Here is a 57,671-nt window from a genome sequence, read left to right as displayed (position 1 = left end):
ATGGAATAGTTACAGTACGATATGAAGAAGAATACAAATTTAATAAGAGTAGATTAGAAAAACCTGAATATAGGGCCATTATTTCTGAAATACTTGCAGAGATTTTTAGAGAAGACTTAAAGGTAGTATTTGAAGTAGATGAAGGAGTAAAAAGCGAAAAATCTACAGAAGAAATGCTTTTAGAAACTTTAGGAGAAGAGTTTGTAGATGTTCTTGATGAATAAATAGATTCAAATTTTATAATAAAAACATATGTAAATGTAGTCAAGTTTAGTATAATACTATATAATAAAAAATAGATTTTTAATAAAAAGGAGGATTTTTTTATGGCAAAAGGAGGATTCCCTGGTGGATTTGGGGGAGGAAATATAAATAACCTAATGAAACAAGCTCAAAAGCTTCAAAAAGACATGGAACAAATGCAAAAGGATCTTGAAACAAAGGAATTCGAAGCATCTGTTGGAGGCGGAGCAGTAGTAGTTAAAGCTAATGGTAAGAAAGAAGTTATTTCAATTAATATAAAACCAGAAGTTGTAGATGCTGATGACGTAGAAATGTTAGAAGATTTAGTTCTTAGTGCAGTAAATGAAGTATTAAGAAAAGCTGAAGAAGAAACAGCTAATAATATGGGTAAACTTACAGGTGGAATGAACATACCTGGGTTATTTTAATAATCAAAAGATTAGAAATTAGGGAATTGAATGTTTTAAATATTCAATTCCTAAATTTTTTAGAAAGGGTGTATTAAATGGATTTTTATCCAGTTGCTATAGAAAAACTTATAGAAGAGTTTGCAAAGCTTCCAAGTATAGGGCAAAAAACAGCACAAAGGCTAACTTTGCATATTTTAAATTTGCCGGAGGATGAGGTAAAAGAGTTTGCGACAGCTCTTGTTAAAGCAAGAGGAACAATCAAATATTGTACAGTATGTGGTAATTTTACAGATAAAGATCCATGTGCGATATGTGGAAACCCTAATAGAGATAAAAATGTGATATGTGTAGTTGAACAGCCTAAAGATATTATGACAATGGAGAAAGTTAAAGAGTTTAATGGAATATATCATGTGTTGCATGGAAATTTATCTCCAATGCAAGGGCGAGGTCCCCAAGATATTAGAATAAGAGAATTGGTAGCAAGAATGAGTGCAGATGTTAAAGAAGTAATTATAGCTACCAACCCTAACATAGAAGGAGAAGCAACAGCTATGTATATAGCAAGAATTCTTAAACCTTTAGATATAAAGGTTACAAGAATAGCTTCAGGAATACCAGTAGGTGGAGATTTAGAGTATGCTGATGAAGTAACTCTTTCAAAAGCTTTAGAAGGCAGAAAAGAAATTTAAAAGTAAATTATAAGAAGCTCGGACGGAATCTATTTTAATTATATCCATCTGAGCTTTTTTAAAATAAAGTTTTAAAACAAAAGGAGGAATATAAGAGGCTATATGAGAAAAGTACTAAAATTATTATTTAGTAGAATGGTTATTGTTGGATTGCTTATCTTAATTCAATTAGGAATCTTAGCTTTTGCTATATGGAAACTTAGTGAATCTTTTATTTACTTATATACACTATTTATAATACTAAGTCTTATAGTAGTTATTTATATAGTAAGTAGAAAAGATAATCCATCATATAAGCTTGCTTGGACAATACCAGTTCTTTTATTTCCTGTATTTGGGGGATTGTTTTATCTTATATTTGGAGGAAATAAAACAAGTAAAGAATTCAAAGAAAAGATGGCAAAGGTACATAATAAAACAGCCAAATTTTTACCACAAGATGTGGAAATATTAAATGAAATACAAAAGGAAGATAAGTCTATAGTAAATCAAGTAAAATATATAAAGGATTATTCTATGTATCCCATATATAAAAATACAACTACAGAATATTTATCACCTGGAGAAGTATTTTTTGAAAAATTAAAAGAAGAACTTAAAAAAGCTGAACATTATATATTTATGGAATACTTTATAATTCAAGAAGGTTTAATGTGGGATAGTATATTAGAAATACTATCTGAAAAAGCTAGACAAGGCGTAGATGTAAGAGTTATATATGATGATATGGGATGTCTTCAAACATTGCCTTATAAATATAATGAGAAATTAGAAAGTTTAGGGATAAAGTGTTTTGTGTTTAACCCATTTGTTCCGTTTGTTTCTTTAATAATGAATAATAGGGATCATAGAAAAATAACTGTAATAGATGGACATACAGCCTTTACAGGTGGAATAAATCTAGCTGATGAATATATAAACGAGATAGTTAGATTCGGGCACTGGAAAGATGCATCTATTATGATAAAGGGGGAAGCTGTATGGAATTTAACTATGATGTTTCTACAAGTTTGGGATTTCAATACTAACATACAAGAAGACTATGAACTTTTTAAGCCAGATAAACATTTTGAAGGAATATTTGAATCAGATGGATATGTCCAACCTTATGGAGATAGTCCATTAGACTCTGAAACTGTAGGAGAGAATGTTTATTTAAATATTATAAATAAAGCAAAAGATTATGTTTATATAAATACTCCTTATTTAATTGTTGATAATGAATTAGTTACAGCATTAACATTAGCAGCTAAAGGTGGAGTTGATATAAGAATAGTTACTCCTCATATAGAAGATAAATGGTATGCTCATATTGTAACTAGAGCATATTACGCTCAACTTATAGAGGCTGGAGTTAAGGTATATGAGTACACACCTGGGTTTATACATTCTAAAACATTTGTATCTGATGATGAAATAGGTGTTATAGGAACTATAAATATGGATTATAGAAGTTTATATTTACATTTTGAATGTGGAGTTTGGCTATATAAAACTAAATCTGTATTTGAAATAAAGGAGGATTTTTTGAATACCTTAAAAGTATGTCAAAGAATTACTCTAGAAGATTGCAATAAAGTTAAATGGTCAAATAGATTTATTAGATCAATACTTAGAGTTTTTGCACCTCTTATGTAATAAAAGATTGGTATATTAAGAATTTAATTTTTGATATATCAATCTTTTTTTATAAAGTATAAAAATTTTGAAGATATGAAACAAGTAATATCCATAATTTTAGAAATCTTAAATTATAAAATTGATATTACTAAATTAATGTGTAATAGCTATTTTATTCTTAATAAATAGTTTATGTTAAGGAAATATTAAGAAATTTTAATGTTTTATATTAAGAAATAGGGGGTAGACTAAAAAGAGTTGATTATAAGATTATAGGAGGGGACTTTAGTGAAGGTTTTAGAAGTAAATAATTTACGTAAAAAACTTGGGAAGAGAGAAATCATAAAGGGAGTAACATTTTCTGTAGAAGAAGGAGAAATATTTGGATTTTTAGGACCAAATGGAGCAGGAAAGACAACAACAATAAGAATGCTAGTGGGACTTATCAAACCTGATTCAGGAGTAATTTCAATTTGTGGACATGATATACAAAAGGAATCTATTAAGGCATTAGAGCAAGTTGGAGCTGTTGTTGAAAATCCAGAATTATATAAATACCTAAGCGGTAGAGAAAATCTTATGCAAATTGCAAGAATAAGAAAGGTCTCAGTAGAAGAAGTTAATGATACTATTAAGTTAGTTGGATTAGAAAATAGAATAGATGATAAAGTAAAAAGATATTCTTTAGGTATGAAACAAAGATTAGGTTTGGCAGCCTCACTTTTATCAAGTCCTAAATTATTGATATTGGACGAACCAACTAATGGTTTAGATCCATCAGGTATTATAGATTTTAGAGAAATTGTAAAGCAAGCAGCAAGAAAAAGAGGAATGGCTGTTTTTGTATCATCACATATATTAGCTGAAGTACAGAATTTATGTGATAGAGTTGCATTTATAAATGATGGGGTAATAAAAGCGGTAGAAGATATACATGATAATACTATGGCAACAGAAAAAGACATAATATGTTTAGTATCTTCAAGTGATAAAGCTACTTTAATAAAAGAAATAAAATCACAAACTTTTGTACAAAACGTTAGAGAAATAGAAAAGGGATTAGAAATAATATTAGAATCTAATAAAACTCCTAGCTTAGTAAATGCTTTAGTAAATGCTAATTTAGAAATAGAAGAAGTCTTTAAAGAGAGAAAGGGACTAGAACAAAGATATATGGAATTAGTAGAAGGAGGTATTAGATAGATGTTATTTACATTAATAAAGAATGAGTTTATAAAGCTTGTTAAGAAGGCAAAAACTTGGATAGTGTTTTGTTTATTTTGTATATTTATAGGTTTGACTATATTTGGTGCATTTAAATCAGATCAAAATATGAGATATAATATGTCACCAGAAAAACAATTAGAATATGTAAATGAAGATTTAAAATATATAGATAAAGAAATAGCTGATTTTAAAAATATGTCAGAAGAGGATAAAATAAAAAATGCACAATATATTTTAGAAACAGAATCTAGAAAATCTGAAGCTGAAGAAAGAAAAAAAGAGTATGAGAATATTATAACTAATGGAGTTCCAAATGATCAGTGGAAGAAAGAACTAGATGAGAATATAAAATATGCAGAAGAAGCAGTTAAACGTTGGGAAGAAAAAGAAATAGATGAAAGTAATCAAACTTGGTATCTTCAAGATAAACAAAGATTAGAAGAATATAAATATCTTAAAGATAATAATATAAAACCTTTATATGGATGGGAGTTTGAAGCTTATGGTTATATGAAAACTCTTATGGTATTCTTAGCATTAGCAGTTTTAGTATCTGGTATTGCAGTATTTATGAGCGATATAGTATCAGGGGAATGTACACCAGCTACATTAAAATTCTTGTTGGTTCAGCCAATAACTAGAGGTAAAGTATTATTGTCTAAATTTATAACAGCTACACTAACAACAGTAACAATGATAGTTGGAGTAGAGCTTATAGGGTTTGGAATAGTAAATTTAATAAGTCCAATTAATACGTCAATTTATCCAGTAACAATAGGACGATTATATAAATCACAAATATCAAAAACAACAGGAATACGTGAGCTTGTATCGGTAGCAGGATCAGGTGAAATGGTTACAAATCAAGAACTATTTGTTAAGGCAATGCTATTGCAAGTATTATTTATAATAACAGCTTGTGCAGTAATATTCTTAATATCAAGTGTAATAAAAAGTAGTATGGTAACAATGGCAACAACTGTTGTTGTATCAGTTTTCCTTACAATAGGATGTGTATCATTAAAACCATTAAAAGCTATAGCCCATTTAATATTTTTAAATTATGCAGATACAATTAGTGTTATAGTTGGCTCAACTCCATTGATGTATGGCAATGTTAATATGACTATGAATAACGGTATAATAGTTATGATTATAACATCAATTTTAAGTTATGTAATAGGACATCTTGTATTTACTAGAAAAGATATCTTAATTTAATAAAAAAGCAAAAATATAGGATTTATTTTAAATAAATCCTATATTTTTTTACTATAATTCCTTTTAATGTAATAAACATATATAAAAGACGTATATATTTACCATAAGGTGGAAAGTATTTTAATAAGATGTATTAGGAGGCGATTGTATGAATAAGGGGATAATAATGGATTTATTAATGCAAAAGGTAGATTATAGTAAAGAAGATCAAGAAATAATTGACAATATAGAAAATGCTAGAATGGAAATGGAAGTAGCACGAGAAATGTTTAATGCAGTTAGTGATCCAAAGCTAATAGAACTTGCTATACATGCAGAAGATGTAGCTAAAATGAGATATGACTATTTAATTTCAATTGCTAAGAAAAGAGAAATACGAAGAAATATAGACTAAAGTTATTTTTGTAGTAGTATAATAGTTACAAAGGAGGAGATACATATGGATTATAGAATGATGGTGTATGCTTTAGTTGGATTACTTTTACTATATGTAGTTATAAAATTTTTAAAATGGCCTTTAAAGATACTTATAAATGGTGTAATAGGAATAGTTTTATTGTATATAGCAAACTTTATAGGCGGATATCTTGGATTTGCTATAGGAATAAATGCAGTAACAGCTTTAATTGCAGGTTTTCTAGGGGTACCGGGTGTAATATTCCTAATAATTTTCCAATTATTTTTGTAACATAATAAAAGAGAGATTCAACTTAGAATTTGAATCTCTCTTATTTTTTGAAGAGAGAGGGAACCAATGGTTCCCAAAAGTCTATATAGATGGGAGTTAGAAGTTTTTCTTAATTTGCCAATGAGTGAAAAGCTCCTTATAGAAACAGTATATGGGTTAGTTAAAAAAGTGTTACTTTATATTTTTTTTTAGACACTTTAATAGTAATATAAATATAGATAACATAAGAGGAGGAAAAAGATATGCCAGCAGGAAATGGAGTTAATTGTAAATATTGTCCTGAATATGAGAAAAAGCGTTGTAATGGAGATGATAAGGGGTGTTTATGTTATAAGTGCCCAAGACATTTAGGACAATGTAGATGTGTTAAATACTGTAGGGAAACAGAATCAATATTAACATTTTTTGATGAGGAATGGGATACACTATAGTAGTAAATAAAATATATATTATATTGCCAAACATGTGATATATATATATAATACATAGGATTAGTAAATAAAATATACAAAAGAGAGGAAATATTAAAGTGAAAGAAAAAGGAAAAAAGTTTTTTCAAGAGTTTAAAGAGTTCGCTATGAAGGGTAACATTATAGATTTAGCTGTTGGGGTTGTTATAGGTGGAGCATTTAATAAAATAGTATCATCTTTAGTTAAAGATGTAATAATGCCTTTAGTTGGATTATTGACAGGCGGGGTAAATTTTGAATATTTAACATTAGTGCTTAAAGCAGAAGAAGGTGGAAAGCCAGCAGTTACATTAAACTATGGAGTATTTATTCAAAATGTAGTTGATTTTCTAATAATAGCATTATCAATATTTATTATGATTAAAATTATTAATAGGTTAAATAGGAAAAAAGAAGAAGAAAAAGTAGTGGAAGAAAAGAAACCTTCAAAGGAAGAAACATTATTAACTGAAATAAGAGATATATTGAAAGAATCAAATTCTTGTAAATCTATTGAAAACACTAATGAGTAAATTATAATATAAATAAAAAAGCTAATATTTCGTTTTTGAAGAAGAACGATATTAGCTTTTTTTATTTCTTTCTCGTGCGTTAAAATTTTTATGGGTAAAAGCTCTTCTATTATACTCAACTAATGAACAGGTCTATAATTATGAGTTTTTATTAAGTTATAAGAATATTCAGAAATACAAGTAGTATAATTTAATAAAACTACATAATTTCCATAGCATTATTTTTATTAATTTTAATAGTTTCTTTAAGTTGTCTACCAAAGGACTTTCTTTTTATTTCAAACTTTACTTTAGTACCCTCTAGAGTATAAATCCTCAATCTAATCCTTTTTTTTCAGATAAAACTTGCATTAAAATTTACCTCCTATTTGTTTAAAAATGAATTACTTTGTCTACAAATTAATAAATACAAAAGTAATTTTATATTTAGGGACCTTTTTATAAAAAAATAAGTACATAAATAAATGAATAACATATTATAAAAATATCTATTTAAATATCTATTTAAATATAAATAGATATTTTCAGTATAAAATTACTTAATAAAAATTCTAAAAAGCGTATTAATTAGTTGTTATATATAGGAAAAAGAAGTGAAATATACAACAATAATATTTTTTAGTATATAAAATAATAGATTGGAGGGCGTATAATGCATAAAAAACTATTTATTCCTGGACCTGTTGAAGTACGGGCTGATGTTTTAGAGCAAATGGCGAAACCTATGATAGGTCATAGAAGTAAAGAGGCTTCTATACTTCAACGAAGAATAAGCGATAATTTAAGAAAGATTTTTTATACTGAAAGTGAGATTTTACTTTCAACTACTTCAGGAAGCGGACTTATGGAGGGGGCAATAAGATCTTGTACTGCTAAAAGAGCTGCTGTATTTTCTATAGGAGCCTTTGGAAAAAGGTGGTATGAAATGGCAGTGGCTAATAATGTTCCAGCAGATTTATTTGAAGTAAAAATGGGGCAATCTATAACACCTGAAATGGTGGATAGGGAATTAAAAACAGGGAAATATGATTTGGTGGCAGTTACACATAATGAGACATCAACAGGAGTAATGAATCCAGTTGAAGATATTGGAGAGGTAATAAAGAAATATAAGGATATAGTGTTTATAGTAGATACTGTTAGTTCAGCAGTAGGGACTAAAATAGAAGTAGACAAATGGGGAATAGATATTTGTATTACTTCAACACAAAAGGCAATAGGACTTCCACCAGGAATGTCTATTTGTACATTCTCTAAAAAGGCTAAAGAAAGAGCAGAAAAGGTTCCTAATAGAGGGTTTTATTTAGATCTTTTAGCATTATATAAATATATTCAAAAAAAGGATTACCAATATCCTTCAACACCATCATTATCTCATATGTATGCCTTAGATTATCAGCTTGATTACATTCTTAATAAAGAAGGATTAGAAAATAGATTTAAAAGACATATTGAAATGGCGCAGGTAGTTAGAAAATGGGCAGAGAAATATTTTGAAATATTTCCAGATAAAAAATGTTTATCTAATACTTTAACAACTATAAAGAATACAACAAGTATAGATATTTCAGATTTAAATAAAAAGTTGGGGGAAAGAGGTTTTCAAATCTCAAATGGATATGGAATATTAAAAGATAAAACATTTAGAATAGCTCATATGGCTGATTGTCAAATATCAGATATAAATGACTTATTAAAAAATATAAATGAAATATTAAAGTTAGAATAAATAAAGAAGAGTTTAGAGGTGGGGAAAACTCTAAACTCTTTTTAATAATTAAATAAGGGGGCGAAATAATGTATAAGGTTTTAGCAAGTGATGGACTTGAAAAAAGTGCTATAGATAATTTAGTTTCATTTGGGTTTTATGTTGAAAATAATCATTATAGTGATGATGTATTAATTAAAAGGATAAAGGATTTTGATGTTTTAATTGTAAGATCAGCAACTAAAGTAAGAAAAAACATTTTAGATGAAGCAATAAAGGGGAATTTAAAATTAATAATAAGAGCAGGTGTAGGAACAGATAATATAGATGTAGATTATGCTTGTAGTAAAGGAGTATCTGTTGGAAACACTCCTAATTCTAGTTCAAATGCTGTTGCTGAATTAGTTCTAGGTCATATGTTTGCATTAACTAGATTTATTGGAATTTCTAATTATACAATGAGAAATGGACAGTGGAATAAGAAAAAATATAAGGGTGTAGAGCTTAATGATAAGACTTTAGGAATAATAGGTATGGGGAGAATAGGTAGATCCTTAGCAAAAAAAGCAGAAGTTTTGGGGATGAAGGTTCAATATTATACTATAGAAGAAAAGCATAAGGACTTAAATTATGATTTTCTCTCACTAGAAGAAGTTCTTAAAACGTCAGATTTTATATCATTACATGTTCCATATGAGAAAGAAAAAGGAGCTTTAATAGGTAAAAGAGAATTAAATATAATTAAAGATGGAGCTTATATAATTAATTGTGCAAGAGGAAAGGTTATAGATGAAGAAGCTCTTTTAGAATCTTTAAATAGTGGGAAAATAGCTGGTGCGGGAATTGATGTTTTTGAAGAAGAACCAACAAAAAATAAGGATTTAGTAAGTCATCAGAATGTTAGTTGCACTCCACATATTGGGGCAGCAACAAAAGAGGCTCAAGAAAGAATAGGAGAAGAAGTTGTATCAATTATAAAAGACTTCTTTAAAATAGATGATTAATATTTAATCTTAGGAGGAGAAAGTATGGCAATAGTTAGACCTTTTATGGCATTGAGACCCACAGAAGAACTTGCTTCAAAAATAGCGGCATTGCCCTATGATGTTATGAATAGGAAAGAAGCAAAAGAAATAGTACATGGAAATGAATATTCATTTTTGCATGTAGATAGAGCAGAAATAGATTTAGATGATTCTATAGATATGTATGATAGTAGTGTTTATAATAAAGCAAAAGAAAATTTAGATAAAATGGTAGATTTAAAATGGTATGTTCAAGATAATATCCCTTGTTTATATATATATAGGCAAATAATGAAAGGAAGAGAACAAACAGGATTAGTATTATGTACTTCTGTGGATGATTATAGAAATAATATTATTAGAAAGCATGAGTTAACAAGGGAAGAAAAAGAAATTGATAGGATTAATCATGTTGATGCATGTAATGCTAATACAGGACCAATATTTATGACTTATAGAGAAAATAAAAAGATAACTAGTATAATAGATAATTGGGTTAAAAAGAAGCCGATTTATGATTTTATATCAGAAGATGGTAATGGACATGTGGTTTGGGTAATTGATAATAAAGAAGAAGTAGATAAATTACAAGATTTATTTAAAGATGTTGAATATTTATATATTGCTGATGGACATCATAGATCAGCTTCAGCTGTTAAGGTTGCAGAACTTAGGAGAAAAGAAAAAGGTAAATATACAGGAGATGAAGAGTTTAATTTCTTCTTATCAATAATATATCCAGATAGTGAATTAGAAGTTTTAGACTATAATAGAACAGTTAAAGATTTAAATAATTTAACTAAAGAAGAGTTTTTAGATAGAGTAAAAGAAAAGTTCATAATAAAACATTCAGCTGATAGAGTAAAACCAAATAAAAAACATACTTTTGGAATGTATTTAGAAAAAAGTGGTATCTATTAGAAGCAAAAGGTGGAACATATAATATAAATGATCCAGTTGAACAGCTAGATGTATCAATATTACAAAATAATCTTTTAAATCCTATATTAGGAATAGATGATCCTAGAAAATCAAAAAGAATAGCTTTTATTGGAGGGGTAAGAGGATTAGAAGAATTAGAAAAACGAGCTAACACAGACATGAAAGTAAGTTTTTCGATGTTCCCAACATCAATTGAGGATATTATGAATATTGCAGATAGTGGTAGAATAATGCCACCAAAATCTACATGGTTTGAGCCTAAACCTAGAAGTGGCCTGTTTATTCATAAATTAATGTCAATAAAGTAAACTATTGAATATAATAAATCAATATTTATTATTGATTTAGGGGTGAAATATTATGCTAATTTTATTTACTAGCATAATTATGATGGTTATTGCAATATCACTTGGATTACTAATAAAGAAAGGAAGAATTAATCCTTATATTAAGGCTTATAAAGAACCTTTAGATGATAAAAGTGAGTATACATTTTTAAATAAAGTTAGTGATTATTTAGGAAATAGCTTTTATGCATTAGGTTTAATAATGATATCATTTGGCTTAATAGATTATGCAGGATATACAAAAAGTATAATTATATTAGTAATAGCGCTTGTTATATGGTTTATAACAACATTTGTTGGAGCACAACTTATTACGACAGAAGAGTGATTAATAAATAAGAGTAGATAGTAAATTTAAATATTTTTACTAACTGCGAGAGACTAGATAGTTCTGTGTAATTAAAGAGGAGAGACTAGATAGTTTTGTGTTATTATTATTTTTGTTGTTTTAATATTACTGGAAATTTTTATTTTCAGTAATATTTTTTTATAATTTGTGGTTCAAATTCTGCATTTTTATCACGGGGTATGTCTAAGTCCAAATAACCGAAGGAGCTTCTTAAACTCTTAGTGCTATATCAATTTCTATAGTTCTTTTTTTGATTCATCTAGAGTTTTTTTTCTTTCGTATTTATTTCTACCTAAATGTTCTTCTATTTCTGCTTCTAAGATGTTTTCAAGAACATCTTTAACGGGCCTTTGTATAAGCTTATTTTTCACCATTACATCATCATTATTAGATGAGGCAACAAGTAATTTAGATTTTATAAGTGAAGCTAGACTATTTGATATTTTGTTTAAAAAATGCAAGAATATGATTATGCTTATTATAGGTCATAGATTATCAACTATGAGAGTTTGCGACATAATTTATGTTATGGATAAGGGAAAGATAGTTGAAGAAGGAACTCACGAAAGTTTAATAGAGAAGAAGGGATATTATTATAAGTTTTATATAAGTAAAGTTGGTTTTTTAAAATTCAATTTATAATGTTGAAGCTTCATATGAAATAAAGAAGGAATTAAGAATAAGTAATTGTTTATTTATTATAACCAAAGCTTCCGGCGAAATAAAAGAAGTATTTATAAATGAAGGTGATGTGCTTTCAAAAAGATGCTTTAGAAAAAAAGTAAAGAACAATATCAGGTATTAGCACAAAAAAGTGGAGCAGTACATTTAAGTACCCTATCAACAAAATGGGTTAGGGATGCAAATAAAGTTGCAGGATTTTTAGGTGGACAAATAATAAATTACTTATCATTTAGTGTAGGCGACTTTGTAGCTAAAGCTCTTGATAGATATGATGGTGTAGAAAATGGAGTTTGGACTATATTTGAATAGTTAATACAAAACAATATTAAAAATATTTATAATAATGGAGAGATAAATATGGATAAAAAATTTATAGCTGTTCTTATAATTGTTATGGTAGCAATGGTATTAGATGATATATTTTCATCTCTAGGATTAGTTTGGTACATACAATTGTTACCTTTTGCAATAGTAATATTAGGTTATGTTATAATACTTTTTAAAAGTAAATCAGATAAAAAATAGTTAATTTTTCAGAGAGATGTACACTAAAAATTAGTGTACATCTCTTCTTGTATTTGTCATTGTTTTATTAAACACTAATTTTAGTTGGTAGATATAAAAATTATTAAATTATTAGTGATTATCCATCTAAGTTTATATAGTATATTATTCCAAAACCACCAGGTGTTCATACAAAAAAACAGTAGTTAGTTTTGTTTTTACACAAAACCAACTACTGTTTTATAACTGCTCTTATTATATTTTATTGCATTATTAACTTTCATTAAATACAGGTTATATTTTTAGGGCTAGCTATTTAGAGAGAGCCCTTTTTCCTTATGTATAAATTAAGAAAGTTTATTTATCATTGTTTTTAATATTGCTGTTGAATTTCTTACACCTAATGGAATGAATTTTTCGTAGTCCATATGAGCTCCATTATTTGCATTATCAGAAATTGATCTAATAACAACACATGGAATATTATTTAAGTAGCAAACATGAGCAATACTTGCTCCTTCCATTTCACATGAAATGGCACCAAATTCCTTTTCAAACCATTGAATTTTTTCTACACTTGAAATAAATTGGTCTCCAGATACTATTCTTCCAGAGAATGTGTTTATTTCAGTTATTTCTTCACAAGCATCCATAGCTGCCTTAACTAAACCTTCATCACATTTAAAAGCAAAAGTATTTAATCTAGGTACTTGGCCATGTGGATCTCCAAATACTGTTGTATCTATATCATGTTGAACTAAATCAGTAGCAACTACTACATCACCAGGATATATATCTTTACCTATACCACCAGCAACACCTACGTTTATTATTGAATCAACTTTATATTCTGAGATTAATATTTGAGCACATACGGCAGCATTAACTTTACCTATACCACTAACTACAGCGATTATACTTGTATTTCCAAGTTTACCTTTATTAAAAGTCATGTTAGCCTTTTCAACTTTTTCTTCTAGAGTCATATCTTTTAAAAGAATTTCTAATTCTTCTGACATTGCACTTATAATTCCTAAAACCATTATTAAAATCCTCCATAAAAAAATTAGGTTAACTAAGATAATTAACCTAATGATTATTATATACTTAAAACAAATTATTTAATAGACCTTACATCTATAACTTTTCGAAGTTTGCATTATATTTAGGTCTATATTTCATAATTACTAAAACTAACAAACCAAGTCCTATACTAGCAGATAAGAATGTTACTACATATGAAATTTCAGGGTTTGATGGGACAGTAGTAACAAGTGCTATTAAATTATTTATAAAGTGACAGAATATGGTTAAATATAGGGATTTTGTTTTATAGAATATATATCCTAAAGCTAACCCTAAAATAAAAGCATTTACGCCTTGATGAAAGTTAAAGTGAGCACACGCAAATATTAAAGCAGAAATTGGAATTGATATTTTTGCGCTATATTTTCCAAGCAGGCCATTAAGTATAATCCCTCTAAATAATAGTTCTTCTGTAAATGGTGCATATAAAATTGCACTAATAAAAAAATATAAAAAATTATTATTTGCCATTGAAGTAAATTCATTTAAAAATTCGCTTTCAGGAACTAGCATTACTAAAGGATAAATAAGTGAGTCATAAATTAATCTAAAGGATATAACTAATAAGAATGGATAAATAATGGACTTTAAATTAAATTTCTTATAGGTATTTATAACTTTAGTATTTTTTCCACTAATATCATTCCATATATAAGGTAATAAAAAGAATAAAATAATTTCATAGGGTATTAATACTATCATATTATTATCTAAAAAATTATCAGAAGTAATAAAATAAGGAATACTAGTAAAAATTGCCTCTACAATATTACAAGCTAATAGTATAAATATTGCTTTAAATATACCAAAAGATATGTTTAATTGTTCTTGTTCTATTTTTCTGTATGGCGAAAAAATTTTGTTAAATAATTTTTTCAATTTTAAACCTCCAACAATAAGTAAATTATATTTAACATATAATACCATTATATATATGAATAATATTCTTGTATATATATAAACAATAGTCTAAAATAATTATAAATTATAATACATAAAGGAGAGATATGAATGTTACAACATCCATTATCTAGAACAGAACTACTTATAGGTAGTGAAGGCTTAGAAAAGTTAAAAGGTGCGAAAGTAATTGTATTTGGAGTAGGTGGAGTTGGAAGTTTTACAGTAGAAGCCTTAACAAGAGCTGGAGTTGGGAATATAATTCTAGTAGATGACGATACAGTTTGTTTAACTAATCTAAATAGACAAATACATGCTACATATGGAACAATAAGCAAAGTTAAAGTTGAAGTGATGAAAGAAAGAATTCTTTCTATAAACAAAAAGTGCAATGTAATAACTCATCAAGTGTTTGTAACACCTGAAAATATAAAGGATATTGTACCAGATGATGTTGATTATGTTGTTGATGCAATAGATACCGTTTCAGCTAAGCTTGCATTAGCACAATATTGTTATGAAAAGAAGATAAAAATAATATCATCTATGGGAACTGGGAATAAATTAGATCCAACTCAATTTAAGGTATCTGACATTTATAAAACTAAAGTATGTCCTTTAGCTAAGGTTATGAGATACGAACTTAGAAAAAGAGGGGTAAAAAAGCTTAAAGTTGTTTATTCAGAAGAAATGCCAATAAAACCAAAAACTGAAGATGTAGTTACTTGCAAGACAGGATGTGTTTGTACAGGTGGTACAAAGAAATGTGCAGCAAAGAGACAAATTCCAGGAAGTATATCATTTGTTCCTCCAGTTGCAGGAATGATAATAGGTGGAGAAGTTATTAAGGATATATTAGAAATTAAGTAAAAACTAAAAAGAGACTATTAAATAAAAATAAGAGATAGAAAATTTAATTTTCTATCTCTTATTTTTTTATTTAAAAAAGCTTGTCTTACTTAAACAATTATTAAATCATACTATGTAATTTATCAACTCTATATTCTTTGGGAGATTTCCCCGTGACTTTTTTAAAAGCTTGACTAAAATAGGATGAATTAGAGAAACCAACTATAGAAGCGATATCTCTAATAGAGTAATTAGTGGTAGCTAATAAATTTTTAGATTCTTCAATTCTTTTATTAATTACATAGTTAATTGGTGATATACCGATTTGTTTTGTGAAAGTATGGACTAAATGAAATTTGTTCATATAAGACATATCTGACAAAATATCTAATGTTATATTTTCTGAATAATGAGAGTCAATATAATTCTTTATCTTAACGCATTCTAAATTGAGCTTTTCTTGAGGTTCTTCAACTAATAGTAAGGATGGTATGCTACGAATGATGTGTATTATTAGAAGTGTTAATATATTTTTGCAAGCCATCTCATAATTATAATCTTTGCTTTCCACTTCTTGTATTAAGCAGTTTAAGTAATGTAGTATATAGTCTTTATTACTTGTAAAGTCAATTATTTTATATAGTTTTTTTAAGTTTATATTATTCGTCAAACTATATGTGTCTGGAAAATTTAAAAGTAAATTATCTATTCCTAATACTATATACTCTAAGGGATTATCTTTAGTGATTGATTTTTCAGTATGAAGACAATTGGGATTTATTATAATTAAGTCCCATTGTTTTACCTTAACATCTTTATCATCTAGGTGAAAGGCACCTTCACCATTAATTATAAAAAATATTTCTGTGAATGGATGAAAGTGAGCCGTACTATGCCAATCGTTTTCATATTTTGATTTACTAATGTACAATAATTCATATTTACAGTTGTAAATATTCTTATCATTAATCAAATATCTTGTATTCCCCATAACAACACCTCATAAATTTATTGCTTATAATTAATATTATAACAAAAAAATATTGCATTTAATATTATTATTGATAGCAAGATTACTAAAATATTAAGCAATAATTTTGTTGTGTAAAAGATTACAAATTAATACAATAATTATACAGAGAGTTACTAATAAGGGGTGAACATTTATGGGAAGAAAAAACACGTCAAAAAAATTATTTATAAGCTTATCTGTAATACCAGCAATAGTCCTATTTATAGTATTTATGGTTATACCAACTTTAAATGTATTTTGGATGTCTTTATTTAAATGGGGAGGATTGTCAAATAATAAAAAATTTGTAGGCTTAGATAATTTTACAATCTTATTTAAAGATGAAAACTTTATAAGGTCATTTCAAAACACTTTATTTTTACTTGTAATTGTAACAATAATTACGTTAATATTAGCAATTACATCTGCAGCAGTACTGGTTAGAGAAGATACTAAATTTAAAAATTTCTTTAGAATAGTATTTTATTTTCCTAATATTTTGTCTGTAGTAGTAATATCAGCAATATTTTCAGCAATACTTGATCCAAGACAAGGTATTATAAATGCTACATTAGATGCATTAAGTTTAGAGTCTTTTAAAAGAATGTGGTTAGGAGATCAAAAAGTTGTAATATGGTGTATAGCTTTGGCAATGATCTGGCAAGCTGTAGGTTACTATATGGTAATGTATATGGCAAGTATGAGCAGTATTCCTAGTAGTCTATATGAATCAGCAGATTTAGAGGGAGCAACAAGATCACAACAATTTTTCCAAATAACATTACCTTTAATTTGGAACACAATAAGAACTACATTAACATTCTTTATAATAAGTACTATAAATTTAAGTTTCTTATTTGTAAAAGTTATGACAGCAGGAGGACCTGATGGAGCATCAGACGTTTTCCTAAATTATATGTACAAGCAGGCGTACTCTAATTCAGCATATGGATATGGAATGGCAATAGGAGTTGTAATATTTATATTCTCATTTGGACTTTCTTTAATAATAAGTAAAGCAACAAAGAGAGATGTAATAGAGTTTTAAGGAGGGGAATTAATATGAAAAAAGCATTTAAAGAAATGTCAGCTGAAAAGCTTTTTAGGATATTCATGTATTTATGTTTAAGTATTTTTGCATTAAGTATATTAATTCCTTTAGGATGGGCATTTTTAGCATCAATGAAACACAAATCTGAATTTTATGGTAATCCATGGGTATTACCACAAGGTTTCTACTTTGAAAATTTCCGTAAAGCTTTTGTTGAAGCTCATATGGGAGAGTATTTTATAAATTCTATTATAGTAACTGGATTAGCGTTAATAATTTTATTAGTAGTTGCTATACCAGCTGCATATGTGTTATCAAGATTCGAATTTAAGAGTAAAAAGGTTATTAATCTTTTATTTTCAGCGGGTTTATTTATAAATGTAAACTATATAGTAGTACCAATATTCTTAATGGTATTAGATGGAGAAAAATTAGTTAAAGAAATATTTGCACTTCCAGCAAGTATGAGTTTATTTTTAGATAGCAGAATAGTAGTATCAATAATTTATGCATCAACAGCATTACCATTTACAATTTATTTATTAATGAACTTCTTAAGAACTTTACCAAAGGCATATGAAGAGGCAGCCTATATGGATGGATGTAGTAATTTTAAAACATTAATACATGTAATAATTCCAATGGCAAAACCAAGTATTTTAACAGTTATATTATTTAACTTTTTAGCTTTTTGGAATGAATATATTATAGCTTTAACAATGTTACCAAATGGGGCAAAAACATTACCTTTAGGTTTAATAAACTTAATGCAAGTTCAAAAAACAGCAACAGATTATGGTGCCATGTATGCAGGTCTTGTAATAGTAATGATACCAACAATAATTTTATATATATTAGTTCAAAAGAAATTAACTGAAGGAATGACAGTGGGCGGTATAAAAGAATAGGCTAGGAGGATGAGATAAATGAGTAAAGGAAGAGTAACTATACCAACAGACGATAATTTTATAAAGGAAACCATTGATATAGTTGAAAAATGGGGAGCAGATGCAATACGTGACTGCGATGGTTTCAAATTACCAAGAGAAATTAAGGGGTTAGCAGAAAAGATATATTCTACTTATTTTGTAGCTCGTGGAGATAATGAATGGGCAAATAATAATAGAGAAGAACTACAACAAACTTATCTAATGACTAAGCACCATTTGGCTACTGAAGATACATTAATAATTAAAATAATGGATGGATATTTTGAAGAGCAAGTACAACCAGATTCATATCATGATGTTAAAGAATTTTGGGAAGTAATAGATAGAACTACAGGTGAGGTAGTTAGCTTAGATAAATGGGAATATAATGATGAAACTAAAGAAGTTATAATAAAAAATACGACTGCATGGCATGAATACACAGTTTCATTCTTAGCTTATTGTATTTGGGATCCTACCCAAATGTATAATCATATAACAAATAATTGGGGAGACAAGCCTCATGAAATGCCTTTTGATGCAAGAAAACCTAAAACTAATCAACATATATTTGAAGCCATGCATAAATGGTTAGATGAACATCCAGAAACAGATGTTGTTCGCTTTACCACTTTCTTTTATCACTTTACTTTAGTGTTTAATAATTTAGCAAAAGAAAAATTCGTAGATTGGTTTGGATATAGTTCAAGTGTTAGTGCAGAAGCTTTAAGAGAATTTGAAAAGGTTAAAGGGTATAAATTAAGACCAGAGCATATAGTTGATCAGGGATATTATAATAGTACATTTAGAGTTCCAACAAAGGAATATTTAGATTATATGGATTTTCAACAACAATTTGTTTCAGTTAACGTTAAGAAACTGGTTGATATAACACATCAACATGGAAGGGAAGCAATGATGTTTTTAGGGGATAACTGGATAGGAACAGAACCTTATGGAAAATATTTTGAAGAAATAGGTTTAGATGCTGTGGTTGGATCTGTAGGTAGTGGGGCTACTTTAAGAATGATATCAGATATTCCTGGAGTTAAATATACAGAAGGACGTTTTTTACCATATTTCTTTCCTGATACTTTTTATGAAGGAAATGATCCAACTATAGAGGCTAGAGAAAATTGGTTAACAGCAAGAAGAGCATTAATTAGAAAGCCAGTTGATAGGATTGGATATGGCGGATATTTATCTCTTGCTTACAAATTCCCTAACTTTGTAGAGTATATTGGGGAAGTATGTGATGAGTTTAGAGAAATATATAAGAATATAGATGGAAATAAGCCTTATTGTGGTTTAAAAGTTGCAATTTTGAATTGCTGGGGAAAACTTCGTACATGGCAAACTCATATGGTAGCACATGCTTTATGGTATAAACAAATATATACTTATCTTGGAGTAATAGAAGCTTTAAGCGGAATGAGTGTGGATGTTAAGTTTATAAGTTTTGATGATGTGAAAAACCATGGAATCCCTTCAGATATAGATGTAATAATAAATGCAGGAGATGCTGGAACTGCATTTAGCGGTGGAGAAAAATGGAATGATTGTGATATAATAACAAATGTGAGAGAGTGGATATTTAATGGTGGTGGATTTGTAGGAATAGGGGAACCGTCTGCTGCGTTAAATGGAGGACATTATTTCCAATTATCAGATGCTTTAGGAGTAGATAAAGAATTAGGGTTCTCATTAAGTACAGATAAATATTTTAAGACATCCGTAGAACAGCATTTTATAACTGAAGATGTTTTTGAGGCTTTAGATTTTGGAGAAAGTCAAAAAAATATATATGCAACTAAAAGTGATACAGAAATAATTAAAATTGAAAATGGCGATTTATTAATGTCTGCCAATGAGTATGGCAAGGGTAGAGCTGTTTATATAGCAGGATTACCTTATTCAGCACAAAACACTAGGTTATTAATGAGAGCTTGTTTCTATGCAGCTAATAAAGAATCTGAAATGAAAAAGTGGTATGCAGATAATATTTACTGTGAAGTATCAGCTTATTTAGAATCTAATAAGTATGCTGTGGTAAATAATTCAAATGAAAAGCAAAGAACTAATCTATATGATGGAGAAGGAAATGTTGTAAATATTGAATTAGAACCAGCAGAGATAAGGTGGATAAGTATGTAATAGTCATAATAAATCCTTAAGGAGGAGTTATAAATTATGAAAAAATTAATTGGTGCGATTATATTTTTAATTTCAATTTTTTTAGTAGTTAAAGGAAATAAAATATTAGGATATACAGGACTTGGGTTAATGTTTATAGGTTTGGCAGGATTGCTTTCGGAGTTATATTTATATAATAAAAGATATCAATAATATAAACAAGATTATTATAATAATCCGCAAAAAAGCTATATAAATAACGTTTACAAAATAATAAAATTAATATATAGGTAATTTAAATTTATGGTATTTATTTAAGGGAGAGAGGAGAATTAAAATGAAAAAAAGAAGAATAGCACTTTTATTAAGTTCATTTATGCTAATTTCAACTCTAGCAGGTTGTGGGACTAAGGGTGGCGAGGAGCCAAATAATGCAGGTAAGGAAAATAAGGTTCTAAAGGTTGCAGCTTTTGAAGGTGGTTATGGGAAAGTATATTGGGAAAAATTAAAAGAAAATTTTGAAAAGGCTCATGAAGGAGTTACTGTAGAATTAACAGTAGCGAATAACTTAGAAGAAGTTATTCGTCCACAAGTTCAATCAGGAAATGTTCCAGATTTAGTTTATTTAGCTACTGGAAGAAAAGAAGCTTTAACAGAAACATTTATTAAAGAGCAAGGTTTACATGATTTATCAGGTGTACTAGATAAAAAAGTTCCAGGAGAAGATGTAACTGTAAAAGATAAAATTTTACCAGGATTTTTAGATACATCAGCAACTAATCCATATGGAGATGGAAAAACTTATTTAGCACCATTATTCTATAGTCCAACAGGATTATTCTATAATAAGGGGTTATTTAAAGAAAAGGGATACGAACTTCCAAAGACTTGGGATGAAATGTTTGCATTAGGAGATAAAGCTAAGAATGATGGAATAGCATTATGGTCATACCCTACAGCAGGATACTATGATGGTACAATAGCTGCAATGTTAGCTGGTACTGGTGGAGTACAAGCTTTTGAAGATGCTATGAATTATAAAGAAGGATTCTGGAATTCAGATTCCGCTAAATTAGCTTTAGATACTATAGCTAAACTTAAAGATTACTTAGAACCTTCAGTTGTAGCAAATGCAAATGATCAAGGATTTAAGAACAATCAACAATTAATTTTAGATAATAAGGCTTTATTTATTCCAAATGGAACTTGGTTGCCAGATGAAATGAAAGATGCTCCAAGAGCAGATGGTTTCGAGTGGGGATTCATGGCATATCCAGCATTTAAGACTGGCGGAGACCAATATTCTTACAACTTCTTTGAACAAATGTATATTCCAAAAGATGCTGCTAATAAAGAATTAGCAGAAGATTTTATGGCTTATATGTATAGTGATGAGGCTGTTAAAGTAATTGCCGAAAATGCAAAAGCTGTTGTTCCTGTAAAGGGTGCAATTGAAATTGCTAGTAAATCTTTAGATTCATTACAAATAGAAATGTTTAAGATTTATGAAAATGGAGCTAAACCAGTTATGGGTGGATTTGCAGCAACAGAACCAGTAGAAGGTGTAACTTTTGGTGATATTTATACTGGAACAGTAGATTCTATAATGACTGGAGAAAAGACAGTTGCAGATTGGCAAAAAGCATTACAAGAAGCTAGTGATAAGCTAAGAGCAGCTATAATAAAATAATAAAGTTTAGTATAAAGGTGTGATGGATTATATCACACCTTTTTTTATAATTTGAGATTTATATTGTAAACCTTAAAAAATAATTTAGTTGACAATTGTAAAAAAGAAATATATGATATTCAATATACTTTGATTATCAAAATAAAGTGGAGGGTTAATTATGAATTTAAAAACAAGAGATTTAGTTTTAGTTGCAATGTTTGCAGCTTTAACTGCAATTGGGGCTTTTATTACTATACCATTGCCAATAGTACCATTTACTTTACAATACTTTTTTTGTGCATTAGGAGCTATATTATTAGGAGCTAAAAGAGGTATGTTAGCACAAGTTTTATATGTTGGAATAGGTCTTATAGGAGTGCCTGTATTTACTAGAGGTGGTGGACCTCAATATATATTTCAACCTACTTTTGGATATTTAATTGGGTTTATAGTAGCAGCTTATATAATAGGCTACATTTCCCAGGAAATGAAAGACTTGAATATAAAGAGAATATTTATGGCTTGTTTAGTTGGACTTGGAGCTATATATTTATTTGGATGTATTCATATGTATGTTATTTTTAATTTCTATTTAGGGCAAGTAATGAGTTTATGGAAAGCTATTAGTGTTGGAATAATAGCATGCCTAGCAAGTGATCTATTATTAACTCTAATTATTTCAATAGTAGGTGCTAGAGTTGTACCTTTATTAAGAAAACTTGGGTATGCTAGTTAGTTTTAGGGGGAATAGGAATGGGATATTGTAGTGAGTTAATGGAAAAAATTTTGAATGGGTATGAAATAACCAAAGGAGAAGCCATAAAATTATACAATGAACCAAAAGAAGTTTTATATAAATCAGCAGATATAATAAGAGAAATTTGGGCAGGAAGTAAAGTAGATTTATGTTCAATAATAAATGGAAAAAGTGGAAGGTGCTCTGAGGATTGTTCATACTGTGCTCAATCAATTCACTTTAAAACAGGAGTAACAGAATATAAGCTATTATCCTATGAAGAAATAAAAGCTCAAGCTAAGGAAAATGAAATAGAGGGAGTAGATAGATTTTCTATAGTAACTTCGGGTAAAGGATTAGTTGGAGAAGATTTTAAATTAGTGGTAGGTTATTATAAAAGGTTAAATGATGAATGTAATATAAGTTTATGTGCATCTCATGGAATTTTAGACAAAGAGTCATTGATGAAACTTACTGAGGTTGGTGTTAAAAGATATCATCATAATTTAGAAACTTCAAGAAGCTATTATAGAAAGATATGTACAACTCATAGCTATGATGAAAGAATAAATACAATTAAAGAAGCTAAAAAAGTAGGGTTAGAGATTTGTTCAGGTGGAATAATAGGACTTGGAGAAAGTAGAGAAGATAGAATTGATATGGCCATAGAATTAAGATGCTTAGGGGTGCTATCTATTCCGATAAATGCACTTATGGCAATTAAGGGAACGCCTTTAGAAAAACAAGAATCTTTAAGTGAGGAAGAAATACTTAGAACTATAGCTGTGTTTAGATTTATAAATCCTAAAGCAAACATAAGGTTAGCAGCTGGTAGAAGCTTGCTAAATAACGATGGAGATAGAGCCTTTAAAGCAGGTGAAAATGGAACAATTACAGGAAACTTATTAACTACTTGTGGAAATAAAATCTGTGATGATAGAAGAATGATTAAATCTTTAGGATTGAAGGTGAAATAATGAGGAAGTCAATATTTATAACAGGAACAGATACGGATGTAGGTAAAACCTTTGTTGCATCATTAATAGTAAAAACTCTTAGAGATAATGGGGTAGAGGCAGGATATTTTAAAGGTGTATTAAGTGGGGCTATAAAAGAAGATAATAAGTTAATACCAGGTGATGCTAAAGAGGTTTGTAGTTTATCGGGGTTAAATGAAGACTATGAAAATTTAGTATCTTATACATTAGAAAATCCATATTCACCACATTTAGCATCTAGAATTGAAGGTATTGATATAAATATTGAAAAGATAAAAAGTGATTATAAGAAAATGAAAGATAAGTATGAATTATTAGTAGTTGAAGGTAGTGGTGGAATAATATGTCCAATAAATATAACAGATACTAAAACAATTTTACTTGAGGATATAATAAAGGAATTAGAATTATCGACTATAGTAATTGCAAGAGCTGGACTTGGAACTATAAATCATACAATTTTAACTATTAAATATTTAGAGGCTGAAGGCATAAAGGTAAATGGAGTTATACTTAATGGATATAATCCACAAAATATAATCCACAAAGATAATAAAGATATTATAAGGCATTTAACAGGTATAAATAGAATTTTAACTATTCCATTTGTGGAAAAAGAAAAAGATAATGTGGATAATTTAATAAATTTTAATATGTTAATAAGTTTAATAAACGGTTAATGGGGGACGATTTATGAATCTAATAGATAAGGATTTCAAATATATATGGCATCCTTGTTCACAGATGAAAGACTATGAAGAACTTAAAATAATAGTTATTGAAAGAGGCGAAGGCATATATCTTTATGATACTTATGGAAATAGATATTTAGATGCCATTAGCTCTTGGTGGTGTAATTTGTTTGGACATGCCAATAAAAGAATTAATAATGCAATTATAAATCAAATAAATAAAATAGAGCATGTTATTTTTGCAAACTTTTCTAATATACCAGCAATAGAGCTAAGTGAAAGATTAGTAAAGATAACTCCTGAAAGATTAGAAAAGGTATTTTTCGCAGATAATGGATCGGCGGCAGTAGAAATAGCTTTAAAAATGAGTTTTCATTATCATCAACAAATAGGAAAAACTAAAAAGCAGAAATTTGTAGCTATTACGGATGCGTACCATGGAGAAACTCTAGGAGCATTATCGGTAGGGGATATAGATATATATAATAAGGTATATAGGCCTTTAATGGTAGATACCTATAGAGTTCAAGGACCTGATTGTTATAGATGTAATTATGAAAAGAATAGGGATAGTTGTAATGCAGAATGTTTTAAGTACATGGAAGAACTGTTAGCAAATAATCATCATGAAATATCTGCAGTTATAATTGAACCTATGGTACAAGGGGCTGCAGGAATGAAAATTTACTCACCTAAATATTTAAAGAGTCTAAGAGCATTATGTGACAAATATGATATTAATTTAATAGCAGATGAAATTGCAGTTGGGTATGGAAGAACTGGTAAGATGTTTGCTTGTGAGCATGCTGAAATAAGTCCTGATATTATGTGCTTATCTAAGGGATTAACAGCGGGATATATGCCTATGTCTGTAGTTATGACTTCTAATAAATTATATAATGTATTTTATGGAGATTATAGTGAGTATAAGGCATTTTTACATTCTCACACGTACTCAGGAAATGCTATGGGGTGTGCAGTAGCTTTAGAAGTATTAAAGATATTTGAAGAAGAGAATATTTTAAATATGATAAATAAAAAAGGCAAAATGTTAAATGAAATTTTATTAAGTGAATTAAATAGTCATCAGCTTATAGGCGAAATTAGAAATATAGGATTAATAAATGCAATAGAATTAGTAAGCAATAAAGAAACTAAGGAATCCTTTCCTAGTGAAAAAAGAGTGGGCTATGAAATATATAAGATTGCTCTTAAAAAGGGTGTAGTTTTAAGACCTATAGGAAACTGTTTATATTTTAATCCTCCATATATAATAGAAGAAGAGGAAATGAAGGAAATGGTTAGGGTGTGTAAAGAATCTTTGGATGAATATATATTAAGGATTTAAAAGAGATATCTTTAAATATATAGTCTGTGAAAATATAGCTTGAATAATATAGAAATTTAATAATATATAAATAGATAAAAGAACAACTAATAAGAAATTTTAATTTTATTAGTTGTTCTTTATTTACTAATTATTAAAATAATAAATAGGTTATAGTTTTAAAACAGTCCATTAATTTTTTATTCTTTAAAATTAACTTTTACTTTCATGTCATTACCAGAAATTTGTCTGAGTAATTTTTCTAAAACTACGTTTGTATTAGAAATTGCCTTATCATATATTTGAGAATCTTTCATTTTACTTTCAAAAATCTTAGATGTCTCTCTTTGTATAACTCCATGTTCTTCTGAAGTTAGTTGAATATCTCCAAATCGAAGCAGGCCATTTGATGCCTCTTCATAAATTGTTTTATTTTCATCAATATCTATACTGAAAATTTGTGGTTTAGGGAGGTATAACTCAACTTCTTTTGTTTGTTTATTAATATTTATATCTTTATCACCAATTGAAGATAGGTCAACAGTGTATGAGCAATTAGCGAAGAATTTAATTCTTTTTATCTTTTTAAATACTTCAAAATCTCCCCAACTTTTATCAACGACTATAGTCTCAGAAAGTTCTATCTCTAAAGGGATAATTTTATTTACATCTCTAATTTCTTTAATTAGGCTCTCTTCAGACATAAACTTTACATCTTTTTTATCATTGTCAGTTAATGTCCATTGCTTTGGAGGTGATTTTTGTGGCTTGAAAATCTTATATCCTAAAAAGACCCCTATAAGAATAAAAATAAGAGGAATAGTGAAGGAAAGCTTTAAGTTGATTTTAGATTTTCTTTTCTTTCCTTTTAGAAATTTTGGTATAAAAATAAATAATCCCTCCTTATTAGTATTAATTTATAGAATGTATTTAAGTATATGAGTGTATGTTTAGAGTTATTACACAAAAAGAAAAACTCTAAGAAAATCTTAGAGTTTTAAATATATTTATTTTTTTATTGAATACTTTGTTAAATTAACTTTCTTTAAATCAACAAGTTTGGTCTTGTTTTTAAATTTATATCCTAACCATAAAATTAAGAATAAAGGGATGCCTATATATGATGAACAAATTCCCATCCAATCAATTCCTGATTCAGATATATAAGAAAGACCTTGTCCTAAAATTACAATAGTACATAATATTAATGCTATTATAGGTCCAAATGGGAAGAATTTTGATTTATAAGGTAATTTGTTTAAATCAAAATTTTGAGCTTTGCAAGCTTTTCTAAATCTATAATGACATAATGCTATTCCCATCCATGCTATAAATCCAGCTAATCCTGAAGCGGCTACAAGCCATACATAAACACTATCTTCAGCATAAATCCCTGTTAAGAAACAAGCTGATGCAATTATTGTAGTGGCTATAACGGAGTTTATAGGAACTCCATTAGAATTTACTTTGGCAAATAGTTTAGGAGCCATACCTTCCTTTGCCATTGAGTATAGCATTCTACTTGAGGCATACATCCCGGAATTTCCAGCAGATAATACTGAACTTAATATTACAGCATTCATAATTGATGCAGCTGCAGCTACACCAGCTTTTTCAAAAACAAGTGTAAATGCGCTTTCTTTAACTCCAACTTCTGAAAGTGGTATTAAAGCCCCAATAACTACTATAGTTCCTATATAAAAAAGTAATATTCTCCAAAATACACTATTTACAGCTTTAGGTATTGATTTTTCAGGATTTTCACTTTCACCTGCAGCAATACCAACTAGTTCAGTTCCTTGGAAAGAGAAACCAGCTAATAAAAATACTATGAAGATAGATTTAAATCCTCCAATGAATGGTCCACCATTTGATGTGAAGTTAGAAAATCCAACAGCATGTCCACCCATTATTCCAAAAATATTTAAAAATCCAATTATTAAAAATACTATAACTGTTATTACTTTTATACTAGCAAACCAAAATTCAGACTCGCCGTAAGCTTTTGTTGATAGTAAATTAAGTGTAACTATTATTGATAGTAATAAAACGCTCCAGATTATCCCTGGAACATTAGGAAACCAAAATTTCATTATTAAAGATGATGCTACAAGTTCAGCAGCAATTGTTATTGCCCAGTTAAACCAATAATTCCAACCAAGAGCAAATCCTACAGCAGGGTCTATAAACTCTGTAGCATATGTGCCAAATGAACCAGAGACAGGCATAAATGTTGCCATTTCTCCTAAACTACTAATTAAAAAATATACCATTATACCAATTAAAGCGTAAGCGACTAAGGCACCACCAGCCCCTGCTTTATGTATTGTATCTCCCATAGCAAGGAAGATTCCCGTACCTATAGAACCACCTATAGCAATCATGCTAAGATGTCTAGATTTAAGTCCTTTTTTTAATTCAACATTGCAACTATTTACTGAATCCATATCAAGTCCTCCATTAACTGTAAAATACATAAATGTTTAACTAAGATGAAGATTAACTTGATTGTAAAATAAAAAAATGCCCTAAGACTATACTCAGGGCATATAAAATACTATTCATATACGAAGAATGATAGCGCTCCACAAATGTGACAGTATTACATATATTCTATGCAACACCAGCATACGGTATTAAAGCATTACCCGTACACTTCGGCAAAAAATCCTTTCACATTACCTCACTGTGCTTAACTCAATAATGTTACTAATAATTTTTGCGCCTCTATCTCAGTTATTCATTTAATGTGATTATTATTAATCAATAAGAAGAAATAGTCAATTTTAATGTAAGTTGTTAAAAGTGAGTTTTAACATTTTAATCTAATATTATTATTAAAATACAAGCATTATCTTAAAATAGCTTGTAAATTTAATTTTAATAAATATATATTCATTTTAAAGATAATTTTATATTGTGTATAAACTATATTTATCGTTATAATAAATATATTATGTTAAAAAAATCCTTAGGAGAATTTATTTATGAAGGAAAGTAAAGGGATAAGTATAGATTTAGTAAAAGGAACATTTAGTGATTATATTATTAGAGATAAAAATAGCATAGTAGTAGGTAGATTTACCATTTTAGAGCTAGATAAGGATAATAAAAAATGCAATGTAAGACTTAAGTTTTACAGATATAATGATCCAGAATTATTAAGTGAAACAGTCAGTAATATATTAAGGGCGATATTTAAGGATTCAAGTATATATAAAGCTAATTTTATAGTAAACGAAAATGCGAATTTTAAAGTGTTTATAGATTTAGGATTTGTTTTAGAAGGGATATTTTCAGATAATCTTTTTGTAAATGGTCATTTTATGGATGAACTTAGCTTTGGTATAAATAGAAGTGATTATAATAATTCATTTGTAACATCCATAATTAGATTGAAAGGTGAAAATATAGAAATAAGAAATTTAACTCCGGAAAATGCTGAAGATTTACTGGATTATTATATAAGAAATAAAGAGCATTTAGATCCTTATGAACCAAGCAGAGATGATAGTTTTTATACATATGAAACCCAAAGGGATATATTAATAGAAAGTTATAGGCAGCTTATAAATGGAACTAGTTATGATTTAGGAATATATAAAGATGAAAAGTTAATAGGTAAAGCTAAACTATCAAACATTGTATATGGAATATTTAAAAGTGCTATTTTAGGATACTCTATAGATAGGGAATATCAAGGGAAAGGATATATGAAGGAAGCGGTGAGGCTTATTTTAGACTATTCTAAAAGTGAATTAGAGTTACATAGAATTGAAGCATCAGTTTTATTAGATAACAAAAGATCTAAAGCTGTACTTTTAGGATGTGGATTTAAAGAAATAGGTATAAATGAAAAATATTTATTTATAAATGGAAGTTGGAAAGACCACCTAACTTTATATAAGATTTTAGAAGATTAAGTTTAATATTAATCTATATGAAAAAACGCTACAAAAATTTTGTAGCGTTTTCTTTAAGCAATAAACCATAAAATTATATATTAAACTTCAAAGTCAACAACTGGAGTTTCACCAGCTACAACTTTTCCAGTAGCAACTGGAGTGATTGATTTAGCTGCATCTACATTAGTTATTAAAACTGGTGTAGCAAGAGATAATCCTTTGCTTGCTATGAAGTTAGTATCTATCTTCATTATAGGAGTACCAGCTTTAACTCTAGTTCCTTGTTCTACAAGTTGTTCAAAACCTTCTCCATTTAGAGATACAGTTTCTAAACCTATATGAACTAACAGTTCTAAACCATTATCTAAAGTCATTGCAAAAGCATGCTTTGTTTTGAAAACTAAAGTTAATTCTCCATCAGCAGGAGCAACAACAGTATCTCCCTCAGCTATTATACCTATTCCATCTCCAGCTAACTTTTCAGCAAAAACTTGATCTGGCACTTCAGATAAAGGAATTGCTTGACCTGAGACAGGAGCAAGAAGTCCAGATGATTTTTTGTTCACTTCTTCTTTTTGTGGAGCTTCATTTGATTTAAACATATTTTTTAAAAAATCGAACATACGTATATCCTGAAAAACAGGAATCCACTTCCTTTCATATTATATTTTGTATATATTACTGTAATAAATTTTTTGCAAAATACTATTATAAAAATAGTATATATATATGGTGGTATTTCAATACATTAAAGTATAAAAAATAAAAAATGGCATAAGTCCAGAAAGAACTTATGCCTGATTTAACAGTAACATTTATAATGATATTATATATAGAGTTATTTCGTAATGTCAATAAAATATAAAAAAAAATAAAAAAGTTTTAGTGAAACCGTTGACAAAATGTTTTAAAGCGTATACAATGATATTGTAATAATAAATAGAGATTTTAAATTGGCGTGTAACCATTTGAATATGGGCATAAGCCGGAAAGAATACTTGTATTCTTTCCGGCTGTTTTGCTTTCAAAAAATATGGTTATGTCAGAAAAAATCATTATGAGCAATTATATTTTTAAAAATGGAGGGATATTTATGTCAAAAGGAAACACAAGTGTTCTAGGGTTTTTACAGAAATTAGGTAAAGCTTTAATGACACCAATTGCAGCTTTGCCAGCAGCAGGTTTATTACTAAGATTAGGTCAACCTGACGTATTAGACATTTCTTGGATGGCAGCAGCTGGAGACGCTATAATGGGAAATATGGCTATACTATTTGCAATAGGTATTGCTGTAGGTTTAGCAGAAGAAAATAATGGAGTAGCTGGTTTAGCTGGGGCAATAGGTTATTTTGTATTAACTAAAGTTGCATTTGCATTTGCAGGTGAATTAAATCCAGGAATAGCTGACGGAAGTATAAAATTTGATATGGGCGTTTTAGCAGGTTTTGCAACAGGTATTATAGGGGGATTACTTTATAATAAATTCAAAGATATTAAAGTACCGCAGTTCCTTGGATTCTTTGGAGGAAAAAGATTCGTTCCAATTATTACTTCTTTAGTATGTTTAATACTAGGGGTTGCTATGGGATGGATATGGCCAAGTATTCAAGATGGTATAAATAACTTTGGTAACACTATGGCTAATTCAGGTCCAATTGGAGCATTTGGATTTGGTTTCTTAAACAGATTATTAATTCCAATCGGATTACACCATGTATTAAATACAATATTCTGGTTCCAATTTGGTACATTTACAGCAGCTTCAGGAGAAGTGTTCAATGGAGATATATTCAGATTCTTAAATGGAGACCCAACTGCAGGGGCATTCCAAACAGGATTCTTCCCAATTATGATGTTTGCTTTACCAGCAGCTTGTTTTGCTATGATAGCAGCAGCTAAGAAAGAGAAGAGAAAAGCAGTTACAGGTATGTTAGCAGGTATAGCGTTTACTTCATTCTTAACAGGTGTAACAGAACCAATCGAATTTACATTTATGTTCTTAGCACCAGTTTTATATGGAGCTCATGCCTTATTAACAGGGGTATCATTAGCGTTAACTAACTTCCTGGGTATGAGAGACGGTTTCTCATTCTCAGCAGGTTTTATAGATTATGTTTTAAACTTTAATATTGCTGAAAATCCAATTGGATTAGTATTCGTTGGATTAGCATTTGCAGCAATTTACTTTGTAATATTCTATGCTGTAATTAAAAAGTTTGATTTAAAGACGCCAGGTAGAGAAGATGATGAAATAGACGTAATAGATAGCAGAGATATGAAGGGTAAAAAGTCAGATTTAGATGTTACAGCTAAAGGGATAATAGAAGCAATCGGTGGTAAAGACAACATTAAATCATTAGATGCTTGTGTTACAAGAATAAGATTAACATTAGCAGATAGCAAAAAAATTGATGAATCAAAATTAAAGAAATTAGGAGCTACAGGTGTAATGAAGCTTTCAGGAAACAACGTACAAGTTGTTGTTGGTACTATAGCAGATCCACTAGTATCTCGTATGAAAAAACAACTTTAATATAATAAATAAAAAATATGATGCCATATTTAAAGGCGTCATATTTTTTTATTCTTTAGTAACTTATATAAAAATAGTTAAATTACATATAACTTAATTATGATTTTAAAACTAAGTAAATTGGCTAAAAATAAAGTTCAAATATTTTGTTATAAATGTTATTAGAAAGACTAGAGATAATGTAGGAGGAGAGAATTATAGTTATAAAGTTATATTGTCCACTCTATTTTAAAGTATGATTAAAGTAATTAGTTATTAAAATTATAGTTATAATACATTATATATAGTAAGTATAGGAATATAAAAAGAATACTTTGCCAGGTGTATCAATATAAGAATTATATAGTAATATAGAGATACTTAGAGAAATATAAGCATAAATTTAATAGAATGCAGTAATTTGTTGTAATTTCATAAGATATTATGTTAAGATAAAACACGTCGCTGATGCAAAACATTAATGCGATGTGAGAAGTTTTAAAAAAGTTTTAAAAACTAATTGACAAACTTCGACAGACATGATAAGATAAATGAGTCGCTTGAGGGCGACGAAGAAAATGGTCTTTGAAAATTGAACAGAATAAAAGTTAAGTAATAACCAGCAATTCTTTTGAGAGTCTTAAAAGACTCAAAGTAATTTGAGCAACAGATTAAACTTTTTAGTGAGAGTTTGATCCTGGCTCAGGACGAACGCTGGCGGCGTGCCTAACACATGCAAGTCGAGCGAGGGGAGTTTCTTCGGAAACAAACCTAGCGGCGGACGGGTGAGTAACACGTGGGCAACCTGCCTTGTAGAGGGGAATAGCCTCCCGAAAGGGAGATTAATACCGCATAACATTGCAGCTTCGCATGGAGCAGCAATTAAAGGAGTAATCCGCTACAAGATGGGCCCGCGGCGCATTAGCTAGTTGGTGAGGTAACGGCTCACCAAGGCGACGATGCGTAGCCGACCTGAGAGGGTGATCGGCCACATTGGGACTGAGACACGGCCCAGACTCCTACGGGAGGCAGCAGTGGGGAATATTGCACAATGGGGGAAACCCTGATGCAGCAACGCCGCGTGAGTGATGAAGGTTTTCGGATCGTAAAGCTCTGTCTTCAGGGACGATAATGACGGTACCTGAGGAGGAAGCCACGGCTAACTACGTGCCAGCAGCCGCGGTAATACGTAGGTGGCGAGCGTTGTCCGGATTTACTGGGCGTAAAGGGAGCGTAGGCGGACTTTTAAGTGAGATGTGAAATACCCGGGCTCAACCTGGGGGCTGCATTTCAAACTGGAAGTCTAGAGTGCAGGAGAGGAGAGTGGAATTCCTAGTGTAGCGGTGAAATGCGTAGAGATTAGGAAGAACACCAGTGGCGAAGGCGACTCTCTGGACTGTAACTGACGCTGAGGCTCGAAAGCGTGGGGAGCAAACAGGATTAGATACCCTGGTAGTCCACGCCGTAAACGATGGATACTAGGTGTGGGAGGTATCAACTCCTTCCGTGCCGCCGTTAACACATTAAGTATCCCGCCTGGGGAGTACGGTCGCAAGATTAAAACTCAAAGGAATTGACGGGGGCCCGCACAAGCAGCGGAGCATGTGGTTTAATTCGAAGCAACGCGAAGAACCTTACCTAGACTTGACATCTCCTGCATTACTCTTAATCGAGGAAGTCCCTTCGGGGACAGGATGACAGGTGGTGCATGGTTGTCGTCAGCTCGTGTCGTGAGATGTTGGGTTAAGTCCCGCAACGAGCGCAACCCTTATTGTTAGTTGCTACCATTTAGTTGAGCACTCTAGCGAGACTGCCCGGGTTAACCGGGAGGAAGGTGGGGATGACGTCAAATCATCATGCCCCTTATGTCTAGGGCTACACACGTGCTACAATGGCAAGTACAACGAGATGCAATACCGCGAGGTGGAGCTAAACTATAAAACTTGTCTCAGTTCGGATTGTAGGCTGAAACTCGCCTACATGAAGCTGGAGTTGCTAGTAATCGCGAATCAGCATGTCGCGGTGAATACGTTCCCGGGCCTTGTACACACCGCCCGTCACACCATGAGAGTTGGCAATACCCAAAGTTCGTGAGCTAACCGCAAGGAGGCAGCGACCTAAGGTAGGGTCAGCGATTGGGGTGAAGTCGTAACAAGGTAGCCGTAGGAGAACCTGCGGCTGGATCACCTCCTTTCTATGGAGAAATCTAGTTAACAAGATGATTAACTAGTAATAACTCAAAAGATATGGTATCTTAACTTCTGTTCAATTTTGAAGGACCAAAAGCCTTCAAAATTTTTGTTCTTTGAAAATTGCACATGAATTAAAAACAACTTAAGTGAGAATCTAAAATTATAATTTAGTTATTCGAACTTACTCCTGAAAGCGTATGTGAACAGGAGTTTCAGATTAACGAAAGTTAATTGAGAAGTGACAACAAGCCAAGAATAATATTCTTTGTGAAAGTAAATTAACTCTTTGTAAAAGAGAACCGTATAGGTCAAGCTACAAAGGGCGCATGGTGAATGCCTTGGCATCAGGAGCCGATGAAGGACGTGATAAGCTGCGAAAAGCTTCGGGTAGGCGCACATAGCCAGTGATCCGGAGATCTCCGAATGAGGAAACTCACATGGGAAACCCCATGTATCCTGTAATGAATAAATAGTTGCAGGAAGGTAAACCCAGGGAACTGAAACATCTAAGTACCTGGAGGAAGAGAAAGAAAAATCGATTTTCTAAGTAGCGGCGAGCGAAAGGGAAAGAGCCCAAACCAGAGATTTATCTCTGGGGTTGCGGACAGAACATAAAATAAACTAATTTGTAACCGAAAATAACTGGAAAGTTAGGCCATAGAGTGTAATAGCCACGTAGGTAAAACAAAAAGGTTTAGAGTTCTGATCCAGAGTACCACGAGACACGTGAAACCTTGTGGGAAGCAGGGAGGACCACCTCCCAAGGCTAAATACTACCTGATGACCGATAGTGAAGCAGTACCGTGAGGGAAAGGTGAAAAGAACCCCGGGAGGGGAGTGAAATAGAACCTGAAACCGTGTGCCTACAACCGGTCAGAGCACCATATGAGTGTGATGACGTGCTTTTTGTAGAACGAGCCAACGAGTTACGGTATGTAGCAAGGTTAAGTACTTAAGGTACGGAGCCGAAGGGAAACCGAGTCTTAATAGGGCGAGTAGTTGCATGCCGTAGACCCGAAACCGGGTGACCTATCCATGGCCAGGTTGAAGCGGGGGTAAAACCCCGTGGAGGACCGAACCACGTTGCTGTTGAAAAAGCATGGGATGAGCTGTGGATAGCGGAGAAATTCCAATCGAACTCGGAGATAGCTGGTTCTCCTCGAAATAGCTTTAGGGCTAGCGTCGGATATGAGTAATGGAGGTAGAGCACTGAATGGGCTAGGGGGCGTATCGCTTACCGAACCTTATCAAACTCCGAATGCCATATACTATTAGTCCGGCAGTCAGACTACGAATGATAAGATCCGTGGTCAAAAGGGAAAAAGCCCAGATCGTCAGCTAAGGTCCCAAAGTGTAAGTTAAGTGGAAAAGGATGTGGGATTTCTAAGACAACTAGGATGTTGGCTTAGAAGCAGCCACTCATTGAAAGAGTGCGTAATAGCTCACTAGTCGAGAGATCCTGCGCCGAAAATGTCCGGGGCTCAAACTTACCACCGAAGCTACGGGCTCATCGTAAGATGAGCGGTAGAGGAGCGTCGTAATCGGGCTGAAGTCGTACCGTAAGGAGCGGTGGACTGATTACGAGTGAGAATGTTGGCATTAGTAGCGAGATGTGAGTGAGAATCTCACAGGTCGAAAATCTAAGGTTTCCTGGGGAAGGCTCGTCCGCCCAGGGTTAGTCGGGACCTAAGCCGAGGCCGATAGGCGTAGGCGATGGACAATCGGTTGATATTCCGATACCACTACAATCGTTATTATCGATGGTGTGACGGAGAAGGATAGGATGTGCTAGCGATTGGAAATGCTAGTCTAAGCGTTTAGGGAGTTGAAATAGGCAAATCCGTTTCAACAATCCTGAGGCGTGATGGGGAAGGCCATTAGGCTGAAGTATCTGATTCCATGCTTCCAAGAAAAGCATCTAGAGAGAGAAGTAGTGCCCGTACCGCAAACCGACACAGGTAGATGAGGAGAGAATCCTAAGACCAGCGGAAGAATTGCAGTTAAGGAACTAGGCAAATTGACCCCGTAAGTTAGCGAGAAGGGGTGCCTACGAGAGTAGGCCGCAGAGAATAGGCCCAAGCAACTGTTTAGCAAAAACACAGGTCTCTGCTAAAGCGCAAGCTGATGTATAGGGGCTGACGCCTGCCCGGTGCTGGAAGGTTAAGGGGAACACTTAGCGCAAGCGAAGGTGTGAACTTAAGCCCCAGTAAACGGCGGCCGTAACTATAACGGTCCTAAGGTAGCGAAATTCCTTGTCAGGTAAGTTCTGACCCGCACGAATGGCGTAATGACTTGGGCACTGTCTCAACTGCAAATCCGGCGAAGTTGTAGTGCGAGTGAAGATGCTCGCTACCCGCGATTGGACGGAAAGACCCCGTAGAGCTTTACTGTAGCTTAGCATTGAATTCCGATATTGTCTGTACAGGATAGGTGGGAGACTTGGAAACTAGGGCGTCAGCCTTGGTGGAGTCAACCTTGGGATACCACCCTGACAGTATTGGGGTTCTAACCGGACGCCATGAATCTGGTGACGGGACATTGTTAGGTGGGCAGTTTGACTGGGGCGGTCGCCTCCTAAAAAGTAACGGAGGCGCCCAAAGGTTCCCTCAGAACGGTCGGAAATCGTTCGAAGAGTGCAAAGGCAGAAGGGAGCCTGACTGCGACACCCACAAGTGGAGCAGGGACGAAAGTCGGGCTTAGTGATCCGGTGGTACCTCGTGGGAGGGCCATCGCTCAACGGATAAAAGCTACCTCGGGGATAACAGGCTGATCTCCCCCAAGAGTCCACATCGACGGGGAGGTTTGGCACCTCGATGTCGGCTCGTCGCATCCTGGGGCTGTAGTAGGTCCCAAGGGTTGGGCTGTTCGCCCATTAAAGCGGCACGCGAGCTGGGTTCAGAACGTCGTGAGACAGTTCGGTCCCTATCCGTCGCGGGCGTAGGAAATTTGAGAGGAGCTGTCCTTAGTACGAGAGGACCGGGATGGACTGACCTCTGGTGCACCAGTTGTTCCGCCAGGAGCATGGCTGGGTAGCTAAGTCGGGAAGGGATAAACGCTGAAAGCATCTAAGCGTGAAGCCCCCCTCAAGATGAGATTTCCCATAGCATAAGCTAGTAAGACCCCTTGAAGAACACAAGGTTGATAGGTCAGAGGTGTAAGTGTGGTAACATATTTAGCTGACTGATACTAATAGGTCGAGGGCTTGACCAAAACAATAAGATGAAACTCAGCAGAGCTGAGTGAATTCGAGAAACGAAATCAAAGATTTTGGCTCTCATTCATGTGCAATTTTCAGAGAACATTCTCTGAAAAAGTAAAGTAAGAACTAAACTAAGATTTAATTATTGAAAAGGAAACTCAGCACAGCTGAGTAGGTTCGATATCTAAATCAAAGATTTAGGATTTCACACCATCTGGTGATGATGGCGTAGAGGAAACACTCCTTCCCATTCCGAACAGGAAAGTTAAGCTCTACAGCGTCGATGGTACTGCACGGGAGACTGTGTGGGAGAGTAGAACGTTGCCAGGTTAGTAAATAAGAGTCTATTAAGACTCTTATTTTTTTGTGTTAATTTTTATTAAAAGCTTAAAAAACTCACAGTTATTTTTATAATTGTGAGTTTTTTTATTTTCTTTTATCATATAAACGAAAAATTTTCATAAATATAGATGTAAGAATTTATTATAAATTTTAAGGTGAAAGATATGGTTAAATAAGATAACAAAATAAGAAGGGACTAATATCAAAAGTTTAATACCATACCAAATAGACTTAAATAATGTAATTATAAAGATAATGAATAAAAATTTTAATATAATAAGTTTAAGTAGGAGAGTGGTTAAAATGAAGATATTAATGGTAGCCTCTGAAGCTCATCCTTTTATTAAAACTGGGGGGTTAGGAGATGTAATGGGAGCACTTCCTCAAGCTTTAAAAAATCAAGGCATAGATATAAGAGTGATAATTCCTAAATATCAATATATTAATGAAAACTTCGTTAAAAGTTTAAAGTTTATAAAAGCTTTTAGAGTTAAAGTGGGTTGGAGAAATCAATATTGTGGTGTATTTCAATGTGAATATAAGGGTGTAATTTATTATTTTTTAGATAATGAATATTATTTTAAAAGAAAAGAATTATACGGACATTATGATGATGGCGAGAGGTTCGCTTTTTTTAATAGAGCAGTTTTAGAAACTATTAACCAATTAAATTGGAAACCAGATGTAATTCATTGCAATGATTGGCAAACAGGGATGATACCAGTTTTATATAAATTGGAATATCAAAAAAGAGAGTTTTATAAAAATATAAAAATATTCTTTTCTATACACAACTTACTTTTTAAGGGAGTTATGTCGCCAAAGATTTTACCAGAGTTATTTGGCTATGACTATGAACCATTTTTAAATGGAAGTTTGGAATTGGATGGTGGAGTAAGTTTTTTAAAAGGTGGAATAAATTATTCAGATCAAATATTAACAGTAAGTGAAACTTATGCTTGGGAAATACAAACTAGAGAATATGGTGAAGGTTTAGAAGGACTTTTAAAAGAGCGAAGTTATGCTCTGAAGGGAATAATAAATGGTATTGATTATGAAGAATATAATCCTAAGAATGATAAATTCATATGTAAAACATATTCAGAGTCTGAAATTGATAATAAGGTTATAAATAAGGAAAAGTTGCAAAGGCAACTTGGATTACCAGTAAATAGAGATATACCAATGATTGGTATGGTAACTAGGCTTACTCACCAAAAAGGTTGTGATTTAATAATAAACATATTAGATAGGTTATTGCAAAGAGATATACAAGTAGTTATTTTAGGAACTGGAGATTATTTATATGAAGAAACATTTAGAAATTTTAATTATAGATATCATGATAAAGTTTCTGTAAATATAAATTTTGATAACTCTTTGGCACACAAAATATATGCTGGATCAGATTTATTTTTGATGCCTTCTCTATTTGAGCCATGTGGTTTAGGACAGCTTATAGCATTACGATATGGAACATTACCAATAGTTAGAGAAACTGGTGGATTAAGAGACACAATAAAGCCTTACAATAAATATAATGGAGTAGGGAATGGGTTTGGTTTTGTTAATTATCTAGGAAATGAGCTTATGGAAGTAACAGAATATGCATTAGAGATATATAAGGATAAAAATACTTGGAATTCCTTAATTGCACAAGCAATGAGATCTGATAATAGTTGGGAAAAATCAGCAAATGAATATAGAAGATTATATGGTGAAGTAATTGGTAGATAGATATAATACAGCTATTAGTAGGAGGAGGGTTTATGCTAGATATAGATAAGAAATCTTTAAAAGCAGATTATAAAAAGAAATTTTTGGAGTTACATGGTAAGGAGCTTGAAGAAGGAAGTAATCTTCAAAAATATGAGGCTCTAGGTAGTTTAGTTAGAGACTATGTAACTAAAGCTTGGATAAGAACAAATAAGAAATATAATAAAACTGGTGAAAAACAGGTCTATTATCTTTCAATGGAGTTTTTACTTGGGAGATTGTTAGGAAATGCTCTTTTAAATCTAGGTATAAGAGATATGTGCAAAGAAGCATTAAATGAGCTTAATGTAGATTTAGAAGAATTAGAGAATTTAGAACAAGATCAAGGGTTAGGGAATGGGGGATTAGGGCGATTGGCAGCATGCTTTTTAGATTCTATGGCATCGTTAAATATTGCGGGACATGGTTGTGGTATAAGATATAAGTATGGATTTTTCGAACAAAAAATAATTGATGGAAAGCAAGTAGAAGTACCGGATAATTGGCTTAGAGAGGGTAATGTATGGGAAATAAAGAAAAGTGATAAATCGGAAATTGTTAAATTTGGAGGAGAAGTGAAAGTAGAGACTGTAAATGGAAAATTAGCATTTAATCATGTTAATTATGAGCCAGTATTAGCTGTTCCTTATGATACGCCTATAGTAGGGTATGAAAATGAAGTTGTAAATACTTTAAGATTATGGAGTGCAGAACCTGTGTCTAATGAATTTGATTTTTCATCTTTTAGTAGAGGAGATTTTTTAAAGGCTATTGAGTACAAAAATTCAGTAGAATCAATTTCTCTTGTGTTATATCCAGAAGATTCTTTTTATGAAGGCAAAATGCTTAGATTAAAACAACAATATTTCTTTGTATCTGCGGGACTTCAAAGTATTATAAGGCATTACAAAAAACATGGCGGAAATATATTAGAGCTTGATGAAAAAATAGCAATTCATATAAATGATACTCATCCAACTTTAGCTATTCCAGAACTTATGAGAATATTAATAGATGAAGAAGGATTACCTTGGGAGACAGCTTGGAGAATAACTCAAAATGTAAATTCATATACAAATCATACTATATTAGCTGAAGCTCTTGAAAAGTGGCCAATAGATATGTTTAAAAAATTACTTCCTAGAATATATATGATAGTTAAAGAAATAAACGAAAGGTATTGTAAAGAGCTTTGGAATAAGTATATAGGTCAGTGGGAAAAAATATCCAGAATGGCTATCATTGGGGATGGATATGTAAGAATGGCTAACCTTGCTATAGTTAGTAGTCATAGCGTAAATGGTGTAGCTAAGCTACACACGGAAATACTTAAGAAAAAGGAGATGTCAGATTTCTATTATTTATATCCTAAAAAGTTTAATAACAAAACTAATGGAATAACTCATAGAAGGTGGCTATTAAAATGTAATCCTAATTTAACAAATTTATTAAAGGACACAATAGGGGATAGTTTTATAAAGCACCCAATGGATTTGGAAAATTTCGAAAGATATTTAAGCGATAGAAATATTTTAGAAAGACTAGATAGTATAAAATTAGAAAATAAAAAAGACTTAGCCAAAGAAATATATAAGACAAAAGGAATTATTGTAGATCCAAATTCAATATTTGATGTTCAAGTAAAAAGAATTCATGCCTATAAGAGGCAGACTTTAAATTGTTTAAGAGTAATGGATTTATATAATAGATTAATAGATAATCCTAATCTAAATATTAAACCAAGAACATTTATTTTTGCAGGAAAGGCTGCACCAGGGTATATTTTAGCTAAAAATATAATTGAGCTTATAAATGCAATTGCAGATAAAGTTAATAATGATTCAAGAGTAAATAAAAAAATACAAGTATTAATGTTAGATAATTATAGGGTATCTTTAGCAGAAAAAATAATTCCAGCTACAGATTTGAGTGAACAAATTTCAACTACAACAAAAGAAGCATCAGGAACATCTAATATGAAATTTATGATGAATGGTGCAATTACAATAGCTACATTAGATGGAGCTAATATTGAAATTAAAGATGAAGTAAAAGAAAAGAATATTGTAATATTTGGCTTAACAGCAGATGAAGTTTTAGATTACTATAAAAATGGTGGATATTGTTCATGGGATATATATAATAGCGATGTACGAGTAAAGAGAGTGATGGATAGTTTAATCGATGGAACCTACTCCAGTGATAGAGAAAAGTTTAGAGTAATATATCAAAGTTTATTAAATTATAATGATGAGTTCTTTGTATTAAAAGATTTTGATGCTTATATAAGAGCTCAAGAAAGGGTAGATAATTTATATAATGATATGTATAACTGGCAAAAGATATGTGGAGTAAATATAGCACATTCAGGTATATTTTCATCAGATAGAACAATAAAAGAATATGCAACTGGTATTTGGGGATCAGATGTTATTTATAAAAATTTATAGAAGTTAGCAATTTTAAGGAGCATTAGTTTATTTAGACAAGTGCTCCTTTATTTAAATAAAAAATAATAATTACAAATATACTTAACATATATTGAAGTGTATTTACATAGGTATATAAAGAAGAGATTTATGAATATAAAGAAAATATTTATATGAATATAAAGAAATTATTTATATGAATTTAGGGAGGGATAATAGAAGTATTATGTGTAGAAAGGAAATTGTTGCCATGATTCTTGCTGGTGGACAAGGATCGAGATTAGGAGTACTTACTAAAAGATTGGCAAAACCAGCTGTGCCTTTTGGTGGTAAGTATAGAATTATAGATTTTCCATTAAGCAATTGTTCTAATTCTGGAATATACACAGTTGGAGTATTGACACAGTACAAACCTCTAGATTTAAATGAACACATAGGTATTGGTGCGCCTTGGGATTTAGACAGAAGAGATGGCGGAGTTAATATATTACCTCCATATCAACATGAAAAAGGTGGTATGTGGTACAAGGGAACTGCTAATGCCATATATCAAAATATTGAATATGTAGACAGATATGATCCTGAGTACGTTTTAATATTATCAGGAGACCATATTTATAAAATGAACTATGATAAAATGTTAGAATTTCATAAATCTAAGGAAGCAGATGCTACTATTGCAGTTATAGATGTTCCATTAGAAGAGGCAAGTAGGTTTGGAATAATGAATACTAGAGATGATCTATCAATATATGAGTTTGAAGAGAAACCAGAAAACCCTAAAAGTACAAATGCATCTATGGGAATATATATATTTAAATGGAAGGTTTTAAAGAAATTTTTAAAAGAAGATGAGAAAGATTTAGAATCAAGTAATGATTTTGGAAAGAACATAATACCTAGGATGTTAATGAAAGGCAAGAGATTAGTTGCCTATCCTTTTAAAGGTTATTGGAAGGATGTTGGTACAATAACAAGTTTATGGGAAGCTAATATGGATCTATTAAAAAGATATAATGACCTAAATCTTTATAATAATGATTGGAAAATATATTCTAATAATCCTGTTAGGCCAGCTCAATATATAGGAAAGGATGCAGCTGTTAAAAATTCTTTAATAGTAGAGGGATGCACAGTTTATGGAACTGTAGAAAATTCAGTATTGTTTCAAGGGGTTTATGTAGGAAAGAATACTGTAATTAGAAATTCGGTAATTATGCCTGATACTAAGATAGGGAATAATGTGACAATAGAGAAAGCCATAATCGGGAGTAATGCAATAATAAGAAAAGAATGTGTAATTGGAGATGGAAATAAGATAGCAGTAATAGCAGCAAAGGAGGATTTAAGTAGTGGGACAACGTTAGAGCCAGCAGAATCACTATAATAATTAAGGGGGAGAGTGCATGAACAGTTGTTTAGGCATAATAAACTTAGATGAAAATGATAGTAAAATGGGGAATTTAGTGAGCAATAGAGTATTGGCGTCTATACCAATAGCTGGACGATATAGAATTATAGACTTTATATTATCAAATATGACTAATTCGGGAATAGAAGCAATAGGGGTTTTTACAAAAAATAAGTCACGTTCGTTAATAGATCATTTATCTAATGGGAGACCATGGGATCTTCATAGAAAGAAGGATGGACTTAGGGTTTTTAATTTTGGAAATGATGATCCTGTTTATGACGATGTTCATAACTTTGAAAGTAATATAGAATTTATAAAGAAAAGTAGAAGAGAGTATGTTTTAATTGCACCATCATATATGATATGCAATATTAACTATAATGATTTAATTAAGTATCATAAGAGATTAGATAATGACATAACAGTAGTGTACAAAAAAATTAGTGATGCAAATAATAATTTCATAGATTGTGAAATTTTAAATATAAATAATAAAAATAGAGTTATTGGAATTGAAAATAATATAGGGCATGAAAATAATGCTAATGTAAATATGGAGATGTATATTTTAAAAACAGATCTTTTTATTGATATAATTTATGAAGGAATACGAAGCGGACTATATAAAAAAGTAAAAGAATTTATACATTTAAATATAGATAATTTAAAGGTAGGGGCTTTTGAGTTTAGTGGATATTTATCGTGTATAAATTCTATACAGTCATATTTTAATGCAAATTTAAACTTTTTGAAGGAAGAGGTTAATAAAGAGTTATTTCATAGTAATGTACCAATATATACGAAAGTACAAGATGAGTTTCCAACAAAATATACAGATGGAAGTAAAGTAAATAACTCTATAGTGGCAAATGGATCTTATATAGAAGGAACGGTTAAAAACTGCATTATTGGTAGGCAAGTTAAAATTGGTAAAGGATCTGTAATTAAAAATTGTATTATAATGCAAAATACAGTAATAGGAGATAATGTTATTATGGATAATGTTATTTCTGATAAAGGGATTGTAATTAGTAATGATAATATAATTAGGGGAGAAGGTAGTTTACCAATAACTATAGAAAAAGAAAAAGCAATTTTTTAATAATATTAACTTTAGTATTTTTGAGTTTTGTTTCAATGAACAAAACTCTTTTTTTATTTGAAAACTATATTGACTATTACTTTACGTTATAGTCTAAACTAATATTTGAGGTGATTAGGTTTGTATAAAATAAAAGAGGTTGCAACCATGGCAGGAATAAGTGTAAGAACACTGCATTATTATGATGAAATTAATTTATTAAAACCTAATTTTATTAATAAATCAGGATATAGAGTTTATTCGAAGGATGATATTGAAAGACTACATCAAATATTATTCTTTAAAGAGTTGAGCTTTTCACTAAATGAAATAAAAAATATAGTAAATAATCCTAATTTTGATAAGGTAGAGGTACTAAAAATTCAAAAAGAACTTTTATTAAGAAAAAGTAATCGCTTAGATGAAATAATTAATTCAATATCAGATATTTTATCTAATTCTAATAATAGTTTAGATTATAATGAAAGGTTTAAGGTGTTTAATATGAAAGAAATAGAAGAATTTAAAAAGAAATATGAGAAAGAGGTAAGAGAAAAGTATCCTAAAAAAATAGTAGATGAGTGCAATAAAAAAACTAATAAATATAATAAAGATGATTGGAAGAAAATTCAGGATAATGCAGACGAAATATTTAATTCCTTAGCAAAGCTTATGGATAGTAACCCAAGCTGTGAAGAGGTGCAAAATTTAATTGAAGAATATAGAAACCATATAACTAGTAATTTTTATCAATGTACTATAGAGATATATAGAGGGCTTGGAGAATTATATGTTACAGATGAGAGGTTCATTAAATTTTATGACAAATACAAAAAAGGTTTAGCTAATTTCATTAAAGAAGCAATAGATATATATTGTAATAAGAATTAATTTAAAATGATAATTAAGATTGGAAGAGTTATTTATATAATTAAAATCAAATTAAAATTCAGATAATTAAATAGAAATAAGATAACCCTTCCAGGTGTATCAATAGATAAAAAACAGAGTAAAAGATAGAATAATGTAGATATATTAAAGATAAATTTTCATTACACCTAGGTTTACATATGAATTAATAGGGGATAGGGAGTATTATAAATCATGTACTTAGCGGAACAGCTAAGGACAAAAAATCACTTGAATGTTTTGAAAAAAACTTTTTTAAAAAAGTTGTTGACACAAAATAATGAAAGTGGTAAGATAAACGAGTCGCTTGAGGGCGATGAAGAAAATGGTCTTTGAAAATTGAACAGAATAAAAGTTAAGTAATAACCAGCAATTCTTTTGAGAGTCTTAAAAGACTCAAAGTAATTTGAGCAACAGATTAAACTTTTTAGTGAGAGTTTGATCCTGGCTCAGGACGAACGCTGGCGGCGTGCCTAACACATGCAAGTCGAGCGAGGGGAGTTTCTTCGGAAACAAACCTAGCGGCGGACGGGTGAGTAACACGTGGGCAACCTGCCTTGTAGAGGGGAATAGCCTCCCGAAAGGGAGATTAATACCGCATAACATTGCAGCTTCGCATGGAGCAGCAATTAAAGGAGTAATCCGCTACAAGATGGGCCCGCGGCGCATTAGCTAGTTGGTGAGGTAACGGCTCACCAAGGCGACGATGCGTAGCCGACCTGAGAGGGTGATCGGCCACATTGGGACTGAGACACGGCCCAGACTCCTACGGGAGGCAGCAGTGGGGAATATTGCACAATGGGGGAAACCCTGATGCAGCAACGCCGCGTGAGTGATGAAGGTTTTCGGATCGTAAAGCTCTGTCTTCAGGGACGATAATGACGGTACCTGAGGAGGAAGCCACGGCTAACTACGTGCCAGCAGCCGCGGTAATACGTAGGTGGCGAGCGTTGTCCGGATTTACTGGGCGTAAAGGGAGCGTAGGCGGACTTTTAAGTGAGATGTGAAATACCCGGGCTCAACCTGGGGGCTGCATTTCAAACTGGAAGTCTAGAGTGCAGGAGAGGAGAGTGGAATTCCTAGTGTAGCGGTGAAATGCGTAGAGATTAGGAAGAACACCAGTGGCGAAGGCGACTCTCTGGACTGTAACTGACGCTGAGGCTCGAAAGCGTGGGGAGCAAACAGGATTAGATACCCTGGTAGTCCACGCCGTAAACGATGGATACTAGGTGTGGGAGGTATCAACTCCTTCCGTGCCGCCGTTAACACATTAAGTATCCCGCCTGGGGAGTACGGTCGCAAGATTAAAACTCAAAGGAATTGACGGGGGCCCGCACAAGCAGCGGAGCATGTGGTTTAATTCGAAGCAACGCGAAGAACCTTACCTAGACTTGACATCTCCTGCATTACTCTTAATCGAGGAAGTCCCTTCGGGGACAGGATGACAGGTGGTGCATGGTTGTCGTCAGCTCGTGTCGTGAGATGTTGGGTTAAGTCCCGCAACGAGCGCAACCCTTATTGTTAGTTGCTACCATTTAGTTGAGCACTCTAGCGAGACTGCCCGGGTTAACCGGGAGGAAGGTGGGGATGACGTCAAATCATCATGCCCCTTATGTCTAGGGCTACACACGTGCTACAATGGCAAGTACAACGAGATGCAATACCGCGAGGTGGAGCTAAACTATAAAACTTGTCTCAGTTCGGATTGTAGGCTGAAACTCGCCTACATGAAGCTGGAGTTGCTAGTAATCGCGAATCAGCATGTCGCGGTGAATACGTTCCCGGGCCTTGTACACACCGCCCGTCACACCATGAGAGTTGGCAATACCCAAAGTTCGTGAGCTAACCGCAAGGAGGCAGCGACCTAAGGTAGGGTCAGCGATTGGGGTGAAGTCGTAACAAGGTAGCCGTAGGAGAACCTGCGGCTGGATCACCTCCTTTCTATGGAGAAATCTAGTTAACAAGATGATTAACTAGTAATAACTCAAAAGATATGGTATCTTAACTTCTGTTCAATTTTGAAGGACCAAAAGCCTTCAAAATTTTTGTTCTTTGAAAATTGCACATGAATTAAAAACAACTTAAGTGAGAATCTAAAATTATAATTTAGTTATTCGAACTTACTCCTGAAAGCGTATGTGAACAGGAGTTTCAGATTAACGAAAGTTAATTGAGAAGTGACAACAAGCCAAGAATAATATTCTTTGTGAAAGTAAATTAACTCTTTGTAAAAGAGAACCGTATAGGTCAAGCTACAAAGGGCGCATGGTGAATGCCTTGGCATCAGGAGCCGATGAAGGACGTGATAAGCTGCGAAAAGCTTCGGGTAGGCGCACATAGCCAGTGATCCGGAGATCTCCGAATGAGGAAACTCACATGGGAAACCCCATGTATCCTGTAATGAATAAATAGTTGCAGGAAGGTAAACCCAGGGAACTGAAACATCTAAGTACCTGGAGGAAGAGAAAGAAAAATCGATTTTCTAAGTAGCGGCGAGCGAAAGGGAAAGAGCCCAAACCAGAGATTTATCTCTGGGGTTGCGGACAGAACATAAAATAAACTAATTTGTAACCGAAAATAACTGGAAAGTTAGGCCATAGAGTGTAATAGCCACGTAGGTAAAACAAAAAGGTTTAGAGTTCTGATCCAGAGTACCACGAGACACGTGAAACCTTGTGGGAAGCAGGGAGGACCACCTCCCAAGGCTAAATACTACCTGATGACCGATAGTGAAGCAGTACCGTGAGGGAAAGGTGAAAAGAACCCCGGGAGGGGAGTGAAATAGAACCTGAAACCGTGTGCCTACAACCGGTCAGAGCACCATATGAGTGTGATGACGTGCTTTTTGTAGAACGAGCCAACGAGTTACGGTATGTAGCAAGGTTAAGTACTTAAGGTACGGAGCCGAAGGGAAACCGAGTCTTAATAGGGCGAGTAGTTGCATGCCGTAGACCCGAAACCGGGTGACCTATCCATGGCCAGGTTGAAGCGGGGGTAAAACCCCGTGGAGGACCGAACCACGTTGCTGTTGAAAAAGCATGGGATGAGCTGTGGATAGCGGAGAAATTCCAATCGAACTCGGAGATAGCTGGTTCTCCTCGAAATAGCTTTAGGGCTAGCGTCGGATATGAGTAATGGAGGTAGAGCACTGAATGGGCTAGGGGGCGTATCGCTTACCGAACCTTATCAAACTCCGAATGCCATATACTATTAGTCCGGCAGTCAGACTACGAATGATAAGATCCGTGGTCAAAAGGGAAAAAGCCCAGATCGTCAGCTAAGGTCCCAAAGTGTAAGTTAAGTGGAAAAGGATGTGGGATTTCTAAGACAACTAGGATGTTGGCTTAGAAGCAGCCACTCATTGAAAGAGTGCGTAATAGCTCACTAGTCGAGAGATCCTGCGCCGAAAATGTCCGGGGCTCAAACTTACCACCGAAGCTACGGGCTCATCGTAAGATGAGCGGTAGAGGAGCGTCGTAATCGGGCTGAAGTCGTACCGTAAGGAGCGGTGGACTGATTACGAGTGAGAATGTTGGCATTAGTAGCGAGATGTGAGTGAGAATCTCACAGGTCGAAAATCTAAGGTTTCCTGGGGAAGGCTCGTCCGCCCAGGGTTAGTCGGGACCTAAGCCGAGGCCGATAGGCGTAGGCGATGGACAATCGGTTGATATTCCGATACCACTACAATCGTTATTATCGATGGTGTGACGGAGAAGGATAGGATGTGCTAGCGATTGGAAATGCTAGTCTAAGCGTTTAGGGAGTTGAAATAGGCAAATCCGTTTCAACAATCCTGAGGCGTGATGGGGAAGGCCATTAGGCTGAAGTATCTGATTCCATGCTTCCAAGAAAAGCATCTAGAGAGAGAAGTAGTGCCCGTACCGCAAACCGACACAGGTAGATGAGGAGAGAATCCTAAGACCAGCGGAAGAATTGCAGTTAAGGAACTAGGCAAATTGACCCCGTAAGTTAGCGAGAAGGGGTGCCTACGAGAGTAGGCCGCAGAGAATAGGCCCAAGCAACTGTTTAGCAAAAACACAGGTCTCTGCTAAAGCGCAAGCTGATGTATAGGGGCTGACGCCTGCCCGGTGCTGGAAGGTTAAGGGGAACACTTAGCGCAAGCGAAGGTGTGAACTTAAGCCCCAGTAAACGGCGGCCGTAACTATAACGGTCCTAAGGTAGCGAAATTCCTTGTCAGGTAAGTTCTGACCCGCACGAATGGCGTAATGACTTGGGCACTGTCTCAACTGCAAATCCGGCGAAGTTGTAGTGCGAGTGAAGATGCTCGCTACCCGCGATTGGACGGAAAGACCCCGTAGAGCTTTACTGTAGCTTAGCATTGAATTCCGATATTGTCTGTACAGGATAGGTGGGAGACTTGGAAACTAGGGCGTCAGCCTTGGTGGAGTCAACCTTGGGATACCACCCTGACAGTATTGGGGTTCTAACCGGACGCCATGAATCTGGTGACGGGACATTGTTAGGTGGGCAGTTTGACTGGGGCGGTCGCCTCCTAAAAAGTAACGGAGGCGCCCAAAGGTTCCCTCAGAACGGTCGGAAATCGTTCGAAGAGTGCAAAGGCAGAAGGGAGCCTGACTGCGACACCCACAAGTGGAGCAGGGACGAAAGTCGGGCTTAGTGATCCGGTGGTACCTCGTGGGAGGGCCATCGCTCAACGGATAAAAGCTACCTCGGGGATAACAGGCTGATCTCCCCCAAGAGTCCACATCGACGGGGAGGTTTGGCACCTCGATGTCGGCTCGTCGCATCCTGGGGCTGTAGTAGGTCCCAAGGGTTGGGCTGTTCGCCCATTAAAGCGGCACGCGAGCTGGGTTCAGAACGTCGTGAGACAGTTCGGTCCCTATCCGTCGCGGGCGTAGGAAATTTGAGAGGAGCTGTCCTTAGTACGAGAGGACCGGGATGGACTGACCTCTGGTGCACCAGTTGTTCCGCCAGGAGCATGGCTGGGTAGCTAAGTCGGGAAGGGATAAACGCTGAAAGCATCTAAGCGTGAAGCCCCCCTCAAGATGAGATTTCCCATAGCATAAGCTAGTAAGACCCCTTGAAGAACACAAGGTTGATAGGTCAGAGGTGTAAGTGTGGTAACATATTTAGCTGACTGATACTAATAGGTCGAGGGCTTGACCAAAACAATAAGATGAAACTCAGCAGAGCTGAGTGAATTCGAGAAACGAAATCAAAGATTTTGGCTCTCATTCATGTGCAATTTTCAGAGAACATTCTCTGAAAAGGTAAAGTAAGAACTAAACTGAGATTTAATTGTTGAAAAGGAAACTCAGCACAGCTGAGTGGGTTCGATATCTAAATCAAAGATTTAGGATCTCACACCATCTGGTGATGATGGCGTAGAGGAAACACTCCTTCCCATTCCGAACAGGAAAGTTAAGCTCTACAGCGTCGATGGTACTGCACGGGAGACTGTGTGGGAGAGTAGAACGTTGCCAGGTAATATGCGTTATTAGCTCAGTTGGTAGAGCACCTGACTCTTAATCAGGGTGTCCCGGGTTCGAATCCCTGATGACGCACCATTTAAATCCTAAACTAAAAGTTTAGGATTTTTTTGCTTTTATAAAAAATTATATAATATAACTATATAGAAAAAATTCAGTAAATTTATATATTTAAAACAATTTTATTTCAATATAAAGAATTTATATATATAATGAAATAAGAAGAAATAAATATTTGATTTGCTAAGGAGGAAAACATAATGCCATTAAAAGCAAGAAAAGTAGCTATAGTAGGAACTGGACTAGTTGGTTCAAGTACTGCGTTTAGTCTAATAACACAAGGGGTTTGTGAAGAAATATTAATGATAGATATTAATGAAGAAAGGGCTCTTGGAGAAGTGATGGACTTAAATCACTGTATAGAGTATTTAAATAGAAATACAAGAGTTAAGAGAGGTTCGTATGAAGACTGTGGTGATGTTGATATAGTGGTAATAACAGCAGGAGCACCACCAAAAGCAGGGCAAACTAGGTTAGATACTTTGGATTTATCAGCCCAAATAGCTAAGTCTATAGTTGATCCTATAATGAAGAGTGGATTTAAAGGATATTTTATAATAATATCAAATCCTGTGGATATTATAGCATATCATGTATATAAATTATCAGGGTTGCCAAAAAGCCATGTAATAGGATCTGGTACATCAGTAGATTCTGCTAGATTAAAGAATTTTATAGGTGAGTTGTTAAATGTTGATCCTAGAAGTGTTCAAGGTTATTCTATGGGTGAACATGGGGATTCACAAATGGTGCCATGGTCACATGTATATGTTGGGGGAAAGCCTTTTAATAAAGTAATAGAGGACAATAAAGATAGAGTTGGGAATGTAGATTTAGATAAACTAGTTGCAGATACAGCTAAAGCTGGTTGGGAAGTTTATAATAGAAAAGGAACAACTTATTATGCAATAGCAACATCAACTGTAGCTATAATTAAAGCTATATTAAATGATGAAAATAAAATAATACCAGTATCAACATTATTAGATGGAGAGTATGGTGAAGAAAATGTGTTTACAGGAGTACCTGCTGTATTAAATAGAAATGGTGTTAAAGAGGTTGTTGAATTAGATATGACAAATGAGGAGCTAGATAAGTTTAAAAAATCTAATAATGTTATAAGAGAATATATAAGTAAATTAGGATACTAAATTTTTTATAAAAGGATATAAAATTGTTTTTAAGTTTTATATCCCTTATTTTTGTTTTAAATATTATTTCCTATAAAGTTATTAACAAATAGCGTGAAAAGTTATAAACAATGTGGATAAAAATAATATAAACTTGTGGAAATTAATTAATCTTTAGTAAGTAAAGATACTAATATAAAGCTAAAATATTTACAATATTCCTCCTGTTATTTAGTTAGTTAAGTAAGATATATGTCTTGTTATAAAAAAACTAAAAGAAAATAAAAGTTTTTTTAAAAAAGGTGTTGACATATTAATCAAAAGTCTATATAATTAGTTCTTGTTGAGAGCAAAATATCTGGTGATGATGGCGTAAAGGAAACACTCCTTCCCATTCCGAACAGGACAGTTAAGCTTTACAGCGTCGATGGTACTGCATGGGAGACTGTGTGGGAGAGTAGAACGTTGCCAGGTCATATGGTTTACTAGCTCAGTCGGTAGAGCACTTGACTTTTAATCAAGGTGTCCGGGGTTCGATTCCCCGGTAAGCCACCACAAAAATCACTTCGAAAGAAGTGATTTTTTAATAGGAACTTGCTTAGCATAATATATATAAAAAGGAAAAGGTAATATACCTTTTCCTTTTTTATAGTTTAAAAATATCTTTTTTTACAAATGACAAAAACTTCTTTATTCCTTGAATATCTTCTTTTAATGTAGTATCTTCATTATCTGATAAATACCCACTAGTATATATACACATTATAAAAAATAAAATCCCAATATTTATATAGATATCTTTAATGTCAGCTACAAACAAATTACTAATTCCAATGAAGTCTAAACTACCACCATAAAAAACTTTATCTATTAATGAACATAAAGCTCCAGTAAATATAAATATAAAACACATGTCACTCCAGAATCCCTTATTCCCTTTATTAAGATAATATCTATAAAGTTCTACAAATAGAAAAAGAGCTAGTGCGTTTACTAGAATAAGAATAGGGAAACTTACTCCAAATCCAAATCTGGCATTTAGCCAAGAACCCTCAGAATTTATTATAGGGTTAAAAGATAAAAAGTTTGGGATTATTTCGAAGTATTTATGAAAAAAGAAGAATTTTATTATTATTTTTCCACCTTGATCTATAATCATTAATATAATGAATAAAATACTTAGGTTTTTAAAAGATAAACCTTTAGAATTTTTTTCAAAAGAATAGTAAATAATCCACCCAGTAAAAGCAAATACAAATATCAATGATAAATTTAATGTTAAAGTGTATAAGTCTTTGACTCTTCCTGTGAATATTTCGAATAAGAAGTATATTAACCACATAGCTGGAAGCAGTGATATAGTTATCAATTTATCTTTATTTAATTTTTGCTTCATAAAAACCTCCTATTTAATAAAGTATATCAATATAAAGATTTTATCATATATAATACATAAATTCATATATGTATAACAATTTATTGAAAATATTGATATAATTAAGAAAAGTATATTTTTAGAATATTAATAATAATTAGAAAAATAATATTAATAAGGATAGACCAATGAGGAGGGTATTAGAATGTTAACTATTTTTGCAGTTTCAGATTCTATAGGAGAAACAGCTGAGCAAGTAGCGGTTGCTGCTGCAAGTCAATTTGGGAATGATGTAGAGGTAAAAAGGATACCTTATGTAAAAACATTAGAGGATGTTGAAGAGTTAATAAAGGAAATAGAACTTTGCGAGAAGGTCATGGTAGTATCTACTATAATAACTGTAAACGTTAGAGAGTATCTAACCCAAAAAGGGGCTGAAAAAAATATATCAGTATTAAATGTATTAGGTCCAATAATAAATGTTGCATCGACTATAATTAATAAAATTCCTAATTACAATCCAGGGGCAATGTGGAAAACTGATGAAGTTTATTTTAAGAGAATTGAAGCCATGGAATTTGCTATGCAATATGATGATAGTAAAGATTATAGAGGACTAAAAAATGCAGATGTAGTTTTAGTTGGATTATCAAGAACATCTAAAACACCATTGTGTATGTATTTAGCTAATAAGGGAATTAAGGCCATAAATATTCCTTTAGTACCCGAAGTAGGAGTACCTGAAGAAATATATGAAATAGATAAAAAGAAAATATTTGGCCTTGTTATAAATCCACTTCAATTAATAGAAATTAGAAAACGTAGATTAGATAAATTTCATAGAATACCAGCAGATATAGAATATGCAAGTGATGCAAGAATTCTAGAAGAGTTTGAGTTTTCAGATAGGATAATGAGAAAGTTAGGATGTAGAACTATTGATGTTACACAAAGAGCAATAGAGGATACTGCGTTAATAATTATTAAAGCTTTAGGTCATGATAATAAATAAACAACATTTGGCGATACGGAAATTAATTCTAAATCGCCTTTTTGGTTTTAGGAAATTATATTTGTTTTAAATTTACTGATAATTTTATGATAGCAGCAAATTTAATAGTTTACGAGTTGATTTTTTAGAATAAAAGATTAGGAGGATATTTTGAAAATAGGGTTAGTATTAGCTGGAGGAGGGGCCAGAGGGGCATATCAAATTGGTGTGTGGAGAGCTTTAAGAGAATTAAATATAGAAAAGTATGTAAAAGTTATATCAGGAACATCTATAGGTGCTTTAAATGCGGTTTTATTTATGAAAGGAGATTTAAGTTTAGCAGAAGAAATATGGAAAAATATAAAGCCTAATGAAATATTACCAATTAACCAAGCTGATTTGAAAATAAGAAAGACATTATTAGATGTTGGTATAAAAAATATTCATTTCATTAAGAAGTATATACCAAAGATGATTCTAGGTGGAAATATTTCTAGAGGAGGATTAGAAAAGATAATAGATAATCTAGAATTAAATTTTATTACAGACTCAGATATTAGATGTTATGTAACTTGTACAGATATTGATAAATTAGAGGCTAAACACTTTCTTATTAATAAGTATAGTTGTGATGAAATAAAGAAAATATTATTGGCAAGTTCTGCAATACCAATGATTTATGAGAAACAGAAGGTAGAAGGTGAAGAGTATTTAGATGGTGGAATAGTAGATAATGTACCTATTGAATCTATATATGATGAAGTATGTGACTTATTAATAATAGTACATTTATCTAAAGAAAGTAAAATAGATAAAAGGAAATTTAATAATTTAGATATTATAGAAATTGTACCAAGTGTAGTTGAAGATGGAGCTTTGGATGGAGTTTTAGAATTTGATTCTAAAATATCTAAAGAGAGAATGATAGTTGGGTATGATGATACAATTAATACAATCACTCCTATAATTAAATTAGTAAGATTTTTAGATAAAGAAGAGAATAAAATGACAAAAGAAAGAAACAACATAATTAAAAGGATAAAAAATATATTTAAATAAATAGTTAATATGTGCAGAAATGAATTTTAGTTAATTAGAGTATTAAGCTTTAACATAATGCATCTACGTATATTTCTTTAGCTTAACTATGAAATGTATGTTAATATACGAAAGAAAAGACAATATATGAATATTAAAGTTAAGAAATTATAATTAGATTTAAAAAACATAAAAATATAGTTGACATAATTTAAATATGATGATAATATTTATCTCATCCACTAGAAACAAGTCAAAAAAACTTGAAAAAACTTTTTTTAAAAAGTTGTTGACACAAAATGATGAAAGTGGTAAGATAAACGAGTCGCTTGAGGGCGATGAAGAAAATGGTCTTTGAAAATTGAACAGAATAAAAGTTAAGTAATAACCAGCAATTCTTTTGAGAGTCTTAAAAGACTCAAAGTAATTTGAGCAACAGATTAAACTTTTTAGTGAGAGTTTGATCCTGGCTCAGGACGAACGCTGGCGGCGTGCCTAACACATGCAAGTCGAGCGAGGGGAGTTTCTTCGGAAACAAACCTAGCGGCGGACGGGTGAGTAACACGTGGGCAACCTGCCTTGTAGAGGGGAATAGCCTCCCGAAAGGGAGATTAATACCGCATAACATTGCAGCTTCGCATGGAGCAGCAATTAAAGGAGTAATCCGCTACAAGATGGGCCCGCGGCGCATTAGCTAGTTGGTGAGGTAACGGCTCACCAAGGCGACGATGCGTAGCCGACCTGAGAGGGTGATCGGCCACATTGGGACTGAGACACGGCCCAGACTCCTACGGGAGGCAGCAGTGGGGAATATTGCACAATGGGGGAAACCCTGATGCAGCAACGCCGCGTGAGTGATGAAGGTTTTCGGATCGTAAAGCTCTGTCTTCAGGGACGATAATGACGGTACCTGAGGAGGAAGCCACGGCTAACTACGTGCCAGCAGCCGCGGTAATACGTAGGTGGCGAGCGTTGTCCGGATTTACTGGGCGTAAAGGGAGCGTAGGCGGACTTTTAAGTGAGATGTGAAATACCCGGGCTCAACCTGGGGGCTGCATTTCAAACTGGAAGTCTAGAGTGCAGGAGAGGAGAGTGGAATTCCTAGTGTAGCGGTGAAATGCGTAGAGATTAGGAAGAACACCAGTGGCGAAGGCGACTCTCTGGACTGTAACTGACGCTGAGGCTCGAAAGCGTGGGGAGCAAACAGGATTAGATACCCTGGTAGTCCACGCCGTAAACGATGGATACTAGGTGTGGGAGGTATCAACTCCTTCCGTGCCGCCGTTAACACATTAAGTATCCCGCCTGGGGAGTACGGTCGCAAGATTAAAACTCAAAGGAATTGACGGGGGCCCGCACAAGCAGCGGAGCATGTGGTTTAATTCGAAGCAACGCGAAGAACCTTACCTAGACTTGACATCTCCTGCATTACTCTTAATCGAGGAAGTCCCTTCGGGGACAGGATGACAGGTGGTGCATGGTTGTCGTCAGCTCGTGTCGTGAGATGTTGGGTTAAGTCCCGCAACGAGCGCAACCCTTATTGTTAGTTGCTACCATTTAGTTGAGCACTCTAGCGAGACTGCCCGGGTTAACCGGGAGGAAGGTGGGGATGACGTCAAATCATCATGCCCCTTATGTCTAGGGCTACACACGTGCTACAATGGCAAGTACAACGAGATGCAATACCGCGAGGTGGAGCTAAACTATAAAACTTGTCTCAGTTCGGATTGTAGGCTGAAACTCGCCTACATGAAGCTGGAGTTGCTAGTAATCGCGAATCAGCATGTCGCGGTGAATACGTTCCCGGGCCTTGTACACACCGCCCGTCACACCATGAGAGT

Annotated in this window: 42 protein-coding genes, 2 tRNA genes, 8 rRNA genes, 2 pseudogenes and 1 riboswitch (2 of these 55 running past the window's edge); of the genes and pseudogenes, 46 read left to right on the top strand and 8 right to left on the bottom strand. The window is 32.6% G+C overall.

Translation table 11 applies throughout. From position 1 onward, the window contains the following. From dnaX to CP523_RS07025, 14 genes and pseudogenes are all read left to right on the top strand, one after another. Positions 1 to 224, top strand: partial view of a DNA polymerase III subunit gamma/tau gene (gene dnaX / locus CP523_RS07090; RefSeq protein WP_066673692.1) — the 3' portion only. Its footprint begins 1,393 nt before the window's first position; only the last 224 of its 1,617 coding nucleotides appear in the window; its start codon lies beyond the left edge, outside the window; its stop codon occupies positions 222 to 224. A 102-nt stretch (positions 225 to 326) separates the two neighbouring features. Continuing rightward, positions 327 to 671 carry a YbaB/EbfC family nucleoid-associated protein gene (locus tag CP523_RS07085; RefSeq protein WP_066673690.1) on the top strand — a complete coding sequence of 115 codons (345 nt, stop codon included), beginning with the start codon at positions 327 to 329 and terminating at the stop codon, positions 669 to 671. A gap of 77 nt (positions 672 to 748) precedes the next feature. Continuing rightward, entirely contained in the window at positions 749 to 1,345 is a 597-nt protein-coding gene (gene recR, locus CP523_RS07080; protein ID WP_066673688.1) for a recombination mediator RecR, read from the top strand. A gap of 102 nt (positions 1,346 to 1,447) precedes the next feature. After that, positions 1,448 to 2,983, top strand: a complete 1,536-nt coding sequence (gene cls / locus CP523_RS07075; RefSeq protein ID WP_066673686.1) for a cardiolipin synthase — start codon at positions 1,448 to 1,450, stop codon at positions 2,981 to 2,983. A 270-nt stretch (positions 2,984 to 3,253) separates the two neighbouring features. Continuing rightward, entirely contained in the window at positions 3,254 to 4,168 is a 915-nt protein-coding gene (locus CP523_RS07070; RefSeq protein WP_066673684.1) for an ABC transporter ATP-binding protein, read from the top strand. Further along, complete coding sequence (locus CP523_RS07065) at positions 4,169 to 5,413, top strand: ABC transporter permease subunit (RefSeq protein WP_066673682.1); 1,245 nt, start codon at positions 4,169 to 4,171, stop codon at positions 5,411 to 5,413. It abuts the gene before it with no gap. Between the two features lie 148 nt (positions 5,414 to 5,561). Then, a complete protein-coding gene (locus CP523_RS07060) occupies positions 5,562 to 5,807 on the top strand; it encodes a YaaL family protein (RefSeq protein WP_066673680.1) in 246 nt (81 codons plus the stop codon). A gap of 45 nt (positions 5,808 to 5,852) precedes the next feature. Continuing rightward, complete coding sequence (locus CP523_RS07055; protein WP_066673678.1) at positions 5,853 to 6,101, top strand: pro-sigmaK processing inhibitor BofA family protein; 249 nt, start codon at positions 5,853 to 5,855, stop codon at positions 6,099 to 6,101. 242 nt (positions 6,102 to 6,343) lie between these two features. Further along, positions 6,344 to 6,532: a hypothetical protein gene (locus tag CP523_RS07050; RefSeq protein WP_066673676.1), complete on the top strand. Its 189-nt coding sequence runs from the start codon at positions 6,344 to 6,346 to the stop codon at positions 6,530 to 6,532. A gap of 98 nt (positions 6,533 to 6,630) precedes the next feature. Next, positions 6,631 to 7,083, top strand: a complete 453-nt coding sequence (gene mscL, locus CP523_RS07045; RefSeq protein ID WP_083089370.1) for a large-conductance mechanosensitive channel protein MscL — start codon at positions 6,631 to 6,633, stop codon at positions 7,081 to 7,083. 652 nt (positions 7,084 to 7,735) lie between these two features. Further along, positions 7,736 to 8,812, top strand: coding sequence for a pyridoxal-phosphate-dependent aminotransferase family protein (locus CP523_RS07040; protein WP_066673674.1), 1,077 nt, complete (start codon positions 7,736 to 7,738; stop codon positions 8,810 to 8,812). A 68-nt stretch (positions 8,813 to 8,880) separates the two neighbouring features. Next, positions 8,881 to 9,795 carry a D-2-hydroxyacid dehydrogenase gene (locus CP523_RS07035; protein WP_120140737.1) on the top strand — a complete coding sequence of 305 codons (915 nt, stop codon included), beginning with the start codon at positions 8,881 to 8,883 and terminating at the stop codon, positions 9,793 to 9,795. A gap of 24 nt (positions 9,796 to 9,819) precedes the next feature. After that, positions 9,820 to 11,066: pseudogene (locus tag CP523_RS07030) on the top strand (DUF1015 domain-containing protein). A 52-nt stretch (positions 11,067 to 11,118) separates the two neighbouring features. Then, on the top strand, positions 11,119 to 11,433 hold the full coding sequence (locus tag CP523_RS07025; protein ID WP_066673665.1) for a DUF3784 domain-containing protein: 315 nt from the start codon (positions 11,119 to 11,121) through the stop codon (positions 11,431 to 11,433). A 151-nt stretch (positions 11,434 to 11,584) separates the two neighbouring features. On the opposite strand, the pseudogene CP523_RS07020 reads toward CP523_RS07025, so the two are convergent. Beyond that, a pseudogene (locus tag CP523_RS07020) lies at positions 11,585 to 11,828 on the bottom strand (transposase); the annotation flags it as partial. A gap of 91 nt (positions 11,829 to 11,919) precedes the next feature. Here CP523_RS07020 and CP523_RS15980 point away from each other — a divergent pair. After that, positions 11,920 to 12,096, top strand: coding sequence for a hypothetical protein (locus CP523_RS15980; RefSeq protein ID WP_162925969.1), 177 nt, complete (start codon positions 11,920 to 11,922; stop codon positions 12,094 to 12,096). Positions 12,097 to 12,495: 399 nt separating this feature from the next. After that, positions 12,496 to 12,663: a hypothetical protein gene (locus tag CP523_RS15975; RefSeq protein ID WP_162925968.1), complete on the top strand. Its 168-nt coding sequence runs from the start codon at positions 12,496 to 12,498 to the stop codon at positions 12,661 to 12,663. 326 nt (positions 12,664 to 12,989) lie between these two features. Here the strand turns inward: CP523_RS15975 and CP523_RS07015 are convergent, their stop codons facing one another. Then, complete coding sequence (locus CP523_RS07015; RefSeq protein WP_066673663.1) at positions 12,990 to 13,685, bottom strand: 5'-methylthioadenosine/adenosylhomocysteine nucleosidase; 696 nt, start codon at positions 13,683 to 13,685, stop codon at positions 12,990 to 12,992. Positions 13,686 to 13,779: 94 nt separating this feature from the next. Next, the gene (locus CP523_RS07010) at positions 13,780 to 14,607 is read right to left on the bottom strand and encodes a CPBP family intramembrane glutamic endopeptidase (RefSeq protein ID WP_066673661.1); all 828 of its coding nucleotides are present in this window, start codon (positions 14,605 to 14,607) and stop codon (positions 13,780 to 13,782) included. A gap of 132 nt (positions 14,608 to 14,739) precedes the next feature. Between CP523_RS07010 and CP523_RS07005 the strand changes: the two genes are divergently transcribed. Then, the gene (locus CP523_RS07005) at positions 14,740 to 15,498 is read left to right on the top strand and encodes a tRNA threonylcarbamoyladenosine dehydratase (RefSeq protein WP_066673659.1); all 759 of its coding nucleotides are present in this window, start codon (positions 14,740 to 14,742) and stop codon (positions 15,496 to 15,498) included. A gap of 100 nt (positions 15,499 to 15,598) precedes the next feature. Here the strand turns inward: CP523_RS07005 and CP523_RS07000 are convergent, their stop codons facing one another. Further along, positions 15,599 to 16,468 carry an AraC family transcriptional regulator gene (locus tag CP523_RS07000; protein ID WP_120140736.1) on the bottom strand — a complete coding sequence of 290 codons (870 nt, stop codon included), beginning with the start codon at positions 16,466 to 16,468 and terminating at the stop codon, positions 15,599 to 15,601. Positions 16,469 to 16,643: 175 nt separating this feature from the next. Between CP523_RS07000 and CP523_RS06995 the strand changes: the two genes are divergently transcribed. The 9 genes from CP523_RS06995 (at position 16,644) to bioA (ending at position 26,048) form a co-directional block, all read left to right on the top strand. After that, entirely contained in the window at positions 16,644 to 17,537 is an 894-nt protein-coding gene (locus CP523_RS06995) for a carbohydrate ABC transporter permease (RefSeq protein ID WP_120140735.1), read from the top strand. A gap of 14 nt (positions 17,538 to 17,551) precedes the next feature. Next, positions 17,552 to 18,448, top strand: coding sequence for a carbohydrate ABC transporter permease (locus CP523_RS06990; protein WP_066673653.1), 897 nt, complete (start codon positions 17,552 to 17,554; stop codon positions 18,446 to 18,448). Between the two features lie 18 nt (positions 18,449 to 18,466). Beyond that, positions 18,467 to 20,623, top strand: a complete 2,157-nt coding sequence (gene gnpA / locus CP523_RS06985) for a 1,3-beta-galactosyl-N-acetylhexosamine phosphorylase (protein WP_120140734.1) — start codon at positions 18,467 to 18,469, stop codon at positions 20,621 to 20,623. Between the two features lie 36 nt (positions 20,624 to 20,659). Beyond that, entirely contained in the window at positions 20,660 to 20,815 is a 156-nt protein-coding gene (locus tag CP523_RS15970; RefSeq protein ID WP_162925967.1) for a DUF6903 family protein, read from the top strand. Positions 20,816 to 20,939: 124 nt separating this feature from the next. Next, on the top strand, positions 20,940 to 22,292 hold the full coding sequence (locus CP523_RS06980; protein ID WP_120140733.1) for a carbohydrate ABC transporter substrate-binding protein: 1,353 nt from the start codon (positions 20,940 to 20,942) through the stop codon (positions 22,290 to 22,292). A gap of 160 nt (positions 22,293 to 22,452) precedes the next feature. After that, complete coding sequence (locus tag CP523_RS06975) at positions 22,453 to 23,010, top strand: biotin transporter BioY (RefSeq protein ID WP_066673647.1); 558 nt, start codon at positions 22,453 to 22,455, stop codon at positions 23,008 to 23,010. A gap of 17 nt (positions 23,011 to 23,027) precedes the next feature. Beyond that, positions 23,028 to 23,987 carry a biotin synthase BioB gene (gene bioB, locus CP523_RS06970; protein WP_120140732.1) on the top strand — a complete coding sequence of 320 codons (960 nt, stop codon included), beginning with the start codon at positions 23,028 to 23,030 and terminating at the stop codon, positions 23,985 to 23,987. Then, positions 23,987 to 24,688 (top strand): dethiobiotin synthase, encoded by a 702-nt coding sequence (bioD, locus tag CP523_RS06965; protein ID WP_066673644.1) that lies wholly within the window; start codon positions 23,987 to 23,989, stop codon positions 24,686 to 24,688. Before bioB ends, bioD begins: the two co-directional genes overlap by 1 nt. Before the next feature lie 13 nt (positions 24,689 to 24,701). Then, positions 24,702 to 26,048 carry an adenosylmethionine--8-amino-7-oxononanoate transaminase gene (bioA, locus tag CP523_RS06960; RefSeq protein ID WP_120140731.1) on the top strand — a complete coding sequence of 449 codons (1,347 nt, stop codon included), beginning with the start codon at positions 24,702 to 24,704 and terminating at the stop codon, positions 26,046 to 26,048. Positions 26,049 to 26,227: 179 nt separating this feature from the next. Here the strand turns inward: bioA and CP523_RS06955 are convergent, their stop codons facing one another. Then, entirely contained in the window at positions 26,228 to 26,731 is a 504-nt protein-coding gene (locus tag CP523_RS06955; protein WP_066673641.1) for a DUF4230 domain-containing protein, read from the bottom strand. Positions 26,732 to 27,034: 303 nt separating this feature from the next. Further along, positions 27,035 to 28,474: an amino acid permease gene (locus CP523_RS06950; protein WP_066673639.1), complete on the bottom strand. Its 1,440-nt coding sequence runs from the start codon at positions 28,472 to 28,474 to the stop codon at positions 27,035 to 27,037. Between the two features lie 123 nt (positions 28,475 to 28,597). Beyond that, positions 28,598 to 28,765: riboswitch (Lysine riboswitch) on the bottom strand. Positions 28,766 to 29,014: 249 nt separating this feature from the next. On the opposite strand from CP523_RS06950, the gene CP523_RS06945 reads away from it, so the two are divergent. Then, positions 29,015 to 29,950 (top strand): GNAT family N-acetyltransferase, encoded by a 936-nt coding sequence (locus CP523_RS06945; protein ID WP_066673637.1) that lies wholly within the window; start codon positions 29,015 to 29,017, stop codon positions 29,948 to 29,950. Between the two features lie 80 nt (positions 29,951 to 30,030). Here the strand turns inward: CP523_RS06945 and CP523_RS06940 are convergent, their stop codons facing one another. After that, positions 30,031 to 30,555 (bottom strand): PTS sugar transporter subunit IIA, encoded by a 525-nt coding sequence (locus tag CP523_RS06940; RefSeq protein ID WP_066673635.1) that lies wholly within the window; start codon positions 30,553 to 30,555, stop codon positions 30,031 to 30,033. A 470-nt stretch (positions 30,556 to 31,025) separates the two neighbouring features. On the opposite strand from CP523_RS06940, the gene nagE reads away from it, so the two are divergent. The 16 genes from nagE (at position 31,026) to CP523_RS06860 (ending at position 52,981) form a co-directional block, all read left to right on the top strand. After that, positions 31,026 to 32,465, top strand: coding sequence for an N-acetylglucosamine-specific PTS transporter subunit IIBC (gene nagE, locus CP523_RS06935; protein WP_120140730.1), 1,440 nt, complete (start codon positions 31,026 to 31,028; stop codon positions 32,463 to 32,465). Between the two features lie 658 nt (positions 32,466 to 33,123). Next, a 16S ribosomal RNA gene (locus tag CP523_RS06930) occupies positions 33,124 to 34,638 on the top strand. A gap of 304 nt (positions 34,639 to 34,942) precedes the next feature. Then, positions 34,943 to 37,846 (top strand): 23S ribosomal RNA (locus tag CP523_RS06925). 202 nt (positions 37,847 to 38,048) lie between these two features. Further along, a 5S ribosomal RNA gene (rrf, locus tag CP523_RS06920) occupies positions 38,049 to 38,165 on the top strand. The 16S, 23S and 5S rRNA genes sit together here, the layout of an rRNA operon. A gap of 315 nt (positions 38,166 to 38,480) precedes the next feature. After that, positions 38,481 to 39,914 (top strand): glycogen synthase GlgA, encoded by a 1,434-nt coding sequence (gene glgA, locus CP523_RS06915; protein WP_066679175.1) that lies wholly within the window; start codon positions 38,481 to 38,483, stop codon positions 39,912 to 39,914. 32 nt (positions 39,915 to 39,946) lie between these two features. Next, on the top strand, positions 39,947 to 42,382 hold the full coding sequence (locus CP523_RS06910) for a glycogen/starch/alpha-glucan phosphorylase (protein WP_066679174.1): 2,436 nt from the start codon (positions 39,947 to 39,949) through the stop codon (positions 42,380 to 42,382). Positions 42,383 to 42,587: 205 nt separating this feature from the next. Further along, positions 42,588 to 43,748, top strand: a complete 1,161-nt coding sequence (locus CP523_RS06905; protein ID WP_066679172.1) for a glucose-1-phosphate adenylyltransferase — start codon at positions 42,588 to 42,590, stop codon at positions 43,746 to 43,748. Between the two features lie 19 nt (positions 43,749 to 43,767). Beyond that, on the top strand, positions 43,768 to 44,877 hold the full coding sequence (gene glgD / locus CP523_RS06900; RefSeq protein WP_066679170.1) for a glucose-1-phosphate adenylyltransferase subunit GlgD: 1,110 nt from the start codon (positions 43,768 to 43,770) through the stop codon (positions 44,875 to 44,877). A 120-nt stretch (positions 44,878 to 44,997) separates the two neighbouring features. Further along, on the top strand, positions 44,998 to 45,747 hold the full coding sequence (locus CP523_RS06895; RefSeq protein ID WP_120140729.1) for a MerR family transcriptional regulator: 750 nt from the start codon (positions 44,998 to 45,000) through the stop codon (positions 45,745 to 45,747). A gap of 444 nt (positions 45,748 to 46,191) precedes the next feature. Further along, positions 46,192 to 47,706: ribosomal RNA gene (locus CP523_RS06890) — 16S ribosomal RNA — on the top strand. A gap of 304 nt (positions 47,707 to 48,010) precedes the next feature. After that, a 23S ribosomal RNA gene (locus tag CP523_RS06885) occupies positions 48,011 to 50,914 on the top strand. Positions 50,915 to 51,116: 202 nt separating this feature from the next. Then, positions 51,117 to 51,233: ribosomal RNA gene (rrf, locus tag CP523_RS06880) — 5S ribosomal RNA — on the top strand. Between the two features lie 5 nt (positions 51,234 to 51,238). Next, positions 51,239 to 51,314: transfer RNA gene (locus tag CP523_RS06875), tRNA-Lys, on the top strand. 182 nt (positions 51,315 to 51,496) lie between these two features. Then, on the top strand, positions 51,497 to 52,447 hold the full coding sequence (locus CP523_RS06870; protein ID WP_066679271.1) for an L-lactate dehydrogenase: 951 nt from the start codon (positions 51,497 to 51,499) through the stop codon (positions 52,445 to 52,447). A gap of 336 nt (positions 52,448 to 52,783) precedes the next feature. Continuing rightward, positions 52,784 to 52,900 (top strand): 5S ribosomal RNA (gene rrf / locus CP523_RS06865). Positions 52,901 to 52,905: 5 nt separating this feature from the next. Further along, positions 52,906 to 52,981, top strand: a tRNA-Lys gene (locus CP523_RS06860). 91 nt (positions 52,982 to 53,072) lie between these two features. Here the strand turns inward: CP523_RS06860 and CP523_RS06855 are convergent. After that, positions 53,073 to 53,822 (bottom strand): signal peptidase II, encoded by a 750-nt coding sequence (locus CP523_RS06855; protein ID WP_120140728.1) that lies wholly within the window; start codon positions 53,820 to 53,822, stop codon positions 53,073 to 53,075. 184 nt (positions 53,823 to 54,006) lie between these two features. Here CP523_RS06855 and CP523_RS06850 point away from each other — a divergent pair, with 184 nt between their 5' ends. The 3 genes from CP523_RS06850 to CP523_RS06840 all read left to right on the top strand — a co-directional run. Then, positions 54,007 to 54,813, top strand: a complete 807-nt coding sequence (locus CP523_RS06850) for a pyruvate, water dikinase regulatory protein (RefSeq protein ID WP_066679266.1) — start codon at positions 54,007 to 54,009, stop codon at positions 54,811 to 54,813. 150 nt (positions 54,814 to 54,963) lie between these two features. Beyond that, positions 54,964 to 55,851 carry a patatin-like phospholipase family protein gene (locus tag CP523_RS06845; protein ID WP_066679265.1) on the top strand — a complete coding sequence of 296 codons (888 nt, stop codon included), beginning with the start codon at positions 54,964 to 54,966 and terminating at the stop codon, positions 55,849 to 55,851. 427 nt (positions 55,852 to 56,278) lie between these two features. After that, a 16S ribosomal RNA gene (locus CP523_RS06840) occupies positions 56,279 to 57,671 on the top strand (it continues 122 nt past the right edge of the window).

The sequence above is a fragment of the Clostridium septicum genome (genome assembly GCF_003606265.1).
In the GTDB taxonomy this organism is placed as follows: domain Bacteria; phylum Bacillota; class Clostridia; order Clostridiales; family Clostridiaceae; genus Clostridium; species Clostridium septicum.
The sequence above is the reverse complement of the archived record's forward strand: the minus strand, read 5'-3'. Positions and strand labels throughout refer to the sequence as shown.

Excerpts from the sequence above, each read along its gene's own strand:
- CP523_RS07085 (WP_066673690.1), top strand. The coding sequence starts at position 327 with ATGGCAAAAGGAGGATTCCCTGGTGGATTTGGGGGAGGAAATATAAAT.
- recR (WP_066673688.1), top strand. The coding sequence starts at position 749 with ATGGATTTTTATCCAGTTGCTATAGAAAAACTTATAGAAGAGTTTGCA.
- cls (WP_066673686.1), top strand. The coding sequence starts at position 1,448 with ATGAGAAAAGTACTAAAATTATTATTTAGTAGAATGGTTATTGTTGGA.
- CP523_RS07065 (WP_066673682.1), top strand. The coding sequence starts at position 4,169 with ATGTTATTTACATTAATAAAGAATGAGTTTATAAAGCTTGTTAAGAAG.
- CP523_RS07060 (WP_066673680.1), top strand. The coding sequence starts at position 5,562 with ATGAATAAGGGGATAATAATGGATTTATTAATGCAAAAGGTAGATTAT.
- CP523_RS07055 (WP_066673678.1), top strand. The coding sequence starts at position 5,853 with ATGGATTATAGAATGATGGTGTATGCTTTAGTTGGATTACTTTTACTA.
- CP523_RS07050 (WP_066673676.1), top strand. The coding sequence starts at position 6,344 with ATGCCAGCAGGAAATGGAGTTAATTGTAAATATTGTCCTGAATATGAG.
- CP523_RS07040 (WP_066673674.1), top strand. The coding sequence starts at position 7,736 with ATGCATAAAAAACTATTTATTCCTGGACCTGTTGAAGTACGGGCTGAT.
- CP523_RS07035 (WP_120140737.1), top strand. The coding sequence starts at position 8,881 with ATGTATAAGGTTTTAGCAAGTGATGGACTTGAAAAAAGTGCTATAGAT.
- CP523_RS07025 (WP_066673665.1), top strand. The coding sequence starts at position 11,119 with ATGCTAATTTTATTTACTAGCATAATTATGATGGTTATTGCAATATCA.
- CP523_RS15980 (WP_162925969.1), top strand. The coding sequence starts at position 11,920 with ATGATTATGCTTATTATAGGTCATAGATTATCAACTATGAGAGTTTGC.
- CP523_RS15975 (WP_162925968.1), top strand. The coding sequence starts at position 12,496 with ATGGATAAAAAATTTATAGCTGTTCTTATAATTGTTATGGTAGCAATG.
- CP523_RS07015 (WP_066673663.1), bottom strand. The coding sequence starts at position 13,685 with ATGGTTTTAGGAATTATAAGTGCAATGTCAGAAGAATTAGAAATTCTT.
- CP523_RS07005 (WP_066673659.1), top strand. The coding sequence starts at position 14,740 with ATGTTACAACATCCATTATCTAGAACAGAACTACTTATAGGTAGTGAA.
- CP523_RS07000 (WP_120140736.1), bottom strand. The coding sequence starts at position 16,468 with ATGGGGAATACAAGATATTTGATTAATGATAAGAATATTTACAACTGT.
- CP523_RS06995 (WP_120140735.1), top strand. The coding sequence starts at position 16,644 with ATGGGAAGAAAAAACACGTCAAAAAAATTATTTATAAGCTTATCTGTA.
- CP523_RS06990 (WP_066673653.1), top strand. The coding sequence starts at position 17,552 with ATGAAAAAAGCATTTAAAGAAATGTCAGCTGAAAAGCTTTTTAGGATA.
- gnpA (WP_120140734.1), top strand. The coding sequence starts at position 18,467 with ATGAGTAAAGGAAGAGTAACTATACCAACAGACGATAATTTTATAAAG.
- CP523_RS15970 (WP_162925967.1), top strand. The coding sequence starts at position 20,660 with ATGAAAAAATTAATTGGTGCGATTATATTTTTAATTTCAATTTTTTTA.
- CP523_RS06980 (WP_120140733.1), top strand. The coding sequence starts at position 20,940 with ATGAAAAAAAGAAGAATAGCACTTTTATTAAGTTCATTTATGCTAATT.
- CP523_RS06975 (WP_066673647.1), top strand. The coding sequence starts at position 22,453 with ATGAATTTAAAAACAAGAGATTTAGTTTTAGTTGCAATGTTTGCAGCT.
- bioB (WP_120140732.1), top strand. The coding sequence starts at position 23,028 with ATGGGATATTGTAGTGAGTTAATGGAAAAAATTTTGAATGGGTATGAA.
- bioD (WP_066673644.1), top strand. The coding sequence starts at position 23,987 with ATGAGGAAGTCAATATTTATAACAGGAACAGATACGGATGTAGGTAAA.
- bioA (WP_120140731.1), top strand. The coding sequence starts at position 24,702 with ATGAATCTAATAGATAAGGATTTCAAATATATATGGCATCCTTGTTCA.
- CP523_RS06955 (WP_066673641.1), bottom strand. The coding sequence starts at position 26,731 with ATGTCTGAAGAGAGCCTAATTAAAGAAATTAGAGATGTAAATAAAATT.
- CP523_RS06950 (WP_066673639.1), bottom strand. The coding sequence starts at position 28,474 with ATGGATTCAGTAAATAGTTGCAATGTTGAATTAAAAAAAGGACTTAAA.
- CP523_RS06945 (WP_066673637.1), top strand. The coding sequence starts at position 29,015 with ATGAAGGAAAGTAAAGGGATAAGTATAGATTTAGTAAAAGGAACATTT.
- CP523_RS06940 (WP_066673635.1), bottom strand. The coding sequence starts at position 30,555 with ATGTTCGATTTTTTAAAAAATATGTTTAAATCAAATGAAGCTCCACAA.
- nagE (WP_120140730.1), top strand. The coding sequence starts at position 31,026 with ATGTCAAAAGGAAACACAAGTGTTCTAGGGTTTTTACAGAAATTAGGT.
- glgA (WP_066679175.1), top strand. The coding sequence starts at position 38,481 with ATGAAGATATTAATGGTAGCCTCTGAAGCTCATCCTTTTATTAAAACT.
- CP523_RS06910 (WP_066679174.1), top strand. The coding sequence starts at position 39,947 with ATGCTAGATATAGATAAGAAATCTTTAAAAGCAGATTATAAAAAGAAA.
- CP523_RS06905 (WP_066679172.1), top strand. The coding sequence starts at position 42,588 with ATGTGTAGAAAGGAAATTGTTGCCATGATTCTTGCTGGTGGACAAGGA.
- glgD (WP_066679170.1), top strand. The coding sequence starts at position 43,768 with ATGAACAGTTGTTTAGGCATAATAAACTTAGATGAAAATGATAGTAAA.
- CP523_RS06870 (WP_066679271.1), top strand. The coding sequence starts at position 51,497 with ATGCCATTAAAAGCAAGAAAAGTAGCTATAGTAGGAACTGGACTAGTT.
- CP523_RS06855 (WP_120140728.1), bottom strand. The coding sequence starts at position 53,822 with ATGAAGCAAAAATTAAATAAAGATAAATTGATAACTATATCACTGCTT.
- CP523_RS06850 (WP_066679266.1), top strand. The coding sequence starts at position 54,007 with ATGTTAACTATTTTTGCAGTTTCAGATTCTATAGGAGAAACAGCTGAG.